This is a genomic window from Nocardia sp. NPDC058640, assembly GCF_042716995.1.
Taxonomy (GTDB): domain Bacteria; phylum Actinomycetota; class Actinomycetes; order Mycobacteriales; family Mycobacteriaceae; genus Nocardia.
On record NZ_JBHXRG010000016.1, the window covers coordinates 57,672 to 111,907 of the forward strand.

A 54,236-nucleotide genomic window follows, 5' to 3' on the forward strand; every position below is an offset into this window, starting at 1 on the left:
CGACATCGAGAGCCACGTTGCCGTTGCCCACGATGACCACGCGCTTCTGATCCAGATCGAACTGGTCGTCGGCGTGCTCGGGATGGCCGTTGTACCAGGCCACGAAGTCGGTGGCCGACACATTGCCGGGCAGGCCTTCGCCGGGGATGTTCAGCTTGCGGTCCGCGGACGCGCCCACGGCGTAGATCACACCGTGGAAGTGCTCGAGCAGCTCGGCATGGCTGATGTGCTTGCCGATCTCCACATCGAGGTAGGTGCCGAAGTCGTCCTGCTTGGACATGATGTCGAACAGGTCGGCGACCTTGCGCGTGTGCTTGTGATCGGGGGCCACTCCCAGGCGCGCCAGACCGTAGGCCTGCGGCAGCCGGTCGAACATCGTGACCGCGACGCCGGGCTGGGTGAGCAGCTCGTCGGCGGCGTACATCGCCGACGGGCCCGAACCGACGATGGCGACACGCAACGGGGAGCGCTGCGTGTCGATCGCGGGCGGCATCACCGGCGCGGCCAGCGTCGGACGGTCGCGCTGGACCCGGTAGAAATCAGCGTTGATCTCGATGAACGGCTTCTGCTCTTCGGTCAGCTTCTTGGAGGAAGTGATCGCGTCGACAGGGCACGCGGTGGCGCAGGCGCCACAGTCCACGCAGGCGGCCGGATCGACGTACAGCATTTCTGCGGTACGAAAATCCGGCTCGTCCGGCGTCGGATGAATGCAGTTGACCGGGCATGCGTAGACGCACGAGGCGTCACTACAGCATGACTGGGTGACAACGTATGGCATATCTCTATCGTCTCAGGCAGCGTGCTTCGCAGAGCGCTTGGGCTCCGAGCGGTACCGGCTGGACGGGCCGTCGATACCGAGCAGCTTCCACACCTTGCGGGCGACCGGGTTCATCAGACCGATCTCCTCGGCCAGCGCGCGCACGTCGACGTAGTAGTCGGCGAAGGTGCGCTTGGCTTCCTTGGAACCGTAGAACAGGTCCTTGCGAACTTCGGTCGGCATGTCGAACTGCTTGAAGAAGGTCTTCGGCGGGGTCGCGATCGCGCGGCCGAGGATGAACATCACGATCGGCATGGCGATCGAGAGCACGGCCTTGTTGAACGCGGGCTGCGCCGGGACGTTCTTCTTCAGGAACTCGTGGGCGAAGGAGATGTGGCGAGCTTCCTCGGCCACGTGGATCGCCATCACGCCGCGCATGATCGGGTGGATGTCGTCACCCGAGCGCAGGATGTCCTTCTGGATGTGGTCGATCGGCTCTTCGCCGGCGAGCACGGCCATGAAGAACAGGTTCGGCATGAGCGCGCCGACCGGGGCGGCCAGGTGGCGCAGTCGACGCACGGCGGGGTTCATGCCGGGCACGTCGGCGACGCGGTTGACCATCTCCTGGAACATCAGGGTGTGGTTGTGCTCTTCGATCATCTCGTGCGAGCAGTACCGGAACTCCGGATCGTTGTTGTCCAGGTTGAAGATGTGCTGCATCATGCCGATGATCAGGATGGCCTCGAACTGCAGGCCGACCTTGGCGACGTTGGCCTGACGGACCTTGCCGATCTCGATCTTCTTGTCCAGCGGCAGCGCCTGGTACCAGGGGTGGCGACCGATGGGGTCGGCCGAGGTGACCAGGACCCAGCGCTCGGGCTTACAGTTCGGGTCGAAGTCAGGGGCGTCCCAGTCGATGTCCTCGAACGGGTCGAAGTGGCGATCCACCGATGCCTCGGACAGCATCAGCAACTTCTCGGCGTACGCCTGAGCCTGAACGACTACAGGATCGACGTCAGGGGTGGTGGGCGCAGACATCGTCGTCACTGCCTCTCCTCTAGGGACGTTTACTGTTTCCAATGGTTACACCTACGACGAGTCACGTCAACTCCGTGATTTACCGAATTTCGCGTGTCCGGCGCGTCAAAAGCCCAGATGAGAAAGCTACTGGCCAGTAAAAGTGCCTCTACCTGTGACACTGCGTCATGCACAGTCGCGTGGCGAGCGCTGTGAGACGCGAAAAATCGATGCGCACCGAGCGCGTCGAGGCGGCCCGCGGACTGCCGGTACCGGTTAACCTGCGCCGATGCGGCGGTACCGCGTGCACAGATAAACGACGACCGGGGCCCGGTGACGCTGTGTCGCCGGGCCCCGGTCGTCGGGTGTGGATCAGTCCTGCGGGAGGTCCGGAATGCGCGTGGCGCGCGCGTAGACGGTCTCGCCCTCGCTCAGATGCAGTGCCGCAGCATCACCGCGAGTTACCTGCGCGGCGAACTGGTCGCCGGTGGCGGCATTGCGCAGCTCGAGGCGGACCTCGAAGCCCAGCCGCACGATCCGTTCGACCGTGGCCCTGGTGACCCCGGCGGATTCGGCGGTGCCCTCGTGTTCGGCCATCGCCATGGACGGATCGCGGCCGACGCGAATGTCGTGCGGGCGGACCAGGTGGCCGTTCAGGCGTGCCACCGCGCCCAGGAAGGACATCACGAACTCGTTGGCGGGCCGGTCGTAGACCTGCTCGGGCGTGCCGACCTGCTCGATGCGGCCCTTGTTCATCACCGCGATCCGGTCGGCCACGTCCAGCGCCTCCTCCTGGTCGTGGGTGACCAGGACCGTGGTCACGTGGACCTCGTCGTGCAGCCTGCGCAGCCACTGGCGCAGGTCGGTGCGCACCTTGGCGTCCAGCGCGCCGAACGGCTCGTCCAGCAGCAGCACCTGCGGGTCCACGGCCAGCGCGCGGGCCAGTGCCATGCGCTGACGTTGGCCGCCCGACAGCTGCGCCGGGTAGCGGTGCTGGAAACCGTCGAGACCGACGATGCCGAGCAGTTCGTCGACCCGCTTCTCGATCTCCTTCTTCGGCCGCTTGCGAATCGTGAGCCCGAAGGCCACGTTGTCGCGCACGGTCATGTGCTTGAACGCGGCGTAGTGCTGGAACACGAAGCCGATATCGCGCTTCTGCGGCGAGACCCGGGTGACGTCCTTGCCCGCGATCATCACGATGCCCGAATCCAGAGACTCGAGGCCCGCGATGGAGCGCAGCAGCGTGGACTTGCCCGAGCCGGAGGGGCCCAGCAGCGCGGTCAGTTCGCCGGAGGGGATGTCGATGCTGACATCGTCGAGGGCGGCGAAGGAACCGTAGTTCTTGCGCGCGTTGGTCACGGTGATCATTCGGGGCCCCGTTTGCGTTCGAGAAGAGTCATCAGGAGTAGAACCACCAGGGCCATGCCCATCAGCAGGGTGGCCGCGCTGTAGGCGCCGAAGGTGTTGTGGTCGTTGATGTAGCGGCCGTGCACCAGCAGGGTCAGTGTCTGCGATTGGCCCGGCAGCGCCGTCGACACCATGATCACCGCGCCGAATTCGCCCAGTGATCGCGCCACGGTGAGCACCACGCCGTAGGTCAGGCCCCAGCGGATCGCGGGCAGCGTGATCCGCCAGAACGTCTGCCAGCGATTGGCGCCCAGCGTCGCCGCGGCCATCTCCTGGTCCTCACCGATCTCGTGCAGCACCGGTTCGACCTCGCGCACCACGAACGGCAGCGTGACGAAGATCGTCGCGATCACCATGCCCGGCAGGCTGAAGATCACCTTGAAACCGGTGTTCTCGAGCGCACCGAACCAGCCGCCCGCACCCCACAGCAGGATCAGCGAGACACCGACCACCACCGGCGAGGTCGCGATCGGCAGGTCCACCAGGCCCTGGACCAGATTGCGGCCGGGGAACTTGCTGCGCACCAGGGCAAGCGCCGTGATCACGCCGAACACCACGTTCAGCGGTACCACGATGGCCACGATGATCATCGACAGCTGGAACGCCGAGATCGCCGCGGGCGTGGTGATCGAGTCCAGGAACGCACCGATTCCCCGCTCGAAGGTGCGGAACAAGATGATGGCCAGCGGCAGCACCAGCAGCACGAACAGGTACCCCAGCGCCACGGTGCGCAGCGAAAGGCGAGTGAACACGGAAAGCCTCATTCGGCGGCCCTCTCCTTTCGAGACGCGCGCTCGGCCAGCAGCCGCAGCACGAACAGGGTGGCGAAGGAGATCACCAGCAGCACCACCGACACCGCCGCGGCGTTGATCGGCCGGTCGACCTCGATCTGCTGCTGGATGTACTGCGAGGTCACCTGCGTCTCGCGCGGAATATTGCCGCCGATCAGCACCACCGAGCCGAATTCGCCGATCGCCCTGGCGAAGGCCAGGCCGCCGCCGGAGATGATCGCGGGCGTGAGGGTGGGCAGCACGATCCGGCGGAAGGTCGTCCAGTTGCTCGCGCCCAGCGAGAGCGCGGCCTGTTCGACTTCCTTGTCGACCTCGATCAGCACCGGCTGCACCGAGCGCACCACGAACGGCAGCGTGACGAAGGCCAGCGCCACCACCAGACCGGGTTGGGTGGCGTTGAGGTGGATGTCGAACGGGCTGTTGGGGCCGTACAGCGCCAGCAGCACGATCGAGGCGACGATCGTGGGCAGCGCGAACGGCAGGTCGATCAGCGCGTTGACGATGCCCTTGCCGGGGAACTCGTCGCGCACCAGCACCCAGGCGATCAGGGTGCCCATCAAGACATTGATCACCGCGACGATCACCGAGACACCGATGGTCACCTTCAGCGAATCCAGTGCCGAGGGTGCGGAGACCGCGTCCCAGAAGCCGGACCAGCCGTCTTCGAAGGAGCTCACGGTCAGCGCGGCCAGTGGCAGCAGCACGATGACGCTGAGCCACATCACCGCCACACCGATACCGACGGGGCCGACCGAGCCGCTCACACGCAGCCACGACCGGGCAGGCCGACGCGGGGTCGGCGGCTTCTTGTCCAGTTTCACGGCACCGCCGGGATCGGAGGTTTCTCCGGTCCCGGCGGGCCCACTGCTGTCAGTCACAGTTGTCCAGTATCACGTGTGAGCGGGGTCACGGCTTACTTGGTGGCCTGGTCGTAGATGACCGCGACCTTGCCGGTGCCCTGCGCGAACAGATCCTTGTCCACGGCCTTCCAGCCGCCGAGGTCGTCGATGGTCCACAGCTTGGCCGGGGTCGGGAAGTCCTTGGCGAACTCCGCGGCCACCTTCGGGTCGACCGGGCGGAAACCGGCCTGCGCCCAGGCCTTCTGGCCCTCGGGGGTGAACAGGAAGTCGCGGAACGCGGTGGCCTTGGGCAGGTTCTTGGAGTTCTTCAGCACCGCGACCGGGTTCTCGATCTTGAATGTGGTCGACGGGTTGATGTGCTCGATCGGGTCGCCGTTGCGCTCGGCGAAGATGGCCTCGTTCTCATAGCTGAGCAACACGTCACCGGTGCCCTGCAGGAACGTTTCGGTGGCTTCGCGGCCCGACTTGGGCTGCACCTTCACGTGTTCGGGCGACACCAGCTGGGTCAGGTAGTCCAGGCCGGCCTGCTGGTTCTTGCCGCCGTCGCTCTTGGCCGCGTAGGGGGCGAGCAGGTTCCACTTGGCCGAGCCGGAGCTGAACGGGTTGGGGGTGACCACCTCGACACCCGGCTTGATCAGGTCGTCCCAGTCCTTGATGCCCTTGGGGTTGCCCTTGCGGACCACCAGGGTCACCACTGAACCGAACGGGATGCCCTTGGTGGCGTCGGCGTTCCAGGTGGAATCGACCAGGCCCGCGTCGACCAGGCGGGTGATGTCGGGTTCGACGGAGAAGTTCACCACGTCGGCCTCGGCGCCGTCCTTGACCTTGCGCGACTGGTCGCCCGAGGCGCCGTAGGAGGCCTGCACCTGCACGCCCTTGCCCGCGTCGGTGCCGTTGAACGCGGGCACGACCTTGTCGAAGCCGGGCTTGGGCACGGCGTAGGCGTAGAGGTTGATGGTGCCCCCGCTGCCGTCGGCGGTGGCTTCCCCGGCGGTGGAATCACTGGCGCCACCGCCGCACGCGGTCAGCGCGACAGCGGCGACGGCGGTCAGGGCGATGGCGGCGGCGCGGCGGCGCGAGCCGATCCAGGTGTTGCGAGACATCTCGGGGTGAACCTTTCGGGAAATGACCTGCGGCGCAACGGTTTTCGTGGCGGCAGGAAACGCTTCTGTCGATCGGTAGACCTGCCGTGCGAGGAAGGCACGACAGTGGGCGCGACTCGGGCCGGTTGGCCCCCGGAGTGACGGACTTCGACTGCGAAAGGAAAGCGCGCGCCAGTCTACTGGGCAGAAACGCGCAGGCGAGTCCGGTGGCCGATCATCGACAGAGGATGTCCGCGACCGCGAGGTTGCCGACAGCGATCAACGCCAACTCATGGCGGATCTGCGGGGCGACACTCGACGACACATCGCAGACTGTAGCAGATTCGGACATGGTGATCGCAATCGAAGAACGCCTGCTCGGCCGGTCAGCGCGTGAAGAACCAGGCGATGACGACGAGCACGAGCAAGGCGATGAGGGCGAGTTGAACGCGAGAACGTGGCATCAGCGGGCACCGCTGCCAACAGTGGGACGTTCGACCATCACCGGCATCGGCTCGACTGCATCGTCTCGATCGTCGCGGCCGAGCAGTCGGAAGGTCGCGCGCAGGGCGCGGTCGAGCAGGTAGGCGAGGGCGAAGCTGATCGGGACCATGCCGACCAGCACCACGAGGAACTGCGGAATAAAGGGCAGCCCGGCTACCCAGAGCTCGAACCCGTCCCACCAACCTGCGATGCGTTGCACACCGCCCAGCCTAGTCGGTGCCGCGGCCCGCCCTCGCCGCCCGAATCGACGCGGGCTAATTACCCGGCCGCGACCAGCGGATCCGTCGCGATCACCGCGTACAGCGGTGGACGTGCGCGCGGTCGGCCGTGATCATTGGGTATGGAGTCTTCCAGCGCTGACGCCCTGCCGATTCTGAGTCCGGTCTCCTCGAGCGGCCGTCGCGGCGCCTTTCCGCCGATCGACGACTACGCCTTCCTGTCCGACTGTGAAACCAGCTGTCTGATCGCCAGCAGCGGTTCGGTGGAGTGGATGTGTGTGCCACGCCCCGACTCCCCCAGCGTGTTCGGCGCGATCCTGGACCGCAGCGCCGGCCATTTCCGGATCGGGCCTTATGGCAAGAATGTGCCCGCGGCCCGGCGATATCTGCCCGGCGGGATGATCCTGGAGACCACCTGGCAGACCGAAACCGGTTGGCTGGTGGTGCGCGACGCGCTGGTGCTCGGCCCATGGCACAACAACATCGCCCGATCGAAGACGCACCGGCGCACCCCGATGGACTGGGATGCCGAACACATTCTGTTGCGCATGGTCAAGTGCGTGAGCGGCACGGTCGAATTGGAGATGAGCTGCCAGCCCTCGTTCGACTACCACCAGGGCGGGGCGAAATGGGAGTACACCGGCAAGGTCTACGAGCAGGCGACCGCGCGCGCGTCCAGCGGTCCCGATGACGGGCCGTCGCTGGTGCTCACCACCGATCTGCGGCTTGGCCTGGAAGGCCGAGAGGCGCGGGCGCGCACCAGAATGGCCGAGGGCGATCAGCATTTCGTCGCGCTGACCTGGTCGGAACTGCCCGCGCCGGCCACCTTCGAGGACGCGGCGCAGAAGATGTGGGCCACCACCGAATGCTGGCGACGCTGGATCACCCAGGGCGATTTCCCCGACCATCCGTGGCGCAGCTATCTGCAGCGCAGCGCGCTCACGCTCAAGGGCCTGACCTACGCGCCCACGGGTGCACTGTTGGCCGCCTCCACTACCTCACTGCCGGAAACCCCTGGCGGACACCGCAATTGGGACTACCGCTACACCTGGGTGCGCGACGCGAGCTTCGCCCTGTGGGGTCTGTACACCCTGGGCCTGGACCGTGAGGCCAATGACTTCTTCGCGTTCCTCGACGACGTCACCACCGGCGAGAACGGTGACGCGGTCCCGCTGCAGGTGCTCTACGGGATCGGCGGCGAACGCCACATCACCGAATACGAGCTGCCCAACCTGTCCGGGTACGACGGCGCGAAACCGGTCCGTATCGGCAATGCCGCCTACGACCAGGACCAGCACGACATCTGGGGCACCATGCTCGACGCGGTGTACCTGCACGTGAAATCGCGCGGTCAGGTCCCCGAATCGCTGTGGCCGCTGCTGGAACGCACCGTGCACGCCGCGATCGCCAACTGGCGCAAGCCCGATCGCGGGATCTGGGAGGTGCGCGGCGAACCCAAGGACTTCACCTCCTCGAAGGTGATGTGCTGGGTGGCACTGGACCGTGGTGCGCGGCTGGCGCAGTTGCACGGGCAGCATGAACGCGCGGCGGAGTGGTTCGAGATCGCGGAGGAGATCCGCGAGAATGTGCTCGAGTTCGGAGTCAACGACCAGGGCGTGTTCACCCAGACCTACGGCGGTGACACCCTCGACGCCTCGCTGCTATTGGTGGTGTTGACCCGGTTCCTGCCGCCGGAGGACCCGCGCATCCGGGCCACGGTGCTGGCGATCGCCAACCATCTCACCGTCAACGGGCTGGTGCTGCGCTATCACGTGGACACCACCGACGACGGCCTCGAAGGCGAGGAGGGCACGTTCACGATCTGCTCGTTCTGGCTGGTCTCGGCGCTGGTGGAGATCGGCGAGCTCGAACGGGCCACGAACCTGTGCGAACGGCTGCTGGGGTTGGCCAGTCCGCTGCGGTTGTATGCCGAGGAGATCGACTCGCGCACCGGTCGACACCTGGGCAATTTCCCGCAGGCGTTCACCCACCTGGCGTTGATCAACGCGGTGACCCACGTGATCCGTGCCGAGGATCAGCGCAACGCGGGCCAGTTCCAGCCCGCGCACTCCCCGGCCAACCGGGCCTGAGTCAGTAGGTGAGGCGTTCGGCGCGCTGACGCAGCCCCGCGATCGTGCGTAGACCCGCGTCGATCTCGGTGATGCGCAGTTCGCGGTGGTCGCCGTAGCGCAGGCCGGTTTCCTCGGCGGCGCGCAGGGCCTCGTCGGCGGTGCGGCCCACTTCGGCGGCGATCTCGGTGTAGTGGTCGCGCAGGGCTCGTTGCAGCGCGCGCAGGCGGTTGCGGGATTCCTTGCCCACCTGGAAGATCACGTCGTCGGCCAGGCGGGCCACGGCCACCTTCGCCTCGGCTTGTCTGCGCTGTTTGCGGTTCTTGCGGTCGTCCCACAGCGCGTTCACGCCCAGCAGCACACCGGCGCCCGCGGAATACCAGTTGACCAGCGACATGCCGAGCAGACTGGTGGCGAGGCCGACCATCAGGATGCCGCCGTAGGAGCCGCGCAGCGCGGTCAACAGTTGTTGTCCCACACCGGCTTTGGCACTTTCGAGGGCTTCCAGCGGCTGCACCGGTTCCAGCACGTCGCCGGGGTTGGTCAGGCGCAGTTCGGGCAGCGGCGGGGTGCGGTTGTCGGGCGGGAACTTCGCGGCCACCTGCTCGGTGAGCTCCACGGCGCGATAGTGCGCCATCACGAAGTTCTCCTCGACCGCCTCGCAGATCCGCGCGTCGAGTTCGGTGGCGAATTCGTTCCACTTGCGGGCGGGGTCGGTGCGGGTGATCTCGGCCTCGGCCTCGCGGACCAGGCTGCGTAAACGGTGCCGCAGATCGTGTTCGATGTCGGCGCTGAGCTCGGAACCACCGTCCACGAGGGTGACCTGCCAGGTGGCGGTGCGCTGGCGCAACTGGTCGGCGGCGGTACGCGCGGCGGCCAGGCGCTGGGTGATCTCCGCGCGTCTGCGGGGGTCGCGCAGGGTGTCGGACTCCGCGCGCAGGGTGACCGTGAGCTGGTCGGTGATCAGGGCGATATCGCGCGCGGCGGCCGCCACTGCCACCGAATCCGCTTGGGCGACAACGTATTCGCGCAAGTGATCGATGAGCTGCGGTACGCCGGACTCGACATCGCGCTGCTGGTCACGTTTTTCGGTGGCCTGGTGGTGCAGCAGACCCGACACGGGCGCCACCGCGAAGTTCAGTCCGGCGCCGTCGAGCAGCGCGCGGTTGCGTCGCTGGGTCAGCGACCACTGCGGATTGCGGTCGATCTTGGTGAGCACGCAGACCACCGACGGGCACACCTGCTCGACCCGACGCAGGTAATCCAGTTGGGCCGCGGTGAGTTCGGCGGCGGCGTCGGCGGCGTACAGCACCACGTCGGCGGCGGCGATCATCGACCAGGCGCTGGCCTCGTGGGCAGTGGCGCCGGGGGCGTCCATCACCACCAGGCCGTCGGCCAGCAGCGGACTCGGCTCGGCGAATTCCGCGCGCAGAATCCCCAGCGAGGTCAATGCGGGCAAGGGGTTCAGCGGGTCCACCGGGACCCGTTCGACCCGGCCACCGGGCGCGGATTTCACCAGCGTCGCCTTGGGCGCCTGGCCGTATTCCACGATCACCGGCACGCTGGGCTTGCCGTCGGTGGCGCTGACCGGGGACCCGACCATGCTGTTGACCAGCGTGCTCATCCCCGCCTGCGGTTCGCCGACGACCACGATCCGCACGCGCGGATCGCTGAGCCTGGCCCTGACCATGCCCAGGCGCGCGTCGAGATCGTTGCGACCGCCCGAACGGACCAGTTCCCGCAGTTCGTCGACCAGCGCGATGACCGGAGCCATCACATCCGGATGCTTCACCGTCGCGGTCTGCAGTCCGGTTGCGGCAGACAAACGATCCTCACTCTCCTTGCGTCAACACGGCGCGGGCCACGCTGGCAACGTCATCGCGTCAGTCGTCGCGTCAGACGAAGTCATACCCGTGGTGTTCGACGGGAAACGCGCCGGCGAGAACATCGCCACCGCCCAGACCCGAATCGAACAATCCGGCCGAAACGCCATGGTAGCCGCTGCTGTGCTGGTCGAATTCGGCGGCAATCGGCTTGGTCTCCACGACCGGGGGTTTCACCGGTGCCACGGTCGGCGCCACGGTGACCGGCGGCGGGGTGACCACCGGCGGGTCGATGTCGACGGTGGGGCGCGTGGTCGGCGGGTCGACGTCCACCGTGGGCGGCTTGGTCGGCGTGGGGACGTCGACGGTCGGGGTGCCCTGACCGGTCGAGGGGGTGGTCGAGCCGCCGGTGCCGGGCTTGGTGGTGACGTCGTCGTCGGGGACGGTCGGCTTCACCGGGGTGGTCGGCGGCACGGTGATCGGGACCTTGGTGCCATCGGGCACCGTGGGAACCGTGACCGTGGGCACGACCGGCTTCACCGTCGTCGGGGTCTCGAGGTCGATCGTGGGCACCTTGGACGGCACGGTCACCGGCGGCATCGTCGGGGTGGAACCGCCACCGGAAACATCGGGCAGCACAACGGGTTTCGTCGGGGTGACCGGCGTGAACAGTGCGGGCACCGAGGCCGCCGGGGCGGTCAGCGGCGACGTGGTGGCGGGGCCGAACACGTTCGCGATCGGGGTGGACGCGGCGTCGGGCTGGATGGTGGTCTGCAGCGGCGTGCTGACCACGGGGTTCGTGGCGAGCGGCGCGACGGCCACGGGCGCGATCGGGGCGGGTGCCGGTGCGATCGGGGCCGGAGTCGGTGCCGGTGTCGGGACGAACGGGGTCGCCGCGACGGGCGCCGGCACAGGCGCGGTGGAGCCGGGCAGGCCCACACCCGACGACGAGCCGGGCAGGGTGGGACCGTTCGGGCTGCTCAGGCCGCCCGTGGGCGAGGGGGTCCCGGTGCCGCCGGGGGTGGTCATCTCGCCGCGCAGCCAGTCGCTGTAGTCGTCGAGCTGGTCGCCGACGTCGCCGACCTGCAGGTCGGCTTTCAACTGCGAGGTGAACCACACCCCGTCGAGTCCGGCGTGCACGTCGACCTGCCATTGGCTGGTCATCATCGCGCCGATGCCGTCGAACATGCCGCCCAGGTCACCGATGCCGTCGAACATGCCGTCGGACACCGAGCCGACCGGGTCGGTGCCGGGCAGTCCGATACCGCTGTAGCCGGGGATGCCGAAGTCGTTGCCGGGCAGGCTGTCGTAGCCCGGGATGCCGATGCCGGGGGTCGGACCGTCGAAGCCGGGAAGGCCGATGCCGGGCTGGTCGAAACCGGGCTGGTCGAAACCTGGTCGACCGAAATCGGGCAGGTCGAAGCCGGGGCGGGTGCCGTGTTCGGGCCTGTCGTCGAAGCCGGGGAGGTCGAAGCCCGGTTCGGCGTTGCCGGGGTTGTGGCCGTAACCGGGGTTGTAGCCGGGAATGCCGATGCCGCTCGAGGAGTCGTTGTCGCCCGGGATCCGGGAGTCACGCTCGTCGGAGCCGGAAGTCTCTGGGCGCCGGTCGAATTCGCCGGTCCGGGCGACCATCGAGACGTCGGGGGGTGCGAAGAACGGGGCGGGCGGCACCACCGGGTCGAACTCGGGTGCGGCCAGATCGGGGAAGGTCACGATCGGGCTGGGTGCGTCCGGGCTCGGGTCGGTGGGCACGGTCTGCTGCGACCAGCCCGCGTACCGACTGTCGGCGTTGCTGTCGCGCGCGGCGCCGTTGGCCGCCACCAGCGCGCCGCCGGTGACATAGGCCCCGGCCCTGGCGACGCGGGCGACGCCGTTGGCGACCCGGTAGGCCGTGTCCGGCCCTTCCGTGCGCGCGGCACCGTCATCGAAAGGCAGTTCACGCGTCATCAAGGCTCCAACACATCGCATCGCTGTAGTTCCTCACCACTACCGAGGCGAAGTGAGGACAATCCAACACTATTTCCAGATCACCGAACTGTCATTTCGTGCACAACGTTCGGTGCCCACCCTATGGGCCACAACGTCGTTGGCGCGAGCCCGTGGAACCAGGGGCGGTCGATCCGCAGAGAACTCTAACGATTGGTCAACAGAACGTGAAGTCGCGCGCCCTACCGTCGTACTCACCGGCGCATCAGGTCGGTGGGGTCGCGCCTTCCGCGCACCCTTTCCGACCAGCGATAACACTAGGGTGAGTGCATGACCGGACAGCAGATCTTGGTCGTCGACGACGAGGTTCGCGTGCTCGCGTCGTTGCGGCGCGGCTTGGAACTGTCGGGCTTCGACGTGATCACCGCAAGCGACGGCGCACAGGCGCTGACCCTGGTCGGTTCAGCCGCGCCCGACGCCATGGTGCTGGATGTGAACATGCCCGAACTCGACGGTGTGGGCGTGGTCACGGCCTTGCGCGCGATGGGCAACGACATCCCCATCTGTGTGCTCAGTGCGCGCAGTGCGGTCACCGACCGGATCGCGGCGCTCGAGCGCGGCGCCGACGACTACCTGACCAAACCGTTCGATCTGGGCGAATTGGTCGCGCGTTTGCACGCGTTGTTGCGGCGCAGGCCGGTGACCGTCGCCTCGTCGTCGGAGACGATTCAGGTGGGCGAGGTGGTGATCGATCTGACCGGGCACCGGGTGCACGCGGGTTCGTCGCCGGTCGAGCTGACCAAACGGGAGTTCGAGCTGTTGGCGATGTTGGCGCGCAATGCCGGGATCGTGCTGGGGCGTGAGCAGATCCTGTCGACGGTGTGGGGGTACGACTTCAGCACCGATACCAATGTGGTCGATGTGTTCGTGTCGTATCTGCGGCGCAAGCTGGAAGCCGAAGGTGTTGCGCGCGTGGTGCATACGGTGCGCGGGGTGGGGTTCGTGTTGCGGGATCAGCCGTGAAGGCGTCGCGGTCGTTGCGGTTTCGGGTGGCATTGGTGTCGGCGGTGGTGGCAGCGCTCGTCGCGGTGACACTCGGGCTCACCTACGGTGCGTTGCTGAAGGTGGCGGGCACGAGTCAGCTGAATCAGACCGTATCGAGTATGCGTGTGGCGGTGGCGCAGCCGTTCGACGCCGAGCCCGGGGGTGCGCCGCCTGTCCCGGCCTTCGAGTCGCCGGACGCGTCCGCGTCGCCGCGACAGGGGACGATCGTGGTCCCGGTCGACGGGGATCACCGGTCGCTCGCGGCGGTACAGGGCGTGCCGGGGATGGTGGTCGAGCTCGACGCCGATCGCGAACTCGTCGACGCCGCCATCACCCGCAGCCAGCTGATCGGCCTCGGTATCGGCGTGGCCGCGGTGGTCTTGGCCGCCGTATTGGGTTGGGTGCTGGCCGGTTTCGCCGCGCGACCGCTGCGCAGGCTCGCCAACGCGACGCACGAAATCGACACCCTCGACGAACTCCCACCGCTGTCGGGACGTGGCAATCGCGAAGCCGAGGAACTGTCCGACGCGATCAACCGGATGCTGGCCCGCCTCGAGGCCGCGCACGGCGAAACCCGTCAGGCCCTGGACAGTGCCCGCGATTTCGCCGCGGTGTGCGCGCACGAACTGCGCACGCCGCTCACGGCCATGCGCACCGATCTGCAGGTGCTCGCCGGCACTGATCTGCCCGCCGACCAGCGTGGGCCGGTGCTGGCCGATGTGCTGGCCGCCGAGAGTCAGATCGAGCACACGCTGTCTGATCTGGAACGACTGGCGGTGGGTGAGCTCACCGATGCGGGCGCGTTCGAGCCGTTCGAACTGTGCGAAACCTTGGACCGTGCGGTGCAGAACGCGCGCCGCGCCAATCCTGGGGTTCAGATCACGCTGACCGAGTGTGATCCGGTTCCGGTGCACGGGTTGCCCGGCGGGATCATGCTGATCGTGACCAACGCCGTCAGCAATGCGGTGGTCCACGGTCAGGCCACGCAGGTGACCGTCGCCGTGCGGGCCACCGACAACTGTGTGGAGATCACCGTCGACGACAACGGCACCGGCATCCCGGATACCTTGTCCCCCACCGCTTTCGACCGTTTCGCCAAACGTCCCGGCTCCCCCGGTTCGGGTCTGGGTCTGGCGCTGGTGCAGCAGCAGGCGCAATTGCATTCCGGCACAGCCGAACTCGATCGCAGTCCATTGGGCGGCGCGCGCCTTCGCGTAGAAATAGCTCAGGCGCCGGTGGGTACCGGCGCCTGAGTGTCGTGCTGGGTCTTGTCTACTTCTTGGGCTTGTCCGAATCCGAGGACAGTGCCGCCACGAAGGCTTCCTGGGGGACTTCCACGCGACCGATGGTCTTCATGCGCTTCTTGCCCTCCTTCTGCTTTTCCAGCAGCTTGCGCTTACGGCTGATGTCGCCGCCGTAGCACTTTGCCAGGACGTCCTTGCGGATGGCCCGGATGTTCTCGCGGGCAATGATCTTCGCGCCGATCGCGGCCTGGATGGGCACCTCGAACTGCTGACGCGGGATCAGTTCGCGCAGCTTGGTGGTCATCTTGTGGCCGTACGCCTGCGCGGCGTCCTTGTGCACAATCGCACTGAACGCGTCGACCGCTTCACCCTGCAGCAGGATGTCGACCTTCACCAGGTCGGCTTCCTGCTCGCCGGCCTCTTCGTAGTCGAGGCTGGCGTAGCCGCGCGTGCGCGACTTGAGCAGGTCGAAGAAGTCGAAGATGATCTCGGCCATCGGCATGGTGTAGCGCAGCTCGACGCGGGTTTCGGACAGGTAGTCCATGCCGCCGAGCTCGCCGCGACGCTGCTGGCACAGCTCCATGATCGACCCGATGAACTCGCTGGGCGAGATCACGGTGCACTTCACGATGGGCTCGTAGATGTGGCGCACCTTGCCCTCGGGCCAGTACGACGGGTTGGTGACCACGTGTTCGGTGCCGTCTTCCATCTCGACCCGGTACACCACGTTGGGTGCGGTGGAGATGAGGTCGAGGTCGAACTCGCGCTGCAGACGTTCGCGAGTGATCTCCATGTGCAGCAGACCGAGGAAACCACAGCGGAAACCGAAGCCGAGGGCCACCGAGGTTTCCGGCTCGTAGGTCAGCGCGGCGTCGTTGAGCTGCAGTTTGTCCAGCGCGTCACGCAGATCCGGGTAGTCCGAACCGTCGACCGGGTACAGGCCCGAGTAGACCATCGGGCGCGGTTCCCGGTAGCCGGTCAGCGCTTCGGCGGCGCCGTTGCGCGCACTGGTGACGGTATCGCCGACCTTCGACTGGCGAACGTCTTTCACACCGGTGATCAGGTACCCGACCTCGCCGACGCCCAGACCCTGGGTGGGTTTGGGTTCGGGCGAGACGATGCCGACCTCGAGCAACTCGTGGGTGGCACCGGTGGACATCATCTTGATCTTCTCGCGGGGCGAGATCTTGCCGTCGACCACGCGGATGTAGGTGACCACGCCACGGTAGGTGTCGTAGACCGAGTCGAAGATCATCGCGCGAGCGGGTGCGTCGGCGTCGCCGACCGGCGGCGGAACGGCCTCGATCACCTTGTCGAGCAGTTCCTTCACGCCCACACCGGTCTTGCCCGACACGCGCAGCACGTCGTCGGGCTCGCAGCCCACGATGTGCGCGATCTCGGCCGCGTAGCGATCGGGATCGGCGGCGGGCAGATCGATCTTGTTCAGCACGGGAATGATCGTGAGATCCTTCTCCAGCGCCAGATACAGGTTGGCCAGGGTCTGCGCCTCGATGCCCTGCGCGGCGTCGACCAACAGGATCGCACCCTCACAGGCTTCCAGCGCGCGGGAGACCTCGTAGGTGAAGTCGACGTGGCCGGGGGTATCGATCATGTGCAGCACGTACTCGGTGTCGTCGACCTGCCACGGCAACCGCACGTTCTGCGCTTTGATCGTGATACCGCGCTCACGCTCGATATCCATCCGGTCCAGGTACTGCGCGCGCATGGCCCGCGCTTCGACCACACCGGTCAGCTGCAACATCCGATCGGCAAGCGTGGACTTGCCGTGATCGATGTGGGCGATGATGCAGAAGTTCCGGATCCGGGACGGATCGGTGAACGTCGTATCGACAAAACTGGAAGCCACTCCACTCCTCGCGGGGTATAGGCGAACTGCGCCTATCGTCCCATGAACGGGCGCGGTGCTTTGTCACCGGTGCGCTCCAAGCGCGTGACGGCGTTATATTTCAGTGCATGGCCAGCAGTTGGAACAGTCTCGGCAAGCAGCTCGGCGTCATCGCCAAGGAGCAGGGGCCCAAAATCGTGCGCAAGCAGGGGCCGCGACTGCTCGAGAAGCTGGTGGACGCGCTAGCGAACAAGCCGGGACCGCCCGTGGCGGTGCGCCCGACCGCCTCCACCCCCGTGCCCACCGCCCATCGCGCCAGGCAGATCGTGTACTGCCCGCAGTTGGACGGGCGTGCCGATCCCGGCGAGATCGTGTGGACGTGGGTGCCGTTCGAGGAAGACCCCACCAACGGCAAGGATCGGCCGGTGCTGGTGGTGGGACGTGACCGCAAGACACTGCTCGGGTTGATGTTGTCGTCCAAGGCGGACCGCGCCAACGACCCCAACTGGGTGGGCATCGGGACCGGACCGTGGGATCACGACGGTCGGCCCAGCTGGGTGCGACTGGACCGGGTTCTCGACGTGCCCGAGGACGGGATCCGGCGTGAGGGCGCGATCGTGGAGCGCAAGACCTTCGACCTGGTCGCGCACCGGCTGGTCATCGAATACAGCTGGAGCTGAACGCGAACAGACCCCGGTGCCTGTGTCGGACCGGGGTCTGTCGGCGGAGCTTTCTACAGGTGGGCAGGCTTGGACCGCCCGAAGATCAGGCCGTAGATCAGTGAGCCGAGCACGCCACCGATCAGCGGGAAGAGGATGAACGCCCACAGCTGACCCATCGCACCGTCCTGATACGGCGCGACCGCGATGCTGCGCGCCGGGTTCATCGAGCCGTTGTCGATCTGGATCGCCACGATCAGCGCGATCGCCAGCGCGAACCCGATCGACACACCCGACTGCGGAGCGTCGGACAGCTCGTCGGTGGAGGCGAGCACGACGAACACCAGCACCGCGGTCATCAAGACCTCGATGATGATCGTGGCCGCCAGGCCGTACCCGTTCTGCAGGACCACCTCACCCAGCGGCCCGGTCTGCGCCGACGGACTGTGCGCGCCCCAACCATTGGCCCCCAGACCGTCGACCGGGCGATCGTACGACGGCAGGTTGTTCGCCAGCGCGAACAGCAGAATGCCCGCCGCCAGGCCGCCGATCACCTGCGACACCACATAGGCGATGGCGTTCTTCGGCGAGATCCGCCCGAGCAACAAGACCCCCAGGGTCACAGCCGGGTTGACGTGGCAGCCCGACAGCCCGCCGATCGAGTAGACCAGGAACGTCAGCGTCAACCCGAACGCCAGCGCGACACCCAGGGTGCCCACCTGCTGACCGGCCAGCACCGCCGTGCCCACACCACCGATCACCAGAACGAAGGTCCCGAGGCCTTCGGCCAACCATTTCTTTTGATCCGCGCCGAGGGGATTCGGTGATGAAGACGGCATCCGCAACTACCTCTCTACAGGTCAGACCGACGAGACGAGTGCACAGCGGATCCGACACTACGCGAGGCGAGTGACCTCTACAACGACCTCCAGATCCGTCGAGCCGCCACCGGAGAACACGCCTTTCAGCGGCGGCACGTCCGCGTAATCGCGGCCGACGCCCACCGAGACATGCTGCTCGTTGACCGCGAGATTGTTGGTGGGGTCGTACCCCCACCACTGCCCGGTCCACGCCTCGATCCACGCGTGCGACTGCCCCGCCACGGTCTCACCGATCTGCGCGCCGGCCTTGGGATGCAGGTACCCCGACACGTACCGGCTGGGAATTCCCATGCTGCGCAACAACACCAGCGTCAGGTGCGCGTAGTCCTGGCACACCCCGCGACGCTCGGCGAAGGCCTCGAGCGCGGAGGTGTGCACCGAGGTCGTGCCCGCGATGTAGTCCATCTCCTTGTGCACCCACTCGGCCGCGCGCACCACCGCCTTGGCCGGTTCCTCCCCGCGCGACAGCTGCTTGGCCACCGTGGCCAGTTTGCGGTCGCGTGGCACATACACAGTGGGACTGAGCATTTCGTCGAAGCGGTCGATCACGCGGCCGCCCTGCAGTTCGTCCCAGCTCAGTTCCTCGGTGGGCTCGGCGAACGGTTCGGTCTCCACCACCGACGACCCGGTCACCTCGAGTTCGGTGTGCGGGGCGTGCAGATCGAACGCGGTGACCGCGGTGCCCCAGTAGTCGGTGTACCGGTAAGACCTTGTGGCGGGCACGGTTTCGACGCGATTGAGGATCACGTTCTGCCTGCTGTCCGCGCGCGGGGTGAGCCGGGCCTCGTTGAACGAGCGCGTCACCGGCGCGTCGTAGACATAGCCGGTGGTGTGCACCACCCTGATCCGCCAACTCATAGCTCTCCCTCTACCTGCACGCGGCCGTCCTGATTGCTGCGCACGTCGGTCCACGCCACCCACGGGGCGGCATGGAAGTACTGGCGTGACACGGCTTCCCCGAGATCACGGCACGATTTCTGCAGCGCGAGCAGCCGCGCCTGCAGGTCCTCCAACAGCACGCCCGGCGGCAGGAATTCGAGTTCACTTCGGGCGCGTCCCAGCACCCGTTGCGCCTCGTGCCGCGCGCCCACCCGACTGCCGGGGCGCTGATCGAGTTCGGTCAGGCACGCCTCGGCCACGCGCAGGGTGTGGAACACCGAACGCGGGAAAAGGCGGTCGATCAGGATGAACTCGGCGACGCGGGCCGCGTCCAGGGCACCGCGGTGGGTGCGCAGGTAGGTGTCGTGCGCGCCCGCCGAGCGCAACACCGTCACCCAGGCCGGCGAGGAGGTCTTGTCCCCCGCACGCGACAGCAGCAGGCGCACCATCATGTCCACGCGTTCGATCGACCGGCCCAACAGCAGGAACCGGTAGCCGTCGTCGCGACTCAACGTGGAGTCGGTCAGTCCGGTGAACATCGCCGCGCGGCCCTTGATGTAGGAGAAGAACTCGTGCGGGCCCAGGCCGCGCGCCGCCTTCTCCGCGGTGGCCATGCCGTTGTAGGTGGCATTGAGACATTCCCACATCTCGCTGGACGTGACTTCGCGTGCGCCGCGGGCGTTCTCGCGGGCCTTGGTGATGGAGTCACTGATCGAGACGCCGTGATCGTGGCTGAACGCGACGAGATCGGTGACCGACCACACGTTCAAGCGCAGGCCCTCGGGCGGTTCGATGCCAAGCACCTTGAGCAGCACGCGAGACGTGCGGTCCGCGTCGACGGTGGCATCTTCGAGCAGTTGATGCACCGCCACGTCCAGGATGCGCGCTGTGTCGTCGGCGCGCTCGACGTATCGGCCTATCCAGTACAGAGATTCGGCGTTTCGAGCAAGCATGTCTGTCAGTCCCCGATCAGCCGCTGTGTCTGCTGTTGTTGCTGCTGTTGCTGGTTGGCCTGCGGTGTGCTGAGTTCGCGACCCAGTTCGAACGCGTCGGCCTGCGGCGGTTCGCTGACCAGTTCCGGTCCGGCCAGTTCCCGGTCCACCGCGCCCGAGCGTCCGGCCAACACCCATGTGTCCTTGCTGCCGCCGCCCTGGCTGGAGTTCACCACCAGCGAGCCCTCCGGCAGGGCAACGCGGGTCAGGCCGCCGGGCAGCACCCAGATGTCGTCGCCGTCGTTGACCGCGAACGGGCGCAGGTCCACGTGGCGAGGGGCCAGATCGTTGCCGATCTTGGTCGGCACCGTGGACAGCTGCACCACCGGCTGCGCGATCCAGCCGCGCGGGTCGGCCTTGACCTTGCGCTTGATCGCGTCCAGTTCGCGCGGGCTGGCGTCGGGTCCGATCACGATGCCGTACCCGCCCGACCCCTCGACCGGCTTGATCACCAGTTCCGCGACCCGATCGAGGACTTCCTCGCGTTCGTCGTCGAGCCAGCAGCGGAAGGTGTCCACATTGGCCAGGATCGGTTTCTCACCCAGGTAGTACTCGATGATCTTGGGCACATAGGTGTAGATGAGCTTGTCGTCGCCCACGCCGTTGCCGACCGCGCTCGAGATCACCACATTGCCCGCGCGCGCGGCATTGAGCACCCCGGCCACGCCGAGCACGGAGTCGGGACGGAAGTGCATCGGGTCCAGGAAGGTGTCGTCGATGCGCCGGTAGATCACGTCGACCTGCCGTTCGCCCGCGGTCGTGCGCATATAGACGACATTGTCGCGGCAGAACAGGTCGCGACCCTCGACCAGCTCCACGCCCATCTGCCTGGCCAGCAGCGAATGTTCGAAGTAGGCGGCGTTGTGCACGCCAGGGGTGAGCACCACCACGGTCGGATCGACCTCGTTGGGCGCGGCCGAGGCCCGCAGCGCGCGCAACAGGTGGCCGGGGTAGTCGCCCACCGAGCGCACCCGGTGCGAGGAGAACAGATCAGGGAAGACCCTGGCCATCGTGCGCCGGTTCTCCATCACATAGGAGACCCCCGACGGCGAGCGCAGGTTGTCCTCGAGCACCCGGAAGTCGCCCTTCTCGTCGCGAACCAGGTCGATGCCCGACACGTGGATGCGCACACCGTTGGGCGGGACCAGACCCGCGGCCTCGCGGTGGAAGTGTTCACACGAGGTAACAAGGCGTTTGGGGATCACCTGATCGCGCAGGATGTTCTGCTCGCCGTACACATCGGCCAGGAACAGCTCCATCGCGGTGACCCGCTGCTTGATCCCGCGCTCGAGCTTGGCCCACTCCGCGGCCGCGATCACCCGGGGCACCAGATCCAACGGGAACGGGCGCTCCTGACCCGACAGGGAGAAGGTGATGCCCTGATCGATGAACGCACGGTCCAGCGCGTCGGAGCGTTTAGCCAGGTCATCGACATCATTGGCGACCATCGCGGCGTGGATGCCCTTGTAAGGGGCCCGCACTTTTCCCGATCCGTCGAACATCTCGTCGAAGGCGTCCGCGAAGCGGCCGGGGCCGTATCCCTCGAACAAACCGGTGTGGGTGGGTTCGCGATGCCCGTTCGTTCTCACCATCGCCGGTGATGCAGTTCGAGCCGTACTCGGCGCACTGGTGGGGGTCATGACAAAAACTGTGCATCACCCGGTAGTGACGTCGTGTGAGACACAGGTAAATTCTTTGCATCACCTGAAACGGATGAAATCGACATCGTCGTCGAGGCCGGACGGAACAGGGCCGATTTCGCCAGGGGGTACCCAGCTGGTAACCTCGATCTTCGGCGCGGTGTTACCCGTAGTTCAGCACCATCTGCTGCATCGTGGGCGCGCGCCCGACGAGCTTTCACAGAACACCACCCAGCGACAGGAAACCAGAGGATACAGGCGTGGCCAACATCAAGTCCCAGATGAAGCGGATCCGTACCAACGAGGAAGCGCGCAAGCGCAACCAGTCGGTCAAGTCCGCGCTGCGCACCGCGATCCGTAGCTTCCGCGAAGCCGTCTCCACCGGCGACAAGGAAAAGGCTGCTGCGCAGCTGCAGACCGCGAGCCGCAAGCTCGACAAGGCCGCGTCCAAGGGCGTCATCCACGCCAACCAGGCGGCCAACAAGAAGTCCGCGCTCGCGCTGGCTCTGAACAAGATCTGATCGTCGGCGAGCCTGGTGCTCGCTGACCGATACATCGCAAGACGCAGCCGCCGTGGCCTCGATGACCACGGCGGCTTTTGTCGTTCCCCGATGCCTACTTGTCAGCTGGGTCGGTTACCATTCGCGCCATGTTGACGGTGTACGCGAATCAGACAGTGGTACGAGGCGATGACCTGGCCGAGGTGATCCGCGCGGCGGAGATCCTGGGGATCGGGCTCAAGGTCGAGAACGTGATGGTGCCCGACGAGGACGGTGGTTACGGGGCTGCCTGGATCGTCACTCGGGAGGACGAGGTTCCGCTGTACGACGAGTGGGAGGGGCGCTACGACGCCGACGATCTCGAAGACGAAGACGACGACGAGTTGTCGCTCGTGGTCGCGGGCGAGTAGTCAGTTCACGCAGGGCACCTGTCCCGAAGTGATGTCGCTGCGGACCGGCTTGCCCGCGTCGGGGGTTTCGATCACCGGTGCGGTCGTGCTGGTCTGCCAGGCACCCGCGTTGGTCTCCGACGACCAGGCGGCCGGGGGTTCGGTGCGCTGATCGGCGCGCTTGGTAGTGGTCGGCACCGGCATACCGAACGCGGCCGCGATCTCGCGGCGGATCGCCTGCCGGTCGACGATGTTGACGTCTTGGCCGTTGATCACGTCGTAGCGCAGGACGGGCAGGGTGCGGAATTCGACCACCGGGTCATCGGCGGCGCCCAGGGTTCGAACGAATTCGGTCATGTTCCAGTCGTCGGACAGCACGATATTGCGGTGTGCGACGGCCATCAGGGCATTGAGTTTGCCCGGGTCGGTGAGGGTGCCCGCGCTGCGTAGCTGACGCGCGACCGAGGTCAGGAACGCCTGTTGGCGGTGGGTGCGGTCCAGGTCACCGTTTTCCAGGCCGTGCCGTTGCCGCACGAACGCCAGGGCCTGTGCGGGGTTCAGATGTTGGCGGCCTGCGGGGAAATCGGCGCCGGAGAACTCGGAGTCGTTGACCCGCTTGTTCAGGCACACTTCCACCCCGCCCAGCGCGGCGGCCAGATCGTAGAACCCGGCCAGGGTGACCTCGGCGAACCGGTCGATCGGCACACCGGTGAGATCGCGCACCGCGGACACGATCGACGCCCGGCCCGCTTCCCGGCCCGCCTGCTCGAGCTGTTTCTTGTCGGTGACGCCCTTCGCGATCATCTGGTCCTGCACTGCGGCCTTCTTCAGCCCGTACGCCTCCTTGATCTTGGCGTGGGTGTAGCCGGGGATGCCGCTGACGGGGACGTAGTCGTCGCGCGGGATCGACACCGCGACGAACTTGCTCAGATCGGCCGGAATATGCACCAGGATCAGGGTATTGGCGTTGTAACCGCCTTCGTCACCGTCGCCCGCGTGCAGCTGTTCCAACACCTCGGGTGGTAGTTCGTCGCCGTTCTGATCGCGACGGGTGTCCAGGCCGATCAGCAGGATATTGAGGTCGCCGTCCAGCGAATGGGGTGCGTCGACGCCGAGTGCCTGCGACCTCAGAAACCCCGCGTCGAAACTTCCCGCCGTGGACCACCCGTACCCCGTCACGATGACCACCGCAGCCGACATCAGCGCCGCGACAACCTGCACCACCCGCCGAGCAATACGCCCCGCCGACCCCCGACCGCGTCGACCGCGCCCGCCATGTCCGTTCCGGCTACCGATCGACTCGACCATCTCATGATCAACTGTGCCAGTTGTGAGAGCGGACAGACATCGCGATTGGGTCCCGGTTTGATGATGTTCGGCGGGGGGCGACGCCGTTGCGCGGGCAGCGCCTCTGTCCGAGTCGAGGCATCGCTGTTGCTGGTGAGCCGGGCGCGTTCAGCCCGTCTGAGACGTCGCATAGCGGTTGCTGGGGGCCGGGGGCTAGCCCGTTCAGCCCGTCTGGAACGGGGACACAGCGGTTGCTTGCGGCCGGGTCCAGGGCGACCGTTCAGCCGGTTGCGCGTAGGTCGAGGATGCGGGCGAGGGCGTGTTCTACGGCGTAGGTGGCGTCGGCGGCGCCGCCCTTGACGTCGGCGTTGAGGGTGGCCACTACCTGCAGGGCGGTGGCGATGGTGGTGGGGTTCCAGCCGCGGGCTTGGGCCTGGGCGCGCTTGACCTTCCAGGGGGGCATGCCCAGTTTTTGCGCGAGGGCGAAGGGGTCGCCGCGGCCCACGGAGCCGACCTTGGCGATGGTGTGGACGGAGTCGGCGAGTGCGTCGGCCAGCAGGACGTGCGGGACGCCGCGGTCGGTGGCCCAGCGCAGGGCCTCCATCGCGCCGGGGCGATCGCCTGCCACGGCGAGGTCGGCGACGTCGAAGCCGGTCACCTCGGCGCGGCCGGAGTAGTAGCGGCGCACGGCGTCGGCGGTGACCTTGCCGCCGGTGTCGGACACCAATTGTGAACAGGCCGCGGCCAATTCACGCAGTTCGGAACCGACGGATTCCAGCAGCACCTGCACCACTTCGGTCGGCACCTTCACCCCCGCGGCCCTGAACTCGCCGCGCACGAACTCCACCCGCTCGGCACCCTTGCTCAGTTTCGTGCACGCGTGGACGGTGGCGCCCTTCTTCTGCAGCGCGGGCGCCAGTGCCTTCGCGCGCCCACCACCGGAATGCAGCACCATCAGCACCACGCCCTCGGGCGGATCGGCCGCCGCCTCGGTGATCACCGCGACCGCGTCCTTGCCGGCCTCGGCCGCCGACTCGAGCACGATCACCCGGTCCTCGGCGAACAGCGACGGACTGAGCAATTCCGCCAGCTCCGCGGTGCTCGCGTCACCGGCGCGCATCCGATCCACCGGCACCGAATCCGGGTCGGGCGCACACGCGCGTACCTGCGCGGTCACCATCGCAACCGCACGTTCGACCAGCAGTTCCTCGTCGCCGAGGACCAGATGCACCGAGGCAGGGCGTTCGCTCACCAGGCGATCCTACGGACGCCCACCGACACGTCGGCATCCACGGCTGGTTGCACCGCGGCGACGGGAGGTGACGGTTCGCAGATCGGCCGCGGTTCCCACGACCAGGACGTCACCATCGAGGTCGGTCCGTGCCACCGTGGTGCCGAGTGTGGCCAACGCCTGCGTCACCGTCGGATGCGGGTGACCGAAGGTATTACCCTTTCCGGCACTGACCAGCGCCAGGCGTGGGCCGACCGCGCGAAGGAATTCCGGTGTGGTGGTGCGAGATCCGTGATGTGGCACCTTCAGGATATCCGCCCGAATATCACCCCCACGCGCGACCCGCCCCTGCGCCTCGGCCTCGATATCCCCGGTGAACAGGATCGTCCCCGCCGATGTCCGTGCCCGCACCACCAGCGACCGATCGTTGGCTTCATCGGCGGCCAATGATGTCGGCACCTCCCGACTCGGCGCCAACACCCGCAATTCGACTGTCCCGAACACCATTTCGTGTCCTGCGAACAGTTCCATCAACGGAATCCCAGCTGCCCCCGCAAGCTCCGCCACCCGCTCGGCCCCATTCGCATCTTCACCGTGCCCATGCGAATCTCCCTGCGTAACAGCTTGTCCCACCGGTCGACCTTCACCTCGCGCCATCATCTCCCCCGGAGTCCCACTCGGGCACTTGTCGCCGACCGAAGGCGCCGACGATGCCGACCACCCCGCTGTTGTGGCCGGCTGCACGGGCCCTGCGATACCGCCGATGTCAGTCGGCCTCGGATCCGGGTCAGCCTGCCTCGGATCAGAAGGGGTCACCCCCACCGGATGTATCTGCGGCGCAGTCGGTTGCCGCCTCGATCCGCTCACTTCCGGTTGGTGTGGCAGTCGGGTCGGCGGTTCGCCGACGTTTCGGGTTGCGGCAGCGCAGGTTCGGGCGATGGCGGTGCGGAGTTCGCCGGGGGCGGTGGCTATCGCGTCTACTGTGCGGCCGCGCAGGGCGCCGGCGAGGCCGTTGATGTGGTCGGCGTGGGGGTGGGTGAGCACGAGCAGGGGGATGTGGGTGATGTCGAGGCGGTCCAGGCAGGCGCGGATCGGGCGGGGGTCGGGTCCGACGTCGATGACGATCGCCGCGCCGGGAGCAACCGAGAGCGCGAGGCCGTCTCCTTGGCCGATGTCGCACATCGCGAGCACCCAGCCCGACGGTGGCCAGCCCGGCTGCAGGAAACGCACCGGGAGCAGCACTATCGACACTCCCAGCGCTACCACCGCCAGGAGTCGACGGGTGTGCGACCAACGCAACCCCGCCACCACCACGATGACGATCGCCGTTGCCACCAGACCGGCGACAGCACCGCCGGGCACCGTCACGGTCGCACCCGGCACAGCGGCTGCGCGATCGGCGACACCGAGCAGCCACCACATCGGCGGCCGCGCGCACCACAGCACCCACACCGCGGCATCACCCCACACGCAGGCCACGACCGCGCCCACCGCCCCGATCACCGTGATCAACCCGACGACCGGCGCGACCAGCGCATTGGCCACGATCGCCACCAGGCTCACCCGCCCCGACAACGCCACCATCAACGGCACCGTGACGACGAACGCGGCCGCCGCCACCGCCACGATCTCCGCAGGTGCCCGCCACCATCCACGCGCCCGCAACCAGTCCGCCCAACTCGGGGCGAGCAGAATCAGCCCCGCTGTGGCCAGTACCGACAGTGCGAATCCCGCGCTGACCGCCAATTGTGGTGCGACAGCGAGCAATCCGATCACTGCCGCGCACAGTGCGGGGAGTGCCTGTTTTCGCCGACCGGTCAACAGCGCAAGCACTGTCACCGAACCCATCACCGCGGCCCGCAGCACACTCGGGTCGGGACGCGCGATCACCACGAACAGCACGACCACCCCTGCGGCCGCCGCAGCACTCGCTCGCGGACCCGCGGTGAGCAGTCGGGTCAGTGCCAGCAGGGCCGTCAAGAGAATCGTGAAATTTGCTCCGCTGACCACACAAAGGTGTTGCAGCCCAGCGATTTCGAACGCCTCGCGCACTTCACCCGACAACGATGCCGTATCGCCGACGACCAGCGCAGGCAGCAACCCAGCCGCAGCAGGCGGCAGCGCTTCGGCCGACGCCTCGACCAGGTTCCCCCGCACACTCGCGGCGAGCTGCTGCCACCACGGCGGCACTCCGATCAGCTCCGGGGTTTCGGCGGCCTGCAGGGTGGCGATGGTCAGGTCCGCCCGGTTCGGTTCACTCGCCTGCGCCCGAAACCGCACCACCTGCCCCGGTGACAGCCCGGCCCATCCCGCACCCTCGGCGAGCACCACCACCGACCCACCCGCCTGGGTCCAGGCGGGCCCCTTCCCGAACTCCCGCAGCTCGGCCCGCACGATCCACCGCCGCTGACCACCGAAAGTGCCCGCCCGCATCGGCTTCGCATCATCGCTGACCACCGCGACCACATTCACCGACCGCCCGAACGACTCCCGCAGCGGATGCGCCTGCACATGATGCTCCCGCCAAGCCCCCGCCGCCCCGAAACCCGCGCCCAGCAGCATCGTCGCCAACCCGGCCACCGCGACAACTCGCCACCGCTCCCGCCGATGCGCCATCGCCCACAGCAACACCACCCACAACCCGATCGCCACAACGACCGCGACCACCGCCAACACCAACCCTGCGACCCACCCCACCGTCACCGCGACGATCGTGGCCACCCAACACCCGAGCGCCGCGGGGACGAGGCGCATATCGAGCACCTGCGGCTCGGACTCCTCCGCCCCAGCCTGGGTTGTCTCTCCGCGGTCCAGCATCGCTGTTCCCTGTCGCAGTGAGGGCCTCACCCTCACTGCCTCGCCCAGCGCGACTCTCATCTGCCTGCCGCGTCGTCGCGGCTGGACATTCCACTGTCCCGGGTTCCCGCGACTCTGTTTGCGGGGCAATGGGTATTGCCCAATCCGACCGGACATGTCGGAAGGTTGGGATCGCCTGAATCCGGCGCGCGGTCCTGTGTTCCCGCGGACTGATCTGTGGCGCGCCTGATTTCGAGCCTCGCGCACGGCCACACCGGGCAGGTCATGCGATCACCTCCACGCGCGAACTAGTGCGGTGGTGACCGCTTGCAGCGCACCAGCTTTCGCACCGAACGTCATGAGGTTCCGAAGGGGTCATGTGGTCACCAGATCGCGCAGTCGTGCCAGGCGGGCGGGGCCGATGCCGTCGACCTCGCCGAGTTGGGCGACATCGGTGAAGCGGCCGTTGGTCGAGCGCCAGGCGAGGATCGCTTTGGCGGTGACCGGGCCGACGCCGGGGAGTGCGTCCAGTTCGGCTTCGGTTGCCTTGTTCAGATCGACGCGCGAAGTGCCGGCAGTTGGGGCACCGGGACTCGAGGTGCCCGGCCCGGCAGAGCTGGTGCCCGCCGTGCTCGGACCCGCGGCGTTCGGCGTTGCAGCAGGCGAATGACCCGCGCCGATCATGATGCTGCCCACGCGTGGCTGTCCGAGTTGGGGGTCGGTGGCACCGATGACGACCTGGTCGCCATCGGACAGCCGTTGCGCCAGGTTCAGACCGGCCAGGTCGGCGCCTTCGCGGATGCCGCCGGCCTTTTCGATCGCGTCGGCAATCCGCGAACCACCCGGCAATCGGTGCAACCCCGCCCGGTCGACCAACCCGACCACACTGACGACGACTTCCTCGCTCGTGCCGGATGCCTGACCCGCCATGGCGGCAACAGTGGTCGGATGTGATGGCACGGCAATGGTCTCCGCACGCAGCACCGGCACCGGCGGCACCGCCCGCGCCACGGGCTGGTCGCGCAGCACCATCACTCCGGTCAACACCACCGCGATGACCCCGACCAGGCCGAGTACCAGCGCGCCGCGACGCCCGGGGTCCAGCCTCGCATCACGAAAACGCTCAGGCACCAACCGTTTTCGCCCACGTGACGCACCGTCGTCGAGCCACCCGGGCGTCCCCACCGCACCCGCTGGCCCGGATGACGAGACGAGTTCCTCGTCGTCCCAATGCCCTTCGTCGTCCTCATGGCGCGAATCAGAAGTCCCGGACGAGCGCAACGGCAGACTGCTCGGCCGTTCTCGCTCGCGGACCGCCAACCCACCCAGCCGCTGCCGTACCCGCTCGTGCTCTTCGTGTCGTGACATGACAGCGACGCTATGCCTGCGCCGACGAGCCGAGCTCCCGCCGACCTGGGCTTCAAACAAACCTGTGGATAACTCTGAGCCTGTGGATAACTCGCCTCTCAGCGCCCTCGCAGACCGATTCCGGGCAACGCGAATGGTTACCGTGCGCTCATGGCCGATACCGAGTACGCAGGTTCGCATGGACCTCGCACAACGCTTCCGCGACTTCGCACTCCTCGAGGCACGCGACAACTCCCCGCTCTACCACCACCGAGCCCTGGACATCAGCAAGGACCCCCAGGTCCTGTCCCTGATCGCCCAATTGCCCACCGCGAAACAACAACCCAACCTGATCCTGGCTGCCGCGCGAGTGAACGGCGCGACCGCGGTTCCCTACACCGAGTTCCGCGACCAGTTCCACGAGAACTGGCGCGCGATCGCCGCGACCGCCGCGACCCGGCGGACGCAGACGAACGAGGCGGGCCGGGCGGCCACCCTGCTACCGGTGCTTGCCCGCCTACCTGGACCGCTGTCGCTCATCGAGGTCGGCGCGTCTGCCGGGCTGTGCCTGTACCCGGACCGTTTCAGCTACCGCTACGGCGAAACCGCACTGGGTCCGTCCGACGGCCCATCACCGGTTGTGTTGACCTGCAAGATAACCGGGCCGGTGCCGATCCCGACCCAGCTCCCCCAGGTCGTCCATCGGGCAGGGGTGGATCTGAACCCACTCGACGCCGGCGACAGCGACGACCAGCGGTGGTTGTCCGCCCTCGTCTGGCCGGGTCAACACGAGCGGCTGGCGAGGCTACAGGCAGCCTGTGCGATCGCCGCGACGGATTCACCGACCCTCGTGACCGGCGATCTGCTCGAGCAGGTCACCGACTTGGTCCACACGGCACCACGCGACAGCACGGTGGTGGTGTTCCACAGCGCGGTGCTCACCTACCTCTCGCCGCAGGCACGAGCGGATTTCCGGGAGACGGTGCTCGGCCTGCCCTGCCACTGGGTTTCGCAGGAGGGCACCGGGGTTCTCGCGTCGCTGGCCGACCGGCTGCCGCCGCGAGCGTCGGAGTCGGCGCGGATGGTGCTGGCTCTCGACGACGAGCCGTTGGCTTTCGCCGGACCGCACGGGCAGTCGTTGGACTGGTTCGGTCCGGCGTAGCGGGGTCAGAGGCGGCGCATGACCGAGACGACGCGGCCGAGGATGACTGCTTCGTCGCCGTCGATGACGGAGTAGGCGGGGTTGCGGGGTTCGAGGTGGATGTGGCCGTTGCGGCGGCGGTAGACCTTGACGGTGGCTTCCTCGCCGATCATGGCGGCGACGATGTCGCCGGAGTTGGCTTCGCGCTGGCTGCGCACGACCACGAGGTCGCCGTCGCAGATCGCGGCGTCGATCATCGAGTCACCGCGCACGCGCAGGCCGAAAACCTCACCGCGACCGACCAGTTCACGCGGCAGGGTGAGCACGTCGTCGGGGTTGTGCTCGGCCAGGATCGGGGTGCCCGCGGCGATGTCGCCGACCACGGGTACCGACACCGAGGCATCGGAGCGGGCGGTGGAGGTGCCCTGCAGGAACAGGCGCACGTCGATGGGGCGGCCCATGGAGGCCGAGCGGCGCAGGAAACCGTCCTCCTCCAACGCCTTCAGATGTTGGGAGACCGTGGAGGTGGAGCGCAGGCCGACCGCGTCGGCGATCTCGCGCGTGCTGGGCGCGTAGCCGTGGGCCAGGACCGAATCCCTGATCACGGCGAGGATGTGTTGCCTGCGCGGCGGCAGGTGGTTCGCGGCGTCGAGGTGGTCGAAGTCGTCGTATCCGGTCATCGGGAAATCGTAGAGCCCCACACCATCACTGCTTCAGCGCAGGTTCCTCGCGAAACAGTTCGATTGCGGCAGGACGTGATACGGCGCGAACAACGGGATCCGGTGGTAGCCGCTTCGCTCGTAGAAACGCACGGCGTCGGGTTGCAAATGGCCGGTCTGCAGGATCATTCGAGGTTGACCGGCTGCGCGAACAGCTTCTTCGGCGGCTTGCAGCAGCGCGGTCGCGGTGCCGGTGCCGCGGTGGGCGGGGCGGACGAACATCCGTTTGAGTTCGAGGTCGCCGGCGTTCCAGCGCACTGCGGCGTGGCCGACAGGTTCTTCGTCGGCGTAAGCGACGAAGGTCTGGTGGACGCTGTCTCGGTCGACCGTGTGCGGTGTGAGCCCACGCTCACCGAGGGCGACCTCGAGGTATTCGTAACGGGGGCGCACCTCCTCCGACATCTCCGCTCGCAGCATTTCGGCATCGGCGTGGTCCCAGTCGACCGTGCGCACACCGATCGTGCGGGGAGAAACGTTGGCAGCCATGGCAACCACGGTAGGCAACGCATCGTCTCCACCGAAGGGTTTGTCCGCAGCGCGATTCTGAACCGGCACGGTTCAGCCGGACTCGCCGGGCAGAACCGCGACGGCGAGCGCACCGACACCGAGATGCACGCCCAGCGCAGGACCGAACTCCGCGACGTACAGCTCCCCCACCTGGGGCAACTGCTCGCGCAGTTGCGCGACGATGATCTCGGCGGCCTCGGGGGCACCCAAATGCTGAATGCCAAGGGCCGCACCGTCGGACGCGGCGGCGTCGACCGCGGCTGCCACCAGTTTGGCGTAGGCGCGCGAGCGGGTTCGCACCTTCTCGCGCAGTTCGAGCTTGCCCTCCACCAATTGCAACAGTGGCTTGGTCACCAGCTCACTGCCGAAAAACGCGGCGGCACTGCTCAAACGGCCGCCCTTGCGCAGTTGTTCGGTGCGGTTGACCAGGATAAAAGTGCGCACGCGGGTCGCGGCCGATACCGCGCACTCGTATACCGCATCCAGCGCATCACCCACCCGCGCCCGGCGTGCGGCGGCCAGCACCGGCAGGCCGGTCGCCAGGCCGGCACCGAGCGAATCGACCAGGCGCACACGATCTTCGGCGCCCATATCGCGCACGGCCTGGCGGCCCGATTCCCAGGTCGCGGACAGCCGACGCGACAGGTGCACGGCCACGACGCCGTCGCCGTTGCTGCGAGTCAGCGCGCGTTCGTAGGCTTCGCGCAGTTCACCCGGCGACGCGGCCGAGGTGGAGACCGAGTCGGCGGTGTAGTCGATCTCGATAGGGTCCAAGCCCTCGCGGATCGTCCGGTCGCCCACGAGCACATGCAGGGGCACCACTTCGATACCGAGTTCGGCGACGAGCTCCGCGGACAATCCCGCCGCCGAATCGGTGACCACCACAACGGCCACGGACTACCGGACCTCCTGCAGCGCCTTGGTCATCGCGGTCGCCACCGCCGCGTGCCCGGCCCAACCCCAGTGGATGCCATCGGGATTGGCCGAACCCGACTCGATGTCGTCGCGCACGGCCTCGCCCAGGTCCACCAGCGGCACCGAGGTGCGACCGGACCACGCCTGCAAAGCCTTGACCGCGCGCGCCCTGCCCCGGTGCACCCGCCCGTAGGCATCACAAGCGTGGACCGACGGCAGTACCGCCACGACGGGCAGCTCCGGACGCAGATGGTTCAGCGCGTTGCGCGACTGCTCCAGGTAGTCCACGCTCACCTTCGGCGGAAGCGCAACGCGGCGACCGATTTTCGACAACTTCGGCTGCAACCAGTTGTACGACGAACGCACGCCACGACGCAGACGCGGCGGACGGATGTAGCGGATCATCTCCCGCAGCGCGGTAGGCAACGGAGAGGGCAGCGTGTCCATGCCACCGACGGCGAACACGACCGCGCCGGCTCTGGGCACCGAGGCCCAGACCCGGGGATCACCGATCAGCGCCCAGTAGGCGTCACGGCTGGTCCAGCCGATGCGGGCGATCAACTCGACGTCCCAGTCCAGTTCGGCGGCAACCATATTCGGCCAGATCCGCGGGTCGTCCGCGGGCAGGCCACCCTTGGGGCCGTAGTAGGCCAGGGAATCCGCGATCACCAGCAGCACGGGCCGCTGTGCTGCGGACTCCACCGGCCTCGGGGCTGCGGACTCTTGGACGAGCACCGGCTCCGCGATCGGCGCGGTGATGGATTCATCGTGCCGGACAGCGGATTCCAGTGTCTGGGGTGCGGCCGCCGGCTGCTCGAGCAGGGCGTCCGCGCCCGCTGCGGCCAGCGACTCATCCTGTGGTGCGGCCAGGTTCGCGGCAGCACCTTCGACGATGTCGGTGTCGGCATCCGCGACCACCGCGGATTCGACAGACTCGCTGACGGCAACGGCGTCTACGTCAGGGTCGGCTTCACCAGCGACCGCAACCGCTTCGGCTTCGGCTTCGTGAATTGTTTCGTCAGGGCTTCCTGCCACATCCACAGTGGCAGTAACACCTTCGGCAGCCACCTCGGAATCCACGTGCGCAACAACCGAATCCAGGTCGACGCGCGAATCCTCCGAACCGACGCCGTCAGAAGTCACGCCGACATCGGCAGCCTCCACCGCACCGGAGACAGCGCTATCCGACTCCGACACAGCAGAACTCGACGCGACGTCACCGGTTTCGAGTTCAACCTCGGCGCCGTCACCGATCGAAGACACGGCGTCGCCGACAACGTCTTCCGACGAGGACGAAGCAGCGACGTCGGACACCGAAACGTCTGTGCCCGAACCGGACTCGACGGCATCCGCCGCCGAGTCGACCGGCTCGGGTTCGACCACGGCCGGTGGGGGCACCGGTCCGAACAGGGCATCGGGCAGCGATCGGGTGCTGCGCGCGGTGACCCGTTGGAAGAGTTCGTCCGGTACCGAACGGATCGGCTCGTCACGCTCGGCGCGTGCGGGCCGAACAGGGGGCGGACCGAAAAGCGCGTCCGGCAATTGCCGTCCGGCTTTGGCCGTCACCTGCTGGAACAGCTCATCAGGTACTGATCGGACAGGCTCTTCATTGGACATCGGGAGCTACCTTCGCCGCTGCGTTCCACACATCGAGGCGCCAGCCGGGTCGGTCGACATCCGGGCCGTGACTGGAAAGCTGCACCCAGCTGGTATTGGCCAGCCCACCGAGGATCGGCCAATTCTGTGGTGGCAGTTCCAGTAACGCGGCCGTCAGAGCAGCGATCAGCCCGCCGTGCGCAACCAGGATGATAGTCCGACCGGGCCAATCCTGTCGCTGGTTGTACAGTTCGCGCACCACGGGCAGGGCTCGCGCGCCGACCTCGAGCTTGCTCTCGCCGCCGGGCGGTGTGTACGTGGCGTCCAACCGCCACTGCACCCGCGCGCCGGGATAATCAGCGTCGACTTCGAGGTGGGTCAGGCCTTCCCAGTCGCCCAGGTTGGTCTCACGCAGTCGCGGATCGGTGATCACCGGCAGATCGCTGATGTCACCCAGCGCCTGCGCGGTCTCTTTGGCGCGACGCAGATCAGAGGCATGGATCGCGATGGCGTTGCGTGAACCGAGTTCGCGCGCAGCCTCTTTGGCCTGCTGCCGACCGAGTTCGGTGAGATCGGTGTCGATCTGCCCCTGCATCCGGTCGGCCGCGTTCCATTCGGTCTGCCCGTGCCGCAACAGGATCAGGTTGCGCACATGGGCGTATTTACTCACTCGCTGTCTGCCTCTACCTGCACGTCGTCGTCGGCATCCGGAGTCGGCACAGCGGCGATGCCCTCGACGGGAACCGCCGGGCAGTCACGCCACAGCCGCTCGAGCGCGTAGAAATTGCGCTCGTCGTTGTGCTGCACGTGCACCACGATGTCGACGTAGTCCAGCAGCGCCCAGCGACCCTCGCGGGTGCCCTCGCGGCGCACCGGCTTGTGGCCTGCCTCGCGCAGCTTGTCTTCGATGTTGTCCACGATCGCGGTGACCTGGCGCTCGTTGGGCGCGGACGCGATCACGAAGCAGTCGGTGATCACCAGCTGCTCGGAGACGTCGAGAACCACGACGTCGGTGGCGAGCTTGTCGTCGGCCGCGAGCGCGGCGACCGTGGCCATCTCGATGGCTTCAGTAGAGGCACTCATGCGGTCTCCTCCTGCGTGGTCACAACCGTGTGGTCGATCATCGGCTACCTTCCGTTCCTGCGGGCACATAGAGATGCCGCTTCGATATGTACTGCACCACGCCATCGGGGACGAGGTACCAGACCGGCCGACCCTCCGCGGCGCGGCGGCGGCATTCGCTCGACGAGATGGCCAGCGCGGGGATCTCGACCATCGTCACGGCGTCGGCGGGAAGGTCCCGCAGATGCTCTTCGAGATGATCGGTGTTGAGTTCGTAACCCGGTCGGCTCACCCCGACGAACTTCGCCAGTTCGAACAGTTCGGTCCAATCCTGCCATGTCAGGATGTTGGCCAGCGCGTCCGCACCGGTGATGAAGTACAGCTCCGCGTCGGGGTGCGCGTTTTGCATCTCGCGCAGGGTGTCCACGGTGTAGGTGACCTTGTTGCGTTCCACGTCGGCCCGGCTGACCGAGAACCTCGGGTTGGACGCGGTGGCGATCACGGTCATCAGGTAGCGGTCCTCGGCGGGGCTGACCTGCTTGTTGACCTTCTGCCACGGCTGGCCGGTGGGCACGAAGATCACTTCGTCGAGCTCGAACCGGTTCGCGACCTCGCTGGCCGCGACCAGGTGGCCGTGGTGGATCGGGTCGAAGGTGCCACCCATGACGCCTAGTTTGCGACGCGGCCGAGCTGTCTCGTGCATGAGGTCTGAGCTTAATCCGGTCGGGCGGATCGGCCTACTCCCAGACTCCGCGGTGCGCGGGGGCCGACGTCTGCGCGCACATCTGGGCGAACTGGGCGCGCGTGCGTTTCAGTTCTTCGACCAGATGCGCGGCGGGCTCGGCGTCCACGCGACGGTTCAGCTCGGCCAGCAGCACGTCGATCGTGACCCACCACGGCCCGCGCACCTGCCCTTGCGGTCCGCGCAGTTGCAGCCAGGCCGCCGCGCGCAGGCAGCGAGCTCGCGGCACGATCTTGTCCTGCTCGCCCCACAGACCCGCGGCGCGCAGGTAGCCGCCCAGCGCCTCGGATTCCTGCCCACAGCACTCGCGGGCCACCGCGGCCGACCAGACCAGGTCGGCGTGCCTGCGACGCTTCGCGGGCGTGGCGGCGATCAGCCGAGCGGCCTCGGTGAACTGCCAGGCGGCCTGCCGGTAGCGGCCGAGGTGGTTCAGCGATTCGCCGAACTGGGCGCGCACCAGCGACAGCTCGGCGGGCGGGTAGCCGGCCGCTCCGCTCAGCAGTGGCCGATCGAAGGCAACCACGGCCTCGGCGTGCTTGCCTGCCCGATGCCAGGCGCGTCCCGCGACCAACCACAGGTGCACCGAATCCGCTGGCGAGATCGGATGCCAGCAGCCCGCGGCCACCGCGGCGGCACGGGCCACGTCGCGGTCGCGCCCCGGCTGGGCCGCGACCGCGGTGACCAGTTGCGTGCGCATGGCAGCCAGTTCACGCCCGCCCAATTCGCCGGCGCCGACAATCAACGCCCGGCGCAACTGCTCCTCGGCGGCGGCAGGGGCGTCGACCAGCCTTGCCGCCGCGATCATTGCCAGCCGCCGTGCGGCGCGGGCACCGGAACCGGGAGCCAGTCGCGCGGGCCCGACATCGGGCGGGCACTGCGCGACGTCCAGGGCGCACGCGCTTGCGGGCGCGGACGACATCGGTCGATCGGATCGCTCATCGTCGTGCGACGCCCCTGCCAGCATGGGGGTGATCTTGGTCGGCGGACCCTGTGAGGCGCTTAACGTCTGCTGAAGTGCTCCGATGGCTCGGCTCCGCACGCCCACTCGGCGGCGAACCTTGATCAGACGGGCAGCAGCCGGGAGACCACTTCGGTCAGCTGCCGGGCATTGCGGCATTCGTGCATCTCGATCACCGAACCGTATTCGCGCGCCGCGGAATCGCCTGTCCCCCACAGCTTTGCGGGCTCAGGATTCAGCCAGTGCGCGTGCTTGGCGGTGTCGACCAGGTCGCGCAGGGTGTCCAGGCGTGGGTTGCGGTAGTTGGTGCGGCCGTCGCCCAGGATCAGCAGCGAACTGCGGCTGGTGACGGCGTCGCCGAAGTTCTCGGCGAAGGTGGACAGTGCGTAGCCGTAGTCGGAGTGACCGTCGGCGTCGATGATGTCCGATTCGGTGAAGATCCGGGTCATCACGTCGTCCAAGCCCGCGTACGGTGCGAAGAAGCCGGTGACCTCGTCGGTGCGGTCGACGAACGCGAAGATCCGCACCCGCGAGAACTGTTCACGCAGGGCGCTGACCAGTAACAGGGTGAAGTTGCTGAACCCGGCCACCGAGCCCGAGATATCGCACAGCAGCACCAGTTCCGGGCGGCCGGGGCGGGGTTTGCGGTTCACCAGGTCGATCGGGACGCCGCCGGTGGACATCGAGGCGCGCAGGGTTTTGCGCAGGTCGATCTCGCCGCGTCTGGCGCGTTTGCGGCGTACTGCCAAGCGGGAGGCCAGGATTCGGGCCAGTCGCTGGGTGCCGCGCCGCAGTTCGGCGAGTTCGCGTTCGGAGGCGCGCAGGAAGTCGGCGTCCTCGGCCTGGCGGGCAACACCGTAGGTCGCCACGCGTTCGCGTCCGATCTGCTCGGCCACGCGCCGGTTGGTCTCGGCTTCCACGCTCGCCCGGAACCCGGCGATGCGTTCCCTGACGACGCGGCGGGCGACCTCGATATCGCGCTCGCTCGCATCCGGTGGCAACGCCAGGCCCGCCAGCACCTTGGCCAGCAGAGATTGCGGCGCAAGGTCTTTCAGTGCCTGATAAGCGGAAAATGACGGGCCCCGGGCGGATTGGTACTGCCCCAGCTGCTCCACGATCTGCCCGGCCAACAACTGCTGTTGCGGGCCACTGTCTTCGGCGGCGAGCAGTTCGGCGAGTTGCTCACGCAGCGCGGCCAGATCGACCTGTCCCTCGGGCGTTCGCGGGAGATCCACTGCCTCCTCCGTGCGACCGCCGACCGCGACCGGGAACCACAGATCGAACAGCCCGTCGAACGTGGCGCGGTGCGTGGGTCTGCGCAGCAGCGCACAGGCCAGCCCCTCGCGCACCGCCTCGCGATCGAGCAGGTCGAGCACGGTCAGCACCCGGCCTGCGTCGACGGTTTCCGACGGGCCGACCGGCACGCCACGCGCCCGCAGCGCACCGACGAAACCGGCGACGTGGCCGCCGATTCCGTGCGGCTCGGGCGCGGTCACGATCAGACCAGTTTCAGCTCGGCCAGCGCGCGCTGGTGATCGCTGCGATGTTTGAGCACCACCCCGAGCGTGGCGCGCACGGTGGCGTCATCGAGGTCCGCGGCGCCCAACGCGAGCAAGGTGTTGCCCCAGTCGATGGTTTCCGCGACAGAGGGCAGTTTCTTCAGCTGCATACCGCGCAACACGTGCACGACCCGCACCAATTGCTCGGCGACGGCGCCGGGAAGTTCCGGCACGCGGCTGGCCAGAATCCGGCGCTCGAGATCCTCGTCGGGGAAGTCCAGATGCAGGTACAGGCAGCGGCGTTTGAGCGCCTCCGACAGTTCGCGGGTGGCGTTGGAGGTGAGCACCACGAACGGTTTGCGCGTGGCGGTGATGGTGCCCAGTTCCGGCACGGTCACGGCGAAATCGCTGAGCACCTCGAGCAGCAGGCCCTCGATCTCGACGTCGGCCTTGTCGGTCTCGTCGATCAGCAACACCGTGGGCTCGGTGCGGCGGATGGCGGTGAGCAGCGGACGCGAGAGCAGGAACTCCTCGGTGAACACGTCGGCTTTGGTTTCGGCCCAATCGTTTTCGCTGGACGCCTGAATCCGCAGAATCTGCTTGGCGTGGTTCCACTCGTAGAGCGCACGCGCCTCGTCGACGCCTTCGTAGCACTGCAGGCGGACCAGTTCGGCACCGGCGACCTGGGCCACCGCGCGCGACAGTTCGGTCTTGCCCACACCGGCGGGGCCTTCGATCAGCAGCGGTTTGCCCAACCTGTCGGCGAGGAAAACCGAGGTGGCAGTGGCCTTGTCGGCCAGGTAGCCGGTGGTGGCCAGGCGGTCGATGACATCGTCGACCGAGGTGAAGATCGGTTCCTGTACGGCAGTCACGATCACACCGGCCGAGTCTGGCCGTCGCCCCACACGATCCACTTCGTGGAGGTGAGTTCGGGCAGTGCCATCGGGCCGCGGGCGTGCAGCTTCTGGGTGGAGATGCCGATCTCGGCACCGAAACCGAACTGCTCGCCGTCGGTGAACGCGGTGGACGCGTTCACCATCACCGCGGCGGCGTCGACCCGGTTGGTGAACTCGCGGGCGGCGGCCAGGTCGGCGGTGACGATGGCTTCGGTGTGGCCGGTGCCCCAGGTGTTGATGTGCTCCACGGCGGCATCGAGATCGTCGACGACCTTCAACGCGATGTCCAGGGTGAGGTACTCCTCGCCCCAGTCGGCGTCGGTGGCCGGGACCTGGCCGGGCAGGTCGCCGTGGATGGTGACGCCGGCGTCTTCCAGGGCCTTGGTCAGGCGCGGCAGCGCGGTCTGCGCGACGGCGGCGTCGATGAGCACAGTCTCGGCGGCGTTGCAGACGCTGGGGCGGCGGGTTTTGGCGTTGAGCACGATCGCCTCGGCCATGTCCAGGTCGGCGGCCGAATGCACGTAGACGTGGCAGTTGCCGGTGCCGGTCTCGATGGTGGGCACCTGCGCGTCGCGGACCACCGCGTTGATCAGGCCCGCACCGCCGCGCGGAATCACCACGTCGACCAGGCCGCGCGCCTGGATCAGGTGGGTGACGCTGGAACGGTCGTGGCTGGGCAGCAGTTGCACCGCGTCGGCCGGAATGCCCTGGGCCACAAGGGCTTCGCGTAACACCTCGACCAGCGCGGCGTTGGAGTTCGCTGCCGAGGACGAGCCGCGCAGCAGCGCCGCGTTGCCCGATTTCAGCGCCAGGCCGAACGCGTCGACGGTGACGTTGGGGCGGGCCTCGTAGACCATGCCGACCACGCCCAGCGGGACTCGGGTCTGGCGGATCTCGAGGCCGTTGGGCAGCGTGGATCCGCGCACGACCACGCCGACCGGGTCGGGCAGCGTGGCGACCTGGCGCAGGCCCGAGGCGATGCCATCGATGCGCGCGGAGGTCAGGCGCAGGCGATCCAGGAGGTTCTCTTCGGTGCCGGCGGCCTGCGCGGTCGCGATGTCCTGCGCATTGGCCGCGAGGACGCGATCGGCGGCGGCGAGCAGGGCGTCGGCCGCCGCGTGCAGGGCATCGTTCTTCTGCGCCGTGGTCAGCTGGGCCAGCACACGGGACGCGACACGAGCCCTGCGGGCGGCGTCGTGCACCGCTGCGCGGATGTCGAGCTCGGGGGTCACATCAACTGTCATGGGTATCAGCGTACGCAGTGCGCCGCGCGCGTTCGACGCCGACCGGGGCCCGGAATACGGCTCCGACCGGCGGCGGGACCGAGTTATCCACAGGGTTTTCGGCCTCGGTGCGGTTATCCACAGGCCGGACACCGGCGGCGGCGATCGCGGCTAGATTGGCGCTATGAATCGCTGCGAGGCGCCCACTGTCGTCGTATTGGGCAGCGTCAACATGGATCTGGTCACCAGCACAGATCGCAGGCCCGCACCTGGTGAGACGGTGCTGGGGTCCGGTTTCGCCACTGTTCCCGGCGGGAAAGGGGCGAATCAGGCGATCGCGGCGGCACGGTCGGGGGCACGGGTGCGGTTTCTCGGCGCGATCGGCGATGACGCGTTCGGGACGGAACTGGCGTCGACACTGTCGGCAGCCGGGATCGACATCTCACTGCTGCGCAGGGTCGACGGTCCCAGCGGGATCGCCTCCATAGTCGTGGACGGCGCCGGTGAGAACAGCATCATCGTGGTGGCGGGCGCCAACGGTCGCATGACCGAGCTGACTCCCGCCGAACTCGCCGCCATCGCGGACGCCGATATCCTGCTGTGCCAGTTGGAGATTCCCCTCGACACGGTCACCACCGCCACACGCCACGCTCGCGCGTCGAACACGGTCGTCGCACTGAACCCCTCGCCCGTCCGCCCGCTACCCGCTGACCTCTGGGCCCACGTCGATCTCGCCGTGGTGAATTCACTGGAATACGAACACTATTCGGCCGAGATGACCGAAGTAGCGCACGTGGTACGCACGCTCGGCGGGGCAGGCGCGGTATACCGAGGCTCCGACGGCACCGAGCTGTCCGCCGCCGGCCTGCCCGTCGACGTAGTCGACACAACCGGCGCAGGCGACGCGTTCACCGGCGGCCTGATCGCCACCTGGACCCAAGGCGCCCCCACCGCATTGACCTGGGCGAACACCGCCGGCGCCCTGGCCACCACCACCCTCGGCGCCAGCTCGTCCCTCCCCGATCACGCCCGAATCGCAGCGATGATCGCGACCCGCTGATCGCCCACAACGACCTAGCGCGATCGCCTGTCACCCCACCAGCGCCGGGGTCGTTCGGGCCGAAATTCAAGTGCGCCAGGACAGTCGCGACCCCTGCGCGCCCAGACCTTCAGCGTGCTGCACGGATCACCACACCGATCGTGGCGGCGGCGGACTCACACAGGTCGACAGGCAGATCAGCGGCCGTGGCGACAGGTGAGTCGCGAGGTGCCGCGGAGACGTCGACATTGATCAGGTGCGCGTTGTTCGCTCGTGCAGGGTCGGCGGGCCGGTAGGCCACGACCTCGGCACAGCGTGCGTCCGAGTCGCCGCCGAACTCGACGCCGTTGAGCCCTTCGCGCGAAATCACCCGCGCCGCCGGGCCGATCGCGGCCTGCTCGTTGTCGCGTCGGTAGCCGACCGCGACGGTGATCCGGTATCGGTTGCCTGTCTTCGACAGCGTGAGGCTGCACGAGTACACGCCCGCCCACGCTGTCGACTCGACGGTCCATCCGGGGAACTGAGCCTCGATCTGTGCCGTGGCGGCGCACGGGCTCTTGTGCGTCAAGGTCTTTCGGTCCGGGCTCGACGGGTTCGTGATCGGTGGCAGCGCCAGCAAGGAGTCGGCGACGGCGGCCAGGTAGTCGCGCGTTGCCTCGCACCGCTGCGGCCAGTGCGCGGACTGACCTGCCGAGCGGGTTCGCTTGCCTCGCACCATGTGGGCGAGCCCGGTCAACCCGACAGGTAGGTAGTACGCACAGGTGTAGCCGTCGCCGAGGTCGCGATAGGTCGACGACTGAAAGACCTGCTTTCCGGCCACTTCCTCGGCGGTGTCGTCAGCTCGGTCTTCGGCTAGGTATCGATGCGCCAGTTCGAAATCGAAGACGTAGGCAATGCCGGGCTCGTCAACCGACTCCGCCACGATGGCACACCCCGCCAGTCCGGTGAACAGGTTGCCGTCGACAACGCGACCGAAGCGTTGTGCGAACACACGGTCATGGCTCGCGCAGGGGTCCGCCGCGCGGATTCGCGCCATCAGTTCTGCCGTCGCCGGTGCTGCGGCCAGTTCCCGCTCACTCGACGGGAGGCCACGTGTAGGCGGTGCCGACATCGGCTCTCCTGGAACCGGAGACCCTGGCACCAACTGCCCGCAGCCGGCGAGAACGGAAACCGCCAGTAGCAGCGAACCCAGCTTTGCCCTGTCGATCATGCTCCCACCGTCCCCATCGTCGCAGCCCACCCGAGCGCGCCGCAGCCTATCGGCCACCCAGACGCCCGTGTCCGCACGGTGCTCGTTGTGACGTCGGCGTTGTTGTCGGTGGGGTGGGGCAGGATGGTGCCATGACCTCCGCGACCGGCAATGACTTGCTCGATCTGACGGCTCCTGACCTGCGCGAACGTGCTGAGGAGTTGCTTCGTGAGCTCGCGGGGGCGGGTGCGCGGTTGCGGGAGGATCAGTGGGTGGCCATCGAGGCGTTGGTGGTGCAGCGGCGGCGGGCGTTGGTGGTGCAGCGGACCGGGTGGGGTAAGTCGGCGGTGTATTTCATCGCGGCGAAGTTGTTGCGGCGGGCGGGGCGCGGGCCCACGGTGATCGTGTCGCCGTTGTTGGCGTTGATGCGCAACCAGGTGGCGGCCGCGGATCGGGCGGGGGTGGTGGCGGCCACGATCAATTCAGGGAACGTGACCGAGTGGGACGAGATCCATCAGCGGGTGGCCGACGGGGAGGTCGATGTGTTGCTGGTGAGTCCGGAACGGTTGAACAATCCGGACTTTCGCGATCAGGTCCTGCCCCGCTTGGCGGCCGACGCGGGGCTGGTGGTGATCGATGAGGCGCACTGTGTGTCGGATTGGGGGCATGATTTTCGGCCCGATTACCGACGGATTCGAACACTGATCGCCGATCTCGGGTCGCAGGTGCCGGTGCTGGCGACCACCGCTACCGCCAACGACCGGGTGGTCACCGACGTGGCGGGGCAGATCGGCACCGACACGCTGGTGTTGCGTGGCACATTGGATCGCGAGTCGCTGCATCTGTCGGTGGTGCGGTTCGACGACGCGGTGCAGCGCACGGCGTGGCTGGGCGAACAGCTGAACCGGATGCCGGGTTCGGGCATCATCTACTGCCTCACCGTGGCCGCGGCCAACGATCTCGCCGACGTGTTGAACACGCAAGGCCACACCGTCGCCGCCTACACCGGCCAAACCGACCCGGCCGAACGGGAAATGCTCGAAGGCGCGCTGCTGAACAACGAGGTCAAGGCCTTGATCGCGACGTCGGCGCTGGGGATGGGTTTCGACAAGCCAGATCTGGGTTTCGTCGTGCACGTGGGGGCGCCGTCCTCGCCGATCGCCTACTACCAGCAGGTCGGTCGCGCGGGCCGTGGCACCGAACGCGCCGAGGTGGTGCTGCTGCCGGGGCCGGAGGACGCGCGGATCTGGAGCTACTTCGCGTCGGTGGCCTTCCCGCGTGAGCACATCGTGCGCTCGGTCCTGGCCGCGCTGGACACGGACCGGCCGATGTCGACGGTGGCGTTGGAACCACTGGTCGAACTGAACCGGTCGCGCCTGGAAATGGTGCTGAAGGTGCTCGATGTCGACGGTGCCGTGCGCCGGGTGCGCGGTGGCTGGTTGTCGACCGGCCAGGACTGGGCCTATGACACCGAACGCTACGAGGGCCTGGCCGCCGCGCGCGACGCCGAACAGCAGGCGATGATCGACTACCAGTCCACGTCCACCTGCCGGATGACCTTCCTGCGCCGCCAACTCGACGACCCCGGCCTGAACGACGCCGGCGACTGCGGCCGCTGCGACAACTGCACCGGCGCCAGCCCCGACACCACCGTCGACGAGGCCGCGATCGCCGCCACCCGAGCACGCTTGGATCGCCCGGGACTGGATCTCGCGCCACGTAAGCAGTGGCCCAGCGGCATGGCGAAATTGGGAATCCCGTTGTCGGGCAAGATCACCGGCGGCGCCGAAACCGGCCGGGTGGTCGGCCGACTCACCGATCTGGGCTGGGGCCATCGTCTGCGGGCCTTGCTCGACGCACCCGACGCACCCGTGCCCGACGCGGTCTTCGACGCCTGCATCGCGGTGCTGCGCGACTGGACCTGGACCACCCGCCCCACCTCGGTACTGGCTCTGGACAACCCCCGCTACCCCCAGCTCACCACCAGCCTGGCCGCCCGCCTGGCCCAGATCGGCAAACTGGACAACCTCGGCACCCTGCACACCCGACCCGACCGCCCGCCGGTCTCCGCCGCGAACTCCGCCCACCGGGTAGCCGGGCTGTTCGACTCCTGGGAGGTCCCCGACCTGTCCGATGTCGCAGGCCCGATCCTGCTCGTGGACACCCTCACCGACACCGGCTGGACCATGACCGTGGCCGCGCAGGCCCTGCGTGCCAGCGGCGCCGACGCGGTGCTGCCGTTCGCCCTGGCCACCCCCACCTGACCCGCCCACGCCGGGAAAACAGCCAACACGCCGCCCAGATTGTGTCCACCTCCGGTGTCCAATGCTTGAATGCGCCTATGACCAGGACCACATTTGCTCGAAACCTGATGGCCGTTGCCGCGGGCTGTGCGGCCGGATTCACCCTGTTGACCGTTCCCGCGCAGGCGTCGAACGAGAACCCCCTCGACTGCTCGGGCGTGCCCGGCGCACAGGCCGCCGCCGACCGGGAAAGCGCCCAGCGCGGCATCGCGATCACGCCGCTGTGTTTCAGCGGCGGCCTCTACAGCGGCATCCACGCCGGTATCCCGCTGGCGGTCCTCAACCCGCTGACCATGCCCGGCACCGCGACCGTCTGTGTCGCCGAACAAGAAACCATCGAAGCCGCAGACAAATTCGCGTGGAGTGAACGGGTTCATGTGATGCCGATGTGCATCCAGCACCGGGCATTCGGGGTGTACGAGCTGTAGTCGCCGGTGACGCGGGCTCGCTCTCCCCTCGGGAGCGGGCCTGCTCGTCTATCGTGGGGCGGGTGGCCAAGTCTGCGGCGCCTGCGGTCGAACTGCCGGTGGGTGAGCACACGGTGCGGGTCAGCAATCCCGACCGGGTGTACTTTCCCGAACTCGGCGTGACCAAGCTCGATCTGGTGCGGTACTACCTCAGCGTCGGGGACGGGATCGTCAACGCGCTGCGGGATCGACCCTGCATGTTGCACCGGTTCCCGAAGGGTTTGCCCGGTGGGAAGGTGCATCAGAAGCGGGTACCGGCGGGGGCGCCGGACTGGATTCCCACGGTGCGCGTGTTCTTTCCGCGCTACGGCAGGCACGCCGACGAACTGTGTGTGCACGAACTCGCGGATGTGATCTGGGCGGTGCAGATGTCCACGGTCGAATTCCACCCCTGGAACTCGCGAGCCTCCGATACCGAATCGCCCGACGAATGGCGCATCGACCTCGATCCGATGCCCGATTGTTCGTGGTCGCGGGTGCAGCGGGTGGCGGGGGTCGTGCACGAGGTGCTCGACGAACTCGGGGCGGTCGGGTGGCCGAAGACTTCGGGTGGGTCCGGGATGCACGTGTATGTCCGCATCGCGCCCGAGCACGGGTTCCAGCAGGTGCGGCGGGCCGCGTTGGCCTTCGCGCAGGAAGTGGAACGGCGCGCGCCGGCCGATGTCACCACGGCGTGGTGGCGCAAGGATCGCGATCCGGCGCAGCTGTTCATCGACTACAACCAGAACGCGCGCGACCACACCATCGCCGCCGCCTACTCGGTGCGCGGGGTGCCAGAGGCCACGGTGTCCACGCCGGTGCGATGGACCGAGATCGACGACATCGTGCCGCGCGATTTCACCATCGAGACCGTGCCCGCCCGCTACGCGGAACTGGGCGACCTGCAGGCCGACATGGACCAGGCCGTCTTCGACATCACGCCCCTGCTGGAACTGGCCGATCGGCACGGCATCGACGAACCCGTCGACCTCGACGACGCGTGAGGTCGAGGGCGCGCCCACGCGGTCGACCGCGACCAGGAACAATCGAAGATCGCCGACCGCGCAGGCGGTGCCGATCACAGCGTTCGGGCAGCGCAGGCTGCCGATCAACCCAGGAGGTCTTTCGTGCAGGAATCCACGATCGCGATCGGCCCCGATCAGCCCGCACCGCGCCTGCTCGAGAAAGCGGTCGTCGGCGCGGGGGCTCGGGTCGGCGAACTCGCGGAGGCCGACGCGCTGATCTGGATCGGCACACCCGGCGACTTCCCGGCGACGCTGCCGCCGTCGGTGCGGTGGGTGCAGTTGCCGGCCGCGGGGATCGAGGACTTCTTCACCGCGGGCGTGCTCACCGCGCACCCCGAGGTCCAGTTCACCTCCGCGGCGGGCGCGTTCTCGCACAGTGTCGCCGAACACGCGCTGATGCTGTTGCTGGCCGGGGTGCGGTACCTGCCCGAGCAGTTACGCGCGACGTCGTGGCAGCAGCGTGAGTTCTTCCCGCACATCGGGTCGCTGCGCGGGAAGACCGTGACGATCGTGGGCGCCGGCGGGATCGGACGCGCGCTGATCCCGATGCTGGCGCCGCTGGGCGCGCACGTGATCGCGGTGAACCGGTCGGGGCGCCGGGTGACCGGTGCGGGAATTCCCGCCGATGTGGAGACGGTGCCGACCGAACAGCTCGCGCGCGTGTGGTCGCACACCGATCACGTGGTGGTCGCGGCGCCAGCGACCGCGGACACCCGGCACCTGATCGGCGCCGACGAGCTGGCTCGGCTCAAGCCGTCGTCGTGGGTGATCAATGTGGCGCGCGGCAGCCTGATCGACACCGATGCGCTGGTCGACGCACTGACCAGCGGAATGATCGGTGGTGCGGGCTTGGATGTCACCGACCCGGAACCGCTGCCCGACGGGCATCCGCTGTGGACACTGCCCAACGCCATCATCACTCCGCACGATTCGAACCCGCCGCAGCTGCGGTTGGCGGCGTTCGCCGATCATGTGGGTGCGAATGTGGGACGGTTCGTGGCCGGCGAGACGTTGCACGCGATCGTCGAGCCCGCGCGGGGTTACTGAGCGCTCACCCACGCGGCGATCTGGCTGCGTTTGGCGAAGCCGAGTTTGGTGAGAATGTGTTGGACGTGATTTTGCGCGGTGCGGTCGGAAAGTACTAACGCGGCGGCGATCTCGTGGTTGGTGAGGCCTCGGGTGACCAGGTCGGCTACCTCGCGTTCGCGCGGTGTCAGTGCGGTGCAACGGAGTTCGCGGGCGGCTATTGCGCGCAGACGGTTCGCCCAGGGTTTCATGCCGAGCGAAATCGCTACCGGCATCGCCTTTTTCGCGATCGAGACGGCCTCTGCCGGGTCGTCGTGCACCAGCGATTCGGCGAGCTCGCAGTCGGCTTCGACAGCGAAACCGGGAGTGCCGATCGTGCGAGCGGTCTGGGCCGCGCAGCGCAGTTCACGGTGTGCGGTTTCCCGATCACCCAGTGCCGCAGCGAATTTGCCCAGCCACAGGGTGACCGGGCCGAGGTAGTGGGCGTTGCCGCCACCGCCGGTGATGTGCAGGCCGCGGTATCGGCTCAGCTCCTCACTGAAGTAGGTGATGTCGTCGTCGATGCGCAGCGCGGCGGCTATCGCGCCGCCGACTGCGAGCACGTTGAGTCGGAAATACGGTGGGACAGACCACTTCTGGGGCGGACCCAGACTGCGGTACAAGGGTTCTGCTTCGTCGGTCAGGCCGCTGTCCACCATGGGGAACGCGGTGCCGAGGGCGGAGAACAGGAGGTTGCGCACCTCGCCGCGTGCCGGTGCTGCCGGTGGGACAAGCGCCTCGGGTCGATGGCCGAGATGGTGGCCGACGATCGCCAGCAGTGCGCGGTAAGCGCCCTCCCCCGCCGGATGGCACAGGGTCGCGGCGAGCTCGTGCGCGCACCCCGCCAGGTTCAACGCCTCGTCGAACTCCGCGCGCGCCTGCGCCAGTGCTGCCTGCGCGATGAGCAGGTGCCAGCGCGACATCGGACCGCCGGTGCGTTCGGAACACCAACGCAGACAAGATAATTCGCCGGTGATCTCGCCGAGTTCGCCCTGTTCCCACAGTGCGTCGATACGCCACAACCGGCCCCACATCTCCACCGCGGGATCGCGCGCACGCTCGCCCGCGTCGATCATCCGGGTGGCGAGATCGCCGTGTTCGTCGCGGTGGTCGGGTCCGCTGCAGGCCAGTTGACGGGCGCGCAGTGCGGCGGCCAGTACGCCGGGGTCGTCGCTGCGCTGCGCGGATTCCAGTGCGGCCCTGCTGGATTCGTCCACGCCGTCGAGGTGGCCGAGGTAGATCGCGGCCTCGGTCGCGCGGGCGAGCAACCGGGCTCGCAGCGACTCGGGCACACAACCCGCGGTCGGCGCACTGTCCGAGGCGTCGACTACTTGCCCGCCACGCTGTGCGTCGGCAACCAGTCCGGAGCGCAGTGCGTCCAACGCCAGCGCTTCGGCACAGGCGTCGGCAATATCGCGGTCCCAGCTTCGGTCACCGATCGGCTCCAGCACCAGCGCTGCTTCGGCGAGCAAGACCGTCGGTTCGGGTCGGCGCTGCGGTGAACTGACCGCGCCGGTGCCAGTACCCGAGGTTTCCGACACCTCGCTGACCGTGAAGCCGCTGGCAGCCGCGCGCGCAATCGACTGTGCGGCAACGCAATCCGCCTTCGCTGCAGCACGGTCCCCGGCGCGTGCGGCTGCCGCCGCTCGTTGCAGCAGCAGTTCGCCCCGCGCTATCGGGTCGAGGTCGGCGGCGTGCGTCAACGCCAAACCGTACAGTCGCACGGCTTCCTCGAAAGCCAAGGCGCGCAAGGCGACGTCCGCGGCGCGGCGGGCCCAGCGCACGGCGGGCCCGCGCTCACCGCCGACGGCCGCATTGGCCCAATGCCATGCCAGCGCAGCCGAATTCGCTTCCACGGCATCGGGATACAGCACTTCGATAGCCAGTGCTGCGCGCTCGTGCAACACCACCCGCTGCTGCAACGACAGCCCGTCGACCAGGGCTGCGCGCACGAGCGCGTGAGTGAACCGGACCGTGCCCGGTTCGTCGGCGGTCACCAACAACCCGGCCTCGATCGCCTCGTCGACCGCGGCGAGACAGTCCGACGCGCAACGTTGCACGAGCCTGGCGGCCACCGCGATGGTGAACCGTTCGCCCAGAATCGACGCCGCGCGCAGCAACTCCTGCGCCGATGTCGAACGCGGCGTCATCCGGCCACGGACCACCTCGCGCAGGCTGGTCGGTAGGCATAGTGCGTCGTCGGTGGTTCCGCGCAGGGATCTGCCCAGTTCACGCAGGTAGAATGGGTTTCCGGCGGTCATGTCGTAGGCTTCGCCGGTGAGCTGCGCGGGCAGTTCACGGCCCGCTTCGACACGAAGGCAGTGGGCGGCGTCGGTGGGCGACAGGCCGCGAAGTGCCAGTGACCCGGCGACCGGTTCGCGCAGCAGGTCCGGTTTGATGCTGGTCCAGCCCGAGCCCGCCGCGCCGGAACACTCGGTGGCGCACACCATGATTCGTCGCTCACGCAACGCGCGGACCACGTAGAGCAGGGCTTGCAGCGACGGTTCGTCGGCCCAGTGAATGTCGTCGATCACCAGCAGCGTGCCGCCAGCCGCCCCGGCACGACCTCCAGCACCGCCGAGGCCCGCAGCGCCGCCGAGACCTCCGGCACCGTTCAGACCCGCTGCACCGTCGAACCTCGCAGCACCGTTAACGTCCGCAGCGCCGCCGAGACCTGCAGCACCGTTGATACTCGCAGCACCGTTGACACCCGCAGCACCGTTGACACCCGCAGCACCGTTGACACCCGCAGCACCGTCGAGACCGGCGGCGAAACCGTCGAACAGCGACACCCGGTCGGCACCCGGCGCGGGCGCACTGGTGCCCAGCGCCTGATGCCACAGCCAGAACGGCGGGGTGTCGGGCAGTTCGAGCGCGCGAGCCCACAGCGTGCGCACGCCGCGCCGCGCCGCGTGCCCGGCCAGTTCCGCGACCAACCGGGTTTTGCCCACGCCCGCCTCGCCGGAGCAGATCACCAGTTGGGGCGCGCCACGCAGCGCGTCGTCGAGCCGACCCCGCAGCTCGGCCAGTTCGTCCTCGCGTCCGATCAGCTCGGTGGGCACACCTCACCTCCGAGTACCAGAGCATACTCGCAGGTGAGGGGCTATTACAGGGTTATGACCGAGGCTGTGACCTCAGGACGCCGTGCGGGGCGTGAGACCGCCGAGCGAGACTACATACTCCTTCTCCTTGTCGTCGAAACTGATCGAATAGGTCGTCGGGTACCGGGTCGAGTGCTGGTAGGCCTGCGGTTGGGTGATGTCGCCGGTGAACGACGGCTTGGTCAGCAGCCAGTCCCTGGTGAACATCGGTTCGGTGAAGATGTACTGGCCGTCCCACGCACCGTTGATCAGCGTCTGGGTGAACTGGCCGGGGACCACCGGTGTGGTGCCGTCGACCCAGTGCACGCCCATGCCGGGCACCGCCTGCATCTCGATCGGCTCGGGCAGGGTGGTGTAGCCGGTGGGCATGTACTTCAGGTCCGGCTTCACGCCCGCTTTGGCCAGAAACTGCGGGTCCTGCGGGTTGATCGCCTGCACCGCGGCATCGTCGATGAAGTAGAAGTGCGTGTCGAAATGCGGCTTGTCGAAGATGCCGACCGGTGGGTGACCGTGCGGGACCCAGTCGAAGGTGAGGTGGTTGATCACGGTGTCCTTGGCTTGTTCCGGGAGCGCCAGGCCGGGGCTGGCCGGTGGCGGACCCTCTGGCATCGTGGCCGGGACCGGCAGGCCTTCGACCGCCGCTTCTTGGATGCGCAGGCCCAGTTCGGTGGGGTGGCCGTCTTTGTCGGTGGTCACATAGGTACGGATCTGACCGTTGCCCATGGATCGTTGGTCGCCGTAATGGGTTGTGGGGCCGGAATCGTCGCTGCACGCGGCGGCGCCGGCCAGGACGAGTGCGGCCGCCAGCGCCGTGGTGAGTAGGCGCGTGCGCGACCTGTATTCGGACATGACCGCTCCCTTCGAGAGTCTGTCCTGAAGGTAGAAGCCTTCCGTGCTGCCAGCGTCCGCCGAAATACTCATCCGAGGTACTCATAGATGGTTCCATTCGAAACAGATGGCGGCTGATCGGTGCGCCGAAATCGGACACGACGGTTACGCTGTCCTCGTCCTGGTTCGGTAAGGATGGGATCGGCAATGGCATGGACCTTCACCGCTGACGAATTCGCGCACGTCTGGCGGGAATCGGGTCAGGACCGTCTGCCGTTTCCGCTGCGGATGCTCGAGACACCGCGCACCGAGCTCGACGCGGCCCGATTACGCGAGGGACTGCAGCACCGACTACCCAAGGGCGATCCCGACCTCGCCGCCTGCCTGCGGATCATCGCGCACCCGCACGCCAGGATCACCTTGGTCGGGGGCGCCCATACTCCCGGAAGCGAAATCCGACTGCTGGGCTGTGCGGTGTACGACCGTGCGGTGCTGGTGGTGCAGGAACCGAGCACCCGTCCCGATTACGGTGGGGCCGTTCGTGTTTCGATCGGACACTCCGCCGGAATCGGTGCTCGCGTCACCGCCTGCCTGCCCGATACCCCGCCCGGACGCGAACCCGCCCGCGAGGCCGCCGCCGCGGCGGTGCGCGACGAGGAAACCGTGCTCGCGACCCACCCCGCGGTGCCGCGGATCCAGCGATTATTGCGCCGACCGCACACCGCCGAAGGTCACATCCGTATCGAAACCGGTCTGGACCATGCCGTGCCGAATCCGCCGGTGCACTACAGCTGGATCGACGTGGCCAACGACGGCCGCTACCTGTTGCGCGCCGGTGAAACCGTGCACGTGGTGCCCGCGTCGATTGGGCAACTCACCGCCCAGTTACAGCGAAGGTTAGTGCCGGCGCACAGTTCACACAGCAGAAGGTCCGGCTAGCCTGGACTCCACCGCATCATCATCTGGAGGGGAGACGCGATGACGATCGAGAGCAGCAGAGCCGAGATCTCCCGGTTCCGCAGCGCCGCCACGGCGGGGACACTGAAGTTCGACCCCGACGCCGCGCGCCGCTGCGCGGACATCTACGACCAGCAGGCCGAACGCCTCGCACAGTTGCGCCACGGGCTCGAAAACGCCGCTGAGACAGAGGGATTCGGGGGCTTCGTGTCCGCCCAGCAGTTGCAGGCAGGCTTCGCGCACAAGGCCCGCGACGCCGCCGAACTGCTCGACTCCTACATCGAGGCGGCGTACCGCATGAAAGAGGCGTTCCTGCTCAGCGCGGGCCTGTTCGAAGAAGCCGACGCCGCCGCGGCCGCCGCCCTGCGCGCGATCGACACGCGGGTGCGCGGATGAGCACCGACCCCACCTACATCAGCGCGATGGAACATTTCGAATCCATGCCGCACGAACAGATCTACGCCCGGACCCAGCAGATCGACGCCGCCGCCATCCTCAGCGCGTCGATCACCTGGCTCGACACCGCCGCCACCCTGACCACCTCGATGCCGCTGACCAAATCCAGCGCCGACCGGGCGATCAACGAAGCCGAATGGTCCGGCGCGACCGCCGACGCCGCCACCGCCAGCACCCGCAGCTTCGCCGCTTCGATCGACGAACTGGCCGCGGTGATGGCCGAGGTCGGTGCCCGACTTGGCGGGGTCGCCGCCGCCGCGGAGTCCGTGAAACTGGCCGTTGTCGCGCCCGGCGGATCCGGTCCGATCGGCACGATCGCGCGTCTGTTGGAGAGCGCGCAGGTGATCGACGCGCAGATGGCGGCCGAGGCTTTGCGCCAGGAGGCTGTGCTGGCGATGAACATGATCTACAAGCCGGCGTACTCACTGGCCGGCACCGGTGTGCCCGCACTACCCACCGCACCTGGGGAATTGGCTGGTGCCGAGGGTGATTCGACCCCGAAGGGCAAAGAGCCACCCGCGAAATCGCCGACCCCGTCCGAACCGTCTGCGCCACTGGGCAATTCACCCGAGGTCCCGCAGAACCCGAAATCCGCCCAGGACCCCGGCAACACTCCCGACCCCACTGTGACACCAGGCGAGAACCCGACACCACCACCTCCGGCGCAATCGGAAACCCCTGCACCCCAAGGTGATACGCCTACTCCGGTCCCGCCCATCGAGAGCCCCTCGCCTTCGAGTCAGACCCCCGCTCCGCCCTCGAGCACCCCCGCACCCCAACCGCCCGCGCCGCCGACCGAAGCGCCCGCACCCCAGAGCCAGGCGCCGACCACTCCGCCCAGTGAGCCGACCACACCGCCGAGCGAGACACCCACTCCCCCGCCCGCACCACCGAGTCAGTCACCCACACAACAAGATTCGAACCCCCTCCCCCCGAAGCCGCCGACCGCCGAGTCGCCACAGCCCGCCCCACCACAACCGGAAACCCCTGCGCCGACTACCGCGCCACCTGCGCCGCCAACCGTCCCCGCCCCGACATCAGAACAACCCGCGTCACCAGCACCACCGGGACGCCAAGCCCCCCAACCACTTCCCCTCCCCGGCATGCCAGACATGTCCGACCCAGGCGGCCAACCCGGCGTAACCGGCCCCGTCCCCGGCACCGAAGTACCCCCCTCCCAACCAGCAACCCCCAAGCCCCCCCCAGCCGACACCGACCAACCCGGTGTGGTCCCGCAACAACGGTAACAACGGGTCACGGTCACAACCCGTACACCAAATTCCGCCATCACCGCACCCCGGCGGTACCGCACATCCCAAAAACCACCATGACCGCACTCCCCGCACTCCCAGCCACCACCTGCGACCCATAGGGAGCAGC

General features: G+C 67.8%; 48 protein-coding genes (1 of these 48 only partly in view). 15 read left to right on the forward strand and 33 right to left on the reverse strand.

Annotated features, from left to right (window positions below):
- From ACFWU5_RS18395 to ACFWU5_RS18430, 8 genes are all read right to left on the reverse strand, one after another.
- Positions 1 to 778, reverse strand: partial view of an FAD-dependent oxidoreductase gene (locus tag ACFWU5_RS18395; RefSeq protein WP_379268029.1) — the start only. Its footprint begins 812 nt before the window's first position; only the first 778 of its 1,590 coding nucleotides appear in the window; the start codon lies at positions 776 to 778; its stop codon lies off the left edge, out of view.
- 12 nt (positions 779 to 790) lie between these two features.
- The gene (locus ACFWU5_RS18400; protein ID WP_379268058.1) at positions 791 to 1,795 is read right to left on the reverse strand and encodes a diiron oxygenase; all 1,005 of its coding nucleotides are present in this window, start codon (positions 1,793 to 1,795) and stop codon (positions 791 to 793) included.
- A 351-nt stretch (positions 1,796 to 2,146) separates the two neighbouring features.
- Positions 2,147 to 3,142, reverse strand: a complete 996-nt coding sequence (locus ACFWU5_RS18405) for a sulfate/molybdate ABC transporter ATP-binding protein (protein ID WP_379245991.1) — start codon at positions 3,140 to 3,142, stop codon at positions 2,147 to 2,149.
- Positions 3,139 to 3,945: a sulfate ABC transporter permease subunit CysW gene (gene cysW, locus ACFWU5_RS18410; RefSeq protein ID WP_379245993.1), complete on the reverse strand. Its 807-nt coding sequence runs from the start codon at positions 3,943 to 3,945 to the stop codon at positions 3,139 to 3,141. Before cysW ends, ACFWU5_RS18405 begins: the two co-directional genes overlap by 4 nt.
- Positions 3,942 to 4,793, reverse strand: coding sequence for a sulfate ABC transporter permease subunit CysT (cysT, locus tag ACFWU5_RS18415; RefSeq protein ID WP_379246092.1), 852 nt, complete (start codon positions 4,791 to 4,793; stop codon positions 3,942 to 3,944). The genes cysW and cysT overlap by 4 nt, the downstream gene beginning before the upstream one ends.
- A 92-nt stretch (positions 4,794 to 4,885) precedes the next feature.
- Positions 4,886 to 5,935, reverse strand: a complete 1,050-nt coding sequence (locus tag ACFWU5_RS18420) for a sulfate ABC transporter substrate-binding protein (RefSeq protein WP_379268030.1) — start codon at positions 5,933 to 5,935, stop codon at positions 4,886 to 4,888.
- Positions 5,936 to 6,149: 214 nt separating this feature from the next.
- Positions 6,150 to 6,239 (reverse strand): Ms4533A family Cys-rich leader peptide, encoded by a 90-nt coding sequence (locus tag ACFWU5_RS18425; RefSeq protein WP_019045829.1) that lies wholly within the window; start codon positions 6,237 to 6,239, stop codon positions 6,150 to 6,152.
- Between the two features lie 138 nt (positions 6,240 to 6,377).
- Positions 6,378 to 6,617, reverse strand: a complete 240-nt coding sequence (locus ACFWU5_RS18430; protein WP_379268031.1) for a hypothetical protein — start codon at positions 6,615 to 6,617, stop codon at positions 6,378 to 6,380.
- 141 nt (positions 6,618 to 6,758) lie between these two features.
- On the opposite strand from ACFWU5_RS18430, the gene ACFWU5_RS18435 reads away from it, so the two are divergent.
- Positions 6,759 to 8,726 carry a glycoside hydrolase family 15 protein gene (locus tag ACFWU5_RS18435; RefSeq protein WP_379268032.1) on the forward strand — a complete coding sequence of 656 codons (1,968 nt, stop codon included), beginning with the start codon at positions 6,759 to 6,761 and terminating at the stop codon, positions 8,724 to 8,726.
- Between the two features lies 1 nt (position 8,727).
- Here ACFWU5_RS18435 and ACFWU5_RS18440 read toward each other — a convergent pair whose 3' ends face one another.
- Together ACFWU5_RS18440 and ACFWU5_RS18445 are read right to left on the reverse strand one after the other, a co-directional pair.
- Positions 8,728 to 10,530 (reverse strand): hypothetical protein, encoded by a 1,803-nt coding sequence (locus ACFWU5_RS18440; RefSeq protein WP_379268033.1) that lies wholly within the window; start codon positions 10,528 to 10,530, stop codon positions 8,728 to 8,730.
- Positions 10,531 to 10,600: 70 nt separating this feature from the next.
- A complete protein-coding gene (locus ACFWU5_RS18445; protein ID WP_379268034.1) occupies positions 10,601 to 12,475 on the reverse strand; it encodes a hypothetical protein in 1,875 nt (624 codons plus the stop codon).
- Positions 12,476 to 12,784: 309 nt separating this feature from the next.
- Between ACFWU5_RS18445 and ACFWU5_RS18450 the strand changes: the two genes are divergently transcribed.
- Both ACFWU5_RS18450 and ACFWU5_RS18455 read left to right on the forward strand, forming a co-directional pair.
- The gene (locus tag ACFWU5_RS18450) at positions 12,785 to 13,477 is read left to right on the forward strand and encodes a response regulator transcription factor (RefSeq protein WP_379268035.1); all 693 of its coding nucleotides are present in this window, start codon (positions 12,785 to 12,787) and stop codon (positions 13,475 to 13,477) included.
- Positions 13,474 to 14,751 (forward strand): ATP-binding protein, encoded by a 1,278-nt coding sequence (locus tag ACFWU5_RS18455; protein ID WP_379268036.1) that lies wholly within the window; start codon positions 13,474 to 13,476, stop codon positions 14,749 to 14,751. The genes ACFWU5_RS18450 and ACFWU5_RS18455 overlap by 4 nt, the downstream gene beginning before the upstream one ends.
- Before the next feature lie 19 nt (positions 14,752 to 14,770).
- Here the strand turns inward: ACFWU5_RS18455 and lepA are convergent, their stop codons facing one another.
- The gene (gene lepA, locus ACFWU5_RS18460) at positions 14,771 to 16,609 is read right to left on the reverse strand and encodes a translation elongation factor 4 (RefSeq protein ID WP_379246009.1); all 1,839 of its coding nucleotides are present in this window, start codon (positions 16,607 to 16,609) and stop codon (positions 14,771 to 14,773) included.
- Positions 16,610 to 16,716: 107 nt separating this feature from the next.
- On the opposite strand from lepA, the gene ACFWU5_RS18465 reads away from it, so the two are divergent.
- Positions 16,717 to 17,268 (forward strand): type II toxin-antitoxin system PemK/MazF family toxin, encoded by a 552-nt coding sequence (locus ACFWU5_RS18465; RefSeq protein ID WP_379246011.1) that lies wholly within the window; start codon positions 16,717 to 16,719, stop codon positions 17,266 to 17,268.
- A gap of 53 nt (positions 17,269 to 17,321) precedes the next feature.
- Here the strand turns inward: ACFWU5_RS18465 and ACFWU5_RS18470 are convergent, their stop codons facing one another.
- The 4 genes from ACFWU5_RS18470 to ACFWU5_RS18485 are packed head-to-tail and all read right to left on the reverse strand — an operon-like array spanning position 17,322 to position 21,591.
- Positions 17,322 to 18,086: an aquaporin gene (locus ACFWU5_RS18470; protein WP_379246013.1), complete on the reverse strand. Its 765-nt coding sequence runs from the start codon at positions 18,084 to 18,086 to the stop codon at positions 17,322 to 17,324.
- A 57-nt stretch (positions 18,087 to 18,143) separates the two neighbouring features.
- The gene (locus ACFWU5_RS18475) at positions 18,144 to 18,986 is read right to left on the reverse strand and encodes a transglutaminase domain-containing protein (RefSeq protein ID WP_379246015.1); all 843 of its coding nucleotides are present in this window, start codon (positions 18,984 to 18,986) and stop codon (positions 18,144 to 18,146) included.
- A complete protein-coding gene (locus ACFWU5_RS18480) occupies positions 18,983 to 19,960 on the reverse strand; it encodes an alpha-E domain-containing protein (RefSeq protein ID WP_379246017.1) in 978 nt (325 codons plus the stop codon). Before ACFWU5_RS18480 ends, ACFWU5_RS18475 begins: the two co-directional genes overlap by 4 nt.
- 5 nt (positions 19,961 to 19,965) lie before the next feature.
- Positions 19,966 to 21,591: a circularly permuted type 2 ATP-grasp protein gene (locus ACFWU5_RS18485; protein ID WP_379246019.1), complete on the reverse strand. Its 1,626-nt coding sequence runs from the start codon at positions 21,589 to 21,591 to the stop codon at positions 19,966 to 19,968.
- 308 nt (positions 21,592 to 21,899) lie between these two features.
- Here ACFWU5_RS18485 and rpsT point away from each other — a divergent pair, with 308 nt between their 5' ends.
- Together rpsT and ACFWU5_RS18495 are read left to right on the forward strand one after the other, a co-directional pair.
- The gene (rpsT, locus tag ACFWU5_RS18490; RefSeq protein ID WP_379246021.1) at positions 21,900 to 22,160 is read left to right on the forward strand and encodes a 30S ribosomal protein S20; all 261 of its coding nucleotides are present in this window, start codon (positions 21,900 to 21,902) and stop codon (positions 22,158 to 22,160) included.
- Between the two features lie 128 nt (positions 22,161 to 22,288).
- Entirely contained in the window at positions 22,289 to 22,549 is a 261-nt protein-coding gene (locus tag ACFWU5_RS18495) for a hypothetical protein (RefSeq protein WP_379246023.1), read from the forward strand.
- Here ACFWU5_RS18495 and ACFWU5_RS18500 read toward each other — a convergent pair whose 3' ends face one another.
- The 4 genes from ACFWU5_RS18500 to ACFWU5_RS18515 form a co-directional block, all read right to left on the reverse strand.
- Positions 22,550 to 23,752, reverse strand: coding sequence for an LCP family protein (locus tag ACFWU5_RS18500; protein ID WP_379268037.1), 1,203 nt, complete (start codon positions 23,750 to 23,752; stop codon positions 22,550 to 22,552). It lies immediately after the preceding gene.
- Positions 23,753 to 24,095: 343 nt separating this feature from the next.
- Complete coding sequence (gene holA / locus ACFWU5_RS18505) at positions 24,096 to 25,067, reverse strand: DNA polymerase III subunit delta (RefSeq protein WP_379246027.1); 972 nt, start codon at positions 25,065 to 25,067, stop codon at positions 24,096 to 24,098.
- A 9-nt stretch (positions 25,068 to 25,076) separates the two neighbouring features.
- On the reverse strand, positions 25,077 to 27,863 hold the full coding sequence (locus tag ACFWU5_RS18510; protein ID WP_379268038.1) for a ComEC/Rec2 family competence protein: 2,787 nt from the start codon (positions 27,861 to 27,863) through the stop codon (positions 25,077 to 25,079).
- 354 nt (positions 27,864 to 28,217) lie between these two features.
- Positions 28,218 to 29,210, reverse strand: a complete 993-nt coding sequence (locus ACFWU5_RS18515) for a helix-hairpin-helix domain-containing protein (protein ID WP_379268039.1) — start codon at positions 29,208 to 29,210, stop codon at positions 28,218 to 28,220.
- A gap of 178 nt (positions 29,211 to 29,388) precedes the next feature.
- Here ACFWU5_RS18515 and ACFWU5_RS18520 point away from each other — a divergent pair, with 178 nt between their 5' ends.
- Positions 29,389 to 30,351: a DUF2332 domain-containing protein gene (locus tag ACFWU5_RS18520; RefSeq protein ID WP_379268040.1), complete on the forward strand. Its 963-nt coding sequence runs from the start codon at positions 29,389 to 29,391 to the stop codon at positions 30,349 to 30,351.
- A gap of 5 nt (positions 30,352 to 30,356) precedes the next feature.
- On the opposite strand, the gene lexA is transcribed toward ACFWU5_RS18520, so the two are convergent.
- From lexA to ACFWU5_RS18575, 11 genes are all read right to left on the reverse strand, one after another.
- Positions 30,357 to 31,010: a transcriptional repressor LexA gene (gene lexA / locus ACFWU5_RS18525; protein ID WP_379268041.1), complete on the reverse strand. Its 654-nt coding sequence runs from the start codon at positions 31,008 to 31,010 to the stop codon at positions 30,357 to 30,359.
- 33 nt (positions 31,011 to 31,043) lie between these two features.
- A complete protein-coding gene (locus ACFWU5_RS18530; RefSeq protein WP_379268042.1) occupies positions 31,044 to 31,535 on the reverse strand; it encodes a GNAT family N-acetyltransferase in 492 nt (163 codons plus the stop codon).
- Positions 31,536 to 31,607: 72 nt separating this feature from the next.
- Positions 31,608 to 32,450, reverse strand: coding sequence for a DegV family protein (locus tag ACFWU5_RS18535; RefSeq protein WP_379246039.1), 843 nt, complete (start codon positions 32,448 to 32,450; stop codon positions 31,608 to 31,610).
- A gap of 3 nt (positions 32,451 to 32,453) precedes the next feature.
- Positions 32,454 to 34,088: a diglucosylglycerate octanoyltransferase gene (gene octT, locus ACFWU5_RS18540; RefSeq protein WP_379268043.1), complete on the reverse strand. Its 1,635-nt coding sequence runs from the start codon at positions 34,086 to 34,088 to the stop codon at positions 32,454 to 32,456.
- Entirely contained in the window at positions 34,078 to 34,737 is a 660-nt protein-coding gene (locus ACFWU5_RS18545) for a histidine phosphatase family protein (protein ID WP_379246043.1), read from the reverse strand. The genes octT and ACFWU5_RS18545 overlap by 11 nt, the downstream gene beginning before the upstream one ends.
- Positions 34,734 to 35,150 carry a ribosome silencing factor gene (gene rsfS / locus ACFWU5_RS18550; protein ID WP_379246045.1) on the reverse strand — a complete coding sequence of 139 codons (417 nt, stop codon included), beginning with the start codon at positions 35,148 to 35,150 and terminating at the stop codon, positions 34,734 to 34,736. Before rsfS ends, ACFWU5_RS18545 begins: the two co-directional genes overlap by 4 nt.
- A 37-nt stretch (positions 35,151 to 35,187) precedes the next feature.
- Positions 35,188 to 35,832: a nicotinate-nucleotide adenylyltransferase gene (nadD, locus tag ACFWU5_RS18555; RefSeq protein ID WP_379246047.1), complete on the reverse strand. Its 645-nt coding sequence runs from the start codon at positions 35,830 to 35,832 to the stop codon at positions 35,188 to 35,190.
- Positions 35,833 to 35,866: 34 nt separating this feature from the next.
- A complete protein-coding gene (locus ACFWU5_RS18560) occupies positions 35,867 to 36,790 on the reverse strand; it encodes a hypothetical protein (protein ID WP_379268044.1) in 924 nt (307 codons plus the stop codon).
- Positions 36,791 to 36,933: 143 nt separating this feature from the next.
- On the reverse strand, positions 36,934 to 38,325 hold the full coding sequence (locus ACFWU5_RS18565) for a VWA domain-containing protein (protein ID WP_379268045.1): 1,392 nt from the start codon (positions 38,323 to 38,325) through the stop codon (positions 36,934 to 36,936).
- Positions 38,326 to 38,327: 2 nt separating this feature from the next.
- Entirely contained in the window at positions 38,328 to 39,206 is an 879-nt protein-coding gene (locus ACFWU5_RS18570) for an AAA family ATPase (protein ID WP_379246053.1), read from the reverse strand.
- The gene (locus ACFWU5_RS18575; RefSeq protein WP_379268046.1) at positions 39,203 to 40,468 is read right to left on the reverse strand and encodes a glutamate-5-semialdehyde dehydrogenase; all 1,266 of its coding nucleotides are present in this window, start codon (positions 40,466 to 40,468) and stop codon (positions 39,203 to 39,205) included. The genes ACFWU5_RS18570 and ACFWU5_RS18575 overlap by 4 nt, the downstream gene beginning before the upstream one ends.
- Before the next feature lie 163 nt (positions 40,469 to 40,631).
- Here ACFWU5_RS18575 and ACFWU5_RS18580 point away from each other — a divergent pair, with 163 nt between their 5' ends.
- On the forward strand, positions 40,632 to 41,507 hold the full coding sequence (locus ACFWU5_RS18580) for a ribokinase (RefSeq protein ID WP_379268047.1): 876 nt from the start codon (positions 40,632 to 40,634) through the stop codon (positions 41,505 to 41,507).
- 109 nt (positions 41,508 to 41,616) lie between these two features.
- Here ACFWU5_RS18580 and ACFWU5_RS18585 read toward each other — a convergent pair whose 3' ends face one another.
- On the reverse strand, positions 41,617 to 42,597 hold the full coding sequence (locus ACFWU5_RS18585; RefSeq protein ID WP_379268048.1) for a hypothetical protein: 981 nt from the start codon (positions 42,595 to 42,597) through the stop codon (positions 41,617 to 41,619).
- 230 nt (positions 42,598 to 42,827) lie between these two features.
- Here ACFWU5_RS18585 and ACFWU5_RS18590 point away from each other — a divergent pair, with 230 nt between their 5' ends.
- From ACFWU5_RS18590 to ACFWU5_RS18605, 4 genes are all read left to right on the forward strand, one after another.
- Positions 42,828 to 44,939, forward strand: a complete 2,112-nt coding sequence (locus ACFWU5_RS18590; RefSeq protein WP_379268049.1) for a RecQ family ATP-dependent DNA helicase — start codon at positions 42,828 to 42,830, stop codon at positions 44,937 to 44,939.
- A 77-nt stretch (positions 44,940 to 45,016) separates the two neighbouring features.
- On the forward strand, positions 45,017 to 45,406 hold the full coding sequence (locus tag ACFWU5_RS18595; protein ID WP_379246063.1) for a hypothetical protein: 390 nt from the start codon (positions 45,017 to 45,019) through the stop codon (positions 45,404 to 45,406).
- A gap of 53 nt (positions 45,407 to 45,459) precedes the next feature.
- Positions 45,460 to 46,428, forward strand: coding sequence for a non-homologous end-joining DNA ligase (ligD, locus tag ACFWU5_RS18600; protein WP_379268050.1), 969 nt, complete (start codon positions 45,460 to 45,462; stop codon positions 46,426 to 46,428).
- A gap of 123 nt (positions 46,429 to 46,551) precedes the next feature.
- On the forward strand, positions 46,552 to 47,496 hold the full coding sequence (locus tag ACFWU5_RS18605) for a D-isomer specific 2-hydroxyacid dehydrogenase family protein (RefSeq protein WP_379268051.1): 945 nt from the start codon (positions 46,552 to 46,554) through the stop codon (positions 47,494 to 47,496).
- Here ACFWU5_RS18605 and ACFWU5_RS18610 read toward each other — a convergent pair.
- Together ACFWU5_RS18610 and ACFWU5_RS18615 are read right to left on the reverse strand one after the other, a co-directional pair.
- The gene (locus ACFWU5_RS18610) at positions 47,490 to 50,576 is read right to left on the reverse strand and encodes a helix-turn-helix transcriptional regulator (RefSeq protein WP_379268052.1); all 3,087 of its coding nucleotides are present in this window, start codon (positions 50,574 to 50,576) and stop codon (positions 47,490 to 47,492) included. The two genes, ACFWU5_RS18605 and ACFWU5_RS18610, sit on opposite strands and share 7 nt — an antisense overlap.
- A 72-nt stretch (positions 50,577 to 50,648) precedes the next feature.
- A complete protein-coding gene (locus tag ACFWU5_RS18615; protein WP_379268053.1) occupies positions 50,649 to 51,464 on the reverse strand; it encodes a DUF5602 domain-containing protein in 816 nt (271 codons plus the stop codon).
- A 186-nt stretch (positions 51,465 to 51,650) separates the two neighbouring features.
- On the opposite strand from ACFWU5_RS18615, the gene ACFWU5_RS18620 reads away from it, so the two are divergent.
- From ACFWU5_RS18620 to ACFWU5_RS18630, 3 genes are read left to right on the forward strand one after another with little or no spacing between them, the layout of a single operon-like run.
- Positions 51,651 to 52,382 carry an ESX secretion-associated protein EspG gene (locus ACFWU5_RS18620; protein WP_379268054.1) on the forward strand — a complete coding sequence of 244 codons (732 nt, stop codon included), beginning with the start codon at positions 51,651 to 51,653 and terminating at the stop codon, positions 52,380 to 52,382.
- Between the two features lie 39 nt (positions 52,383 to 52,421).
- Positions 52,422 to 52,796, forward strand: a complete 375-nt coding sequence (locus tag ACFWU5_RS18625) for a hypothetical protein (protein ID WP_379268055.1) — start codon at positions 52,422 to 52,424, stop codon at positions 52,794 to 52,796.
- A complete protein-coding gene (locus ACFWU5_RS18630; RefSeq protein WP_379268056.1) occupies positions 52,793 to 54,103 on the forward strand; it encodes a hypothetical protein in 1,311 nt (436 codons plus the stop codon). The genes ACFWU5_RS18625 and ACFWU5_RS18630 overlap by 4 nt, the downstream gene beginning before the upstream one ends.
- Positions 54,104 to 54,236 lie beyond the last annotated feature (133 nt).

Excerpts from the sequence above, each read along its gene's own strand:
- rsfS (WP_379246045.1), bottom strand. The coding sequence starts at position 35,150 with ATGAGTGCCTCTACTGAAGCCATCGAGATGGCCACGGTCGCCGCGCTC.
- ACFWU5_RS18450 (WP_379268035.1), top strand. The coding sequence starts at position 12,785 with ATGACCGGACAGCAGATCTTGGTCGTCGACGACGAGGTTCGCGTGCTC.
- ACFWU5_RS18495 (WP_379246023.1), top strand. The coding sequence starts at position 22,289 with ATGTTGACGGTGTACGCGAATCAGACAGTGGTACGAGGCGATGACCTG.
- ACFWU5_RS18480 (WP_379246017.1), bottom strand. The coding sequence starts at position 19,960 with ATGCTTGCTCGAAACGCCGAATCTCTGTACTGGATAGGCCGATACGTC.
- ACFWU5_RS18445 (WP_379268034.1), bottom strand. The coding sequence starts at position 12,475 with ATGACGCGTGAACTGCCTTTCGATGACGGTGCCGCGCGCACGGAAGGG.
- ACFWU5_RS18435 (WP_379268032.1), top strand. The coding sequence starts at position 6,759 with ATGGAGTCTTCCAGCGCTGACGCCCTGCCGATTCTGAGTCCGGTCTCC.
- nadD (WP_379246047.1), bottom strand. The coding sequence starts at position 35,832 with ATGCACGAGACAGCTCGGCCGCGTCGCAAACTAGGCGTCATGGGTGGC.
- ACFWU5_RS18475 (WP_379246015.1), bottom strand. The coding sequence starts at position 18,986 with ATGAGTTGGCGGATCAGGGTGGTGCACACCACCGGCTATGTCTACGAC.
- ACFWU5_RS18510 (WP_379268038.1), bottom strand. The coding sequence starts at position 27,863 with ATGCTGGACCGCGGAGAGACAACCCAGGCTGGGGCGGAGGAGTCCGAG.
- ACFWU5_RS18485 (WP_379246019.1), bottom strand. The coding sequence starts at position 21,591 with ATGGTGAGAACGAACGGGCATCGCGAACCCACCCACACCGGTTTGTTC.
- ACFWU5_RS18400 (WP_379268058.1), bottom strand. The coding sequence starts at position 1,795 with ATGTCTGCGCCCACCACCCCTGACGTCGATCCTGTAGTCGTTCAGGCT.
- ACFWU5_RS18530 (WP_379268042.1), bottom strand. The coding sequence starts at position 31,535 with ATGGCTGCCAACGTTTCTCCCCGCACGATCGGTGTGCGCACGGTCGAC.
- ACFWU5_RS18615 (WP_379268053.1), bottom strand. The coding sequence starts at position 51,464 with ATGTCCGAATACAGGTCGCGCACGCGCCTACTCACCACGGCGCTGGCG.
- ACFWU5_RS18575 (WP_379268046.1), bottom strand. The coding sequence starts at position 40,468 with ATGACAGTTGATGTGACCCCCGAGCTCGACATCCGCGCAGCGGTGCAC.
- ACFWU5_RS18580 (WP_379268047.1), top strand. The coding sequence starts at position 40,632 with ATGAATCGCTGCGAGGCGCCCACTGTCGTCGTATTGGGCAGCGTCAAC.
- ACFWU5_RS18420 (WP_379268030.1), bottom strand. The coding sequence starts at position 5,935 with ATGTCTCGCAACACCTGGATCGGCTCGCGCCGCCGCGCCGCCGCCATC.
- cysW (WP_379245993.1), bottom strand. The coding sequence starts at position 3,945 with ATGAGGCTTTCCGTGTTCACTCGCCTTTCGCTGCGCACCGTGGCGCTG.
- ACFWU5_RS18515 (WP_379268039.1), bottom strand. The coding sequence starts at position 29,210 with ATGTCACGACACGAAGAGCACGAGCGGGTACGGCAGCGGCTGGGTGGG.
- ACFWU5_RS18405 (WP_379245991.1), bottom strand. The coding sequence starts at position 3,142 with ATGATCACCGTGACCAACGCGCGCAAGAACTACGGTTCCTTCGCCGCC.
- ACFWU5_RS18465 (WP_379246011.1), top strand. The coding sequence starts at position 16,717 with ATGGCCAGCAGTTGGAACAGTCTCGGCAAGCAGCTCGGCGTCATCGCC.
- ACFWU5_RS18595 (WP_379246063.1), top strand. The coding sequence starts at position 45,017 with ATGACCAGGACCACATTTGCTCGAAACCTGATGGCCGTTGCCGCGGGC.
- lexA (WP_379268041.1), bottom strand. The coding sequence starts at position 31,010 with ATGACCGGATACGACGACTTCGACCACCTCGACGCCGCGAACCACCTG.
- ACFWU5_RS18470 (WP_379246013.1), bottom strand. The coding sequence starts at position 18,086 with ATGCCGTCTTCATCACCGAATCCCCTCGGCGCGGATCAAAAGAAATGG.
- octT (WP_379268043.1), bottom strand. The coding sequence starts at position 34,088 with ATGTCCAATGAAGAGCCTGTCCGATCAGTACCTGATGAGCTGTTCCAG.
- ACFWU5_RS18560 (WP_379268044.1), bottom strand. The coding sequence starts at position 36,790 with ATGTCGTCCGCGCCCGCAAGCGCGTGCGCCCTGGACGTCGCGCAGTGC.
- ACFWU5_RS18590 (WP_379268049.1), top strand. The coding sequence starts at position 42,828 with ATGACCTCCGCGACCGGCAATGACTTGCTCGATCTGACGGCTCCTGAC.
- ACFWU5_RS18625 (WP_379268055.1), top strand. The coding sequence starts at position 52,422 with ATGACGATCGAGAGCAGCAGAGCCGAGATCTCCCGGTTCCGCAGCGCC.
- ACFWU5_RS18620 (WP_379268054.1), top strand. The coding sequence starts at position 51,651 with ATGGCATGGACCTTCACCGCTGACGAATTCGCGCACGTCTGGCGGGAA.
- ACFWU5_RS18520 (WP_379268040.1), top strand. The coding sequence starts at position 29,389 with ATGGACCTCGCACAACGCTTCCGCGACTTCGCACTCCTCGAGGCACGC.
- ACFWU5_RS18630 (WP_379268056.1), top strand. The coding sequence starts at position 52,793 with ATGAGCACCGACCCCACCTACATCAGCGCGATGGAACATTTCGAATCC.
- ACFWU5_RS18585 (WP_379268048.1), bottom strand. The coding sequence starts at position 42,597 with ATGTCGGCACCGCCTACACGTGGCCTCCCGTCGAGTGAGCGGGAACTG.